Annotated in this window: 56 protein-coding genes (2 of these 56 only partly in view); 28 read left to right on the top strand and 28 right to left on the bottom strand. The window is 58.2% G+C overall.

The window, feature by feature from the left end; genetic code table 11:
- A protein-coding gene (gene infC, locus ABJM03_RS01685) for a translation initiation factor IF-3 (protein WP_348415222.1) crosses the window boundary here: on the top strand, positions 1-18 show its 3' portion. The gene continues 528 nt to the left of window position 1, outside the view; 18 of the gene's 546 nt are visible here — the last part of the coding sequence; its start codon lies beyond the left edge, outside the window; the stop codon is at positions 16-18.
- A 93-nt stretch (positions 19-111) separates the two neighbouring features.
- Here infC and ABJM03_RS01680 read toward each other — a convergent pair whose 3' ends face one another.
- The 5 genes from ABJM03_RS01680 to ABJM03_RS01660 form a co-directional block, all read right to left on the bottom strand.
- On the bottom strand, positions 112-903 hold the full coding sequence (locus ABJM03_RS01680; protein WP_348415144.1) for a xanthine dehydrogenase family protein subunit M: 792 nt from the start codon (positions 901-903) through the stop codon (positions 112-114).
- Between the two features lie 99 nt (positions 904-1,002).
- Positions 1,003-3,366 carry a xanthine dehydrogenase family protein molybdopterin-binding subunit gene (locus ABJM03_RS01675; protein ID WP_348415143.1) on the bottom strand — a complete coding sequence of 788 codons (2,364 nt, stop codon included), beginning with the start codon at positions 3,364-3,366 and terminating at the stop codon, positions 1,003-1,005.
- A gap of 96 nt (positions 3,367-3,462) precedes the next feature.
- Entirely contained in the window at positions 3,463-3,948 is a 486-nt protein-coding gene (locus tag ABJM03_RS01670) for a (2Fe-2S)-binding protein (protein WP_348415142.1), read from the bottom strand.
- Positions 3,949-4,049: 101 nt separating this feature from the next.
- Positions 4,050-5,054, bottom strand: a complete 1,005-nt coding sequence (locus tag ABJM03_RS01665) for a molybdopterin-binding protein (protein ID WP_348415141.1) — start codon at positions 5,052-5,054, stop codon at positions 4,050-4,052.
- Positions 5,051-6,019, bottom strand: coding sequence for an XdhC family protein (locus ABJM03_RS01660; protein WP_348415139.1), 969 nt, complete (start codon positions 6,017-6,019; stop codon positions 5,051-5,053). Before ABJM03_RS01660 ends, ABJM03_RS01665 begins: the two co-directional genes overlap by 4 nt.
- Before the next feature lie 151 nt (positions 6,020-6,170).
- Here ABJM03_RS01660 and ABJM03_RS01655 point away from each other — a divergent pair, with 151 nt between their 5' ends.
- From ABJM03_RS01655 to ABJM03_RS01640, 4 genes are all read left to right on the top strand, one after another.
- Positions 6,171-6,407, top strand: a complete 237-nt coding sequence (locus tag ABJM03_RS01655) for a BolA/IbaG family iron-sulfur metabolism protein (RefSeq protein ID WP_348415137.1) — start codon at positions 6,171-6,173, stop codon at positions 6,405-6,407.
- Positions 6,408-6,409: 2 nt separating this feature from the next.
- The gene (locus ABJM03_RS01650; RefSeq protein WP_348415136.1) at positions 6,410-6,757 is read left to right on the top strand and encodes a hypothetical protein; all 348 of its coding nucleotides are present in this window, start codon (positions 6,410-6,412) and stop codon (positions 6,755-6,757) included.
- Positions 6,754-7,116 (top strand): Grx4 family monothiol glutaredoxin, encoded by a 363-nt coding sequence (gene grxD, locus ABJM03_RS01645; RefSeq protein ID WP_348415135.1) that lies wholly within the window; start codon positions 6,754-6,756, stop codon positions 7,114-7,116. The genes ABJM03_RS01650 and grxD overlap by 4 nt, the downstream gene beginning before the upstream one ends.
- A gap of 185 nt (positions 7,117-7,301) precedes the next feature.
- Positions 7,302-7,535: a hypothetical protein gene (locus tag ABJM03_RS01640; RefSeq protein WP_348415134.1), complete on the top strand. Its 234-nt coding sequence runs from the start codon at positions 7,302-7,304 to the stop codon at positions 7,533-7,535.
- A gap of 155 nt (positions 7,536-7,690) precedes the next feature.
- On the opposite strand, the gene ABJM03_RS01635 is transcribed toward ABJM03_RS01640, so the two are convergent.
- Both ABJM03_RS01635 and ABJM03_RS01630 read right to left on the bottom strand, forming a co-directional pair.
- On the bottom strand, positions 7,691-8,083 hold the full coding sequence (locus ABJM03_RS01635) for a cell division protein ZapA (protein ID WP_348415132.1): 393 nt from the start codon (positions 8,081-8,083) through the stop codon (positions 7,691-7,693).
- A complete protein-coding gene (locus ABJM03_RS01630) occupies positions 8,083-8,571 on the bottom strand; it encodes a hypothetical protein (RefSeq protein WP_348415131.1) in 489 nt (162 codons plus the stop codon). Before ABJM03_RS01630 ends, ABJM03_RS01635 begins: the two co-directional genes overlap by 1 nt.
- Positions 8,572-8,813: 242 nt before the next feature.
- Here ABJM03_RS01630 and tkt point away from each other — a divergent pair, with 242 nt between their 5' ends.
- Both tkt and ABJM03_RS01620 read left to right on the top strand, forming a co-directional pair.
- On the top strand, positions 8,814-10,829 hold the full coding sequence (gene tkt / locus ABJM03_RS01625; protein WP_348415129.1) for a transketolase: 2,016 nt from the start codon (positions 8,814-8,816) through the stop codon (positions 10,827-10,829).
- 240 nt (positions 10,830-11,069) lie between these two features.
- A complete protein-coding gene (locus tag ABJM03_RS01620) occupies positions 11,070-11,255 on the top strand; it encodes a hypothetical protein (protein ID WP_348415128.1) in 186 nt (61 codons plus the stop codon).
- A 55-nt stretch (positions 11,256-11,310) separates the two neighbouring features.
- Here ABJM03_RS01620 and ABJM03_RS01615 read toward each other — a convergent pair whose 3' ends face one another.
- Positions 11,311-12,276: a DUF808 domain-containing protein gene (locus ABJM03_RS01615; RefSeq protein ID WP_348415127.1), complete on the bottom strand. Its 966-nt coding sequence runs from the start codon at positions 12,274-12,276 to the stop codon at positions 11,311-11,313.
- Between the two features lie 197 nt (positions 12,277-12,473).
- On the opposite strand from ABJM03_RS01615, the gene gap (ABJM03_RS01610) reads away from it, so the two are divergent.
- The 3 genes from gap (ABJM03_RS01610) (at position 12,474) to gap (ABJM03_RS01600) (ending at position 14,807) form a co-directional block, all read left to right on the top strand.
- The gene (gene gap / locus ABJM03_RS01610; protein WP_348415126.1) at positions 12,474-13,475 is read left to right on the top strand and encodes a type I glyceraldehyde-3-phosphate dehydrogenase; all 1,002 of its coding nucleotides are present in this window, start codon (positions 12,474-12,476) and stop codon (positions 13,473-13,475) included.
- 72 nt (positions 13,476-13,547) lie between these two features.
- Positions 13,548-13,691, top strand: coding sequence for a hypothetical protein (locus ABJM03_RS01605; protein ID WP_348415124.1), 144 nt, complete (start codon positions 13,548-13,550; stop codon positions 13,689-13,691).
- Between the two features lie 117 nt (positions 13,692-13,808).
- A complete protein-coding gene (gene gap, locus ABJM03_RS01600; protein ID WP_348415123.1) occupies positions 13,809-14,807 on the top strand; it encodes a type I glyceraldehyde-3-phosphate dehydrogenase in 999 nt (332 codons plus the stop codon).
- Positions 14,808-14,810: 3 nt separating this feature from the next.
- Here gap (ABJM03_RS01600) and coaD read toward each other — a convergent pair whose 3' ends face one another.
- The 3 genes from coaD to ABJM03_RS01585 all read right to left on the bottom strand — a co-directional run bounded on the left by coaD (position 14,811) and on the right by ABJM03_RS01585 (position 16,786).
- Positions 14,811-15,305 (bottom strand): pantetheine-phosphate adenylyltransferase, encoded by a 495-nt coding sequence (coaD, locus tag ABJM03_RS01595; protein ID WP_348415122.1) that lies wholly within the window; start codon positions 15,303-15,305, stop codon positions 14,811-14,813.
- A 72-nt stretch (positions 15,306-15,377) separates the two neighbouring features.
- The gene (locus tag ABJM03_RS01590) at positions 15,378-15,812 is read right to left on the bottom strand and encodes a CBS domain-containing protein (protein WP_348415121.1); all 435 of its coding nucleotides are present in this window, start codon (positions 15,810-15,812) and stop codon (positions 15,378-15,380) included.
- A gap of 62 nt (positions 15,813-15,874) precedes the next feature.
- On the bottom strand, positions 15,875-16,786 hold the full coding sequence (locus ABJM03_RS01585; protein WP_348415120.1) for a LysR family transcriptional regulator: 912 nt from the start codon (positions 16,784-16,786) through the stop codon (positions 15,875-15,877).
- Between the two features lie 107 nt (positions 16,787-16,893).
- Between ABJM03_RS01585 and ABJM03_RS01580 the strand changes: the two genes are divergently transcribed.
- The 5 genes from ABJM03_RS01580 to ABJM03_RS01560 all read left to right on the top strand — a co-directional run bounded on the left by ABJM03_RS01580 (position 16,894) and on the right by ABJM03_RS01560 (position 22,103).
- Complete coding sequence (locus tag ABJM03_RS01580; protein WP_348415118.1) at positions 16,894-18,393, top strand: CoA-acylating methylmalonate-semialdehyde dehydrogenase; 1,500 nt, start codon at positions 16,894-16,896, stop codon at positions 18,391-18,393.
- 119 nt (positions 18,394-18,512) lie between these two features.
- Positions 18,513-19,655, top strand: coding sequence for an acyl-CoA dehydrogenase family protein (locus ABJM03_RS01575; protein ID WP_348415117.1), 1,143 nt, complete (start codon positions 18,513-18,515; stop codon positions 19,653-19,655).
- A gap of 12 nt (positions 19,656-19,667) precedes the next feature.
- Positions 19,668-20,714 carry a 3-hydroxyisobutyryl-CoA hydrolase gene (locus tag ABJM03_RS01570; protein ID WP_348415116.1) on the top strand — a complete coding sequence of 349 codons (1,047 nt, stop codon included), beginning with the start codon at positions 19,668-19,670 and terminating at the stop codon, positions 20,712-20,714.
- A complete protein-coding gene (gene mmsB / locus ABJM03_RS01565) occupies positions 20,711-21,598 on the top strand; it encodes a 3-hydroxyisobutyrate dehydrogenase (protein ID WP_348415115.1) in 888 nt (295 codons plus the stop codon). The genes ABJM03_RS01570 and mmsB overlap by 4 nt, the downstream gene beginning before the upstream one ends.
- Positions 21,599-21,743: 145 nt before the next feature.
- A complete protein-coding gene (locus tag ABJM03_RS01560; RefSeq protein ID WP_348415113.1) occupies positions 21,744-22,103 on the top strand; it encodes a hypothetical protein in 360 nt (119 codons plus the stop codon).
- A 304-nt stretch (positions 22,104-22,407) separates the two neighbouring features.
- Here ABJM03_RS01560 and uvrA read toward each other — a convergent pair whose 3' ends face one another.
- From uvrA to ABJM03_RS01545, 3 genes are all read right to left on the bottom strand, one after another.
- Positions 22,408-25,281 (bottom strand): excinuclease ABC subunit UvrA, encoded by a 2,874-nt coding sequence (gene uvrA / locus ABJM03_RS01555; protein WP_348415112.1) that lies wholly within the window; start codon positions 25,279-25,281, stop codon positions 22,408-22,410.
- A 72-nt stretch (positions 25,282-25,353) separates the two neighbouring features.
- Positions 25,354-26,523, bottom strand: coding sequence for an MFS transporter (locus ABJM03_RS01550; protein WP_348415111.1), 1,170 nt, complete (start codon positions 26,521-26,523; stop codon positions 25,354-25,356).
- Positions 26,524-26,533: 10 nt separating this feature from the next.
- Positions 26,534-27,052 carry a methyltransferase domain-containing protein gene (locus ABJM03_RS01545; RefSeq protein ID WP_348415110.1) on the bottom strand — a complete coding sequence of 173 codons (519 nt, stop codon included), beginning with the start codon at positions 27,050-27,052 and terminating at the stop codon, positions 26,534-26,536.
- A gap of 194 nt (positions 27,053-27,246) precedes the next feature.
- On the opposite strand from ABJM03_RS01545, the gene ABJM03_RS01540 reads away from it, so the two are divergent.
- On the top strand, positions 27,247-28,095 hold the full coding sequence (locus tag ABJM03_RS01540; protein ID WP_348415109.1) for a DUF4394 domain-containing protein: 849 nt from the start codon (positions 27,247-27,249) through the stop codon (positions 28,093-28,095).
- A 72-nt stretch (positions 28,096-28,167) separates the two neighbouring features.
- On the opposite strand, the gene lpdA is transcribed toward ABJM03_RS01540, so the two are convergent.
- The 5 genes from lpdA to ABJM03_RS01515 all read right to left on the bottom strand — a co-directional run bounded on the left by lpdA (position 28,168) and on the right by ABJM03_RS01515 (position 36,332).
- Positions 28,168-29,562 (bottom strand): dihydrolipoyl dehydrogenase, encoded by a 1,395-nt coding sequence (lpdA, locus tag ABJM03_RS01535; RefSeq protein ID WP_348415108.1) that lies wholly within the window; start codon positions 29,560-29,562, stop codon positions 28,168-28,170.
- A 144-nt stretch (positions 29,563-29,706) separates the two neighbouring features.
- Positions 29,707-30,294, bottom strand: a complete 588-nt coding sequence (locus ABJM03_RS01530) for a DUF924 family protein (RefSeq protein ID WP_348415107.1) — start codon at positions 30,292-30,294, stop codon at positions 29,707-29,709.
- Positions 30,295-30,457: 163 nt separating this feature from the next.
- On the bottom strand, positions 30,458-31,753 hold the full coding sequence (locus ABJM03_RS01525; RefSeq protein ID WP_348415106.1) for an MFS transporter: 1,296 nt from the start codon (positions 31,751-31,753) through the stop codon (positions 30,458-30,460).
- Between the two features lie 60 nt (positions 31,754-31,813).
- Entirely contained in the window at positions 31,814-32,893 is a 1,080-nt protein-coding gene (gene queA, locus ABJM03_RS01520; RefSeq protein ID WP_348415104.1) for a tRNA preQ1(34) S-adenosylmethionine ribosyltransferase-isomerase QueA, read from the bottom strand.
- 28 nt (positions 32,894-32,921) lie between these two features.
- Entirely contained in the window at positions 32,922-36,332 is a 3,411-nt protein-coding gene (locus tag ABJM03_RS01515) for a DUF3971 domain-containing protein (RefSeq protein WP_348415102.1), read from the bottom strand.
- A 127-nt stretch (positions 36,333-36,459) separates the two neighbouring features.
- Between ABJM03_RS01515 and ABJM03_RS01510 the strand changes: the two genes are divergently transcribed.
- The 4 genes from ABJM03_RS01510 (at position 36,460) to ABJM03_RS01495 (ending at position 39,714) form a co-directional block, all read left to right on the top strand.
- Positions 36,460-36,921: a peroxiredoxin gene (locus tag ABJM03_RS01510; RefSeq protein WP_348415101.1), complete on the top strand. Its 462-nt coding sequence runs from the start codon at positions 36,460-36,462 to the stop codon at positions 36,919-36,921.
- The gene (locus ABJM03_RS01505) at positions 36,918-37,727 is read left to right on the top strand and encodes a ferritin-like domain-containing protein (protein ID WP_348415100.1); all 810 of its coding nucleotides are present in this window, start codon (positions 36,918-36,920) and stop codon (positions 37,725-37,727) included. The genes ABJM03_RS01510 and ABJM03_RS01505 overlap by 4 nt, the downstream gene beginning before the upstream one ends.
- A gap of 180 nt (positions 37,728-37,907) precedes the next feature.
- Entirely contained in the window at positions 37,908-39,224 is a 1,317-nt protein-coding gene (locus ABJM03_RS01500; protein WP_348415099.1) for a M23 family metallopeptidase, read from the top strand.
- Positions 39,214-39,714, top strand: a complete 501-nt coding sequence (locus ABJM03_RS01495; RefSeq protein ID WP_348415097.1) for a polymer-forming cytoskeletal protein — start codon at positions 39,214-39,216, stop codon at positions 39,712-39,714. The genes ABJM03_RS01500 and ABJM03_RS01495 overlap by 11 nt, the downstream gene beginning before the upstream one ends.
- A 92-nt stretch (positions 39,715-39,806) precedes the next feature.
- Here ABJM03_RS01495 and ABJM03_RS01490 read toward each other — a convergent pair whose 3' ends face one another.
- Positions 39,807-40,694, bottom strand: coding sequence for a cation diffusion facilitator family transporter (locus ABJM03_RS01490; RefSeq protein WP_348415095.1), 888 nt, complete (start codon positions 40,692-40,694; stop codon positions 39,807-39,809).
- 240 nt (positions 40,695-40,934) lie between these two features.
- On the opposite strand from ABJM03_RS01490, the gene ABJM03_RS01485 reads away from it, so the two are divergent.
- Positions 40,935-41,753, top strand: coding sequence for a prolyl oligopeptidase family serine peptidase (locus tag ABJM03_RS01485; protein WP_348415093.1), 819 nt, complete (start codon positions 40,935-40,937; stop codon positions 41,751-41,753).
- Positions 41,754-41,901: 148 nt separating this feature from the next.
- Here the strand turns inward: ABJM03_RS01485 and ABJM03_RS01480 are convergent, their stop codons facing one another.
- Positions 41,902-42,477 carry a YceI family protein gene (locus ABJM03_RS01480; protein WP_348415092.1) on the bottom strand — a complete coding sequence of 192 codons (576 nt, stop codon included), beginning with the start codon at positions 42,475-42,477 and terminating at the stop codon, positions 41,902-41,904.
- 84 nt (positions 42,478-42,561) lie between these two features.
- Between ABJM03_RS01480 and ABJM03_RS01475 the strand changes: the two genes are divergently transcribed.
- On the top strand, positions 42,562-43,092 hold the full coding sequence (locus ABJM03_RS01475) for an RNA polymerase sigma factor (protein WP_348415090.1): 531 nt from the start codon (positions 42,562-42,564) through the stop codon (positions 43,090-43,092).
- Entirely contained in the window at positions 43,089-43,838 is a 750-nt protein-coding gene (locus ABJM03_RS01470; protein ID WP_348415089.1) for a hypothetical protein, read from the top strand. Before ABJM03_RS01475 ends, ABJM03_RS01470 begins: the two co-directional genes overlap by 4 nt.
- Positions 43,839-43,982: 144 nt before the next feature.
- Here ABJM03_RS01470 and ABJM03_RS01465 read toward each other — a convergent pair whose 3' ends face one another.
- Entirely contained in the window at positions 43,983-44,537 is a 555-nt protein-coding gene (locus ABJM03_RS01465; RefSeq protein WP_348415088.1) for a peptidylprolyl isomerase, read from the bottom strand.
- A complete protein-coding gene (locus ABJM03_RS01460) occupies positions 44,530-45,036 on the bottom strand; it encodes a peptidylprolyl isomerase (RefSeq protein WP_348415087.1) in 507 nt (168 codons plus the stop codon). The genes ABJM03_RS01465 and ABJM03_RS01460 overlap by 8 nt, the downstream gene beginning before the upstream one ends.
- A gap of 137 nt (positions 45,037-45,173) precedes the next feature.
- Between ABJM03_RS01460 and ABJM03_RS01455 the strand changes: the two genes are divergently transcribed.
- From ABJM03_RS01455 to ABJM03_RS01435, 5 genes are all read left to right on the top strand, one after another.
- Positions 45,174-46,352, top strand: a complete 1,179-nt coding sequence (locus ABJM03_RS01455; RefSeq protein WP_348415086.1) for a phosphoglycerate kinase — start codon at positions 45,174-45,176, stop codon at positions 46,350-46,352.
- Positions 46,353-46,484: 132 nt separating this feature from the next.
- Positions 46,485-46,775 carry a septum formation initiator family protein gene (locus ABJM03_RS01450; protein ID WP_348415084.1) on the top strand — a complete coding sequence of 97 codons (291 nt, stop codon included), beginning with the start codon at positions 46,485-46,487 and terminating at the stop codon, positions 46,773-46,775.
- A gap of 151 nt (positions 46,776-46,926) precedes the next feature.
- On the top strand, positions 46,927-47,946 hold the full coding sequence (gene pdhA / locus ABJM03_RS01445) for a pyruvate dehydrogenase (acetyl-transferring) E1 component subunit alpha (protein WP_348415083.1): 1,020 nt from the start codon (positions 46,927-46,929) through the stop codon (positions 47,944-47,946).
- A gap of 3 nt (positions 47,947-47,949) precedes the next feature.
- Positions 47,950-49,326, top strand: a complete 1,377-nt coding sequence (locus ABJM03_RS01440; RefSeq protein WP_348415082.1) for a pyruvate dehydrogenase complex E1 component subunit beta — start codon at positions 47,950-47,952, stop codon at positions 49,324-49,326.
- A 12-nt stretch (positions 49,327-49,338) separates the two neighbouring features.
- The gene (locus tag ABJM03_RS01435) at positions 49,339-50,631 is read left to right on the top strand and encodes a pyruvate dehydrogenase complex dihydrolipoamide acetyltransferase (protein WP_348415081.1); all 1,293 of its coding nucleotides are present in this window, start codon (positions 49,339-49,341) and stop codon (positions 50,629-50,631) included.
- 157 nt (positions 50,632-50,788) lie between these two features.
- On the opposite strand, the gene cysE is transcribed toward ABJM03_RS01435, so the two are convergent.
- The 5 genes from cysE to ABJM03_RS01410 form a co-directional block, all read right to left on the bottom strand.
- Positions 50,789-51,601 carry a serine O-acetyltransferase gene (cysE, locus tag ABJM03_RS01430; protein ID WP_348415080.1) on the bottom strand — a complete coding sequence of 271 codons (813 nt, stop codon included), beginning with the start codon at positions 51,599-51,601 and terminating at the stop codon, positions 50,789-50,791.
- A 79-nt stretch (positions 51,602-51,680) separates the two neighbouring features.
- The gene (locus tag ABJM03_RS01425; protein WP_348415079.1) at positions 51,681-51,974 is read right to left on the bottom strand and encodes a hypothetical protein; all 294 of its coding nucleotides are present in this window, start codon (positions 51,972-51,974) and stop codon (positions 51,681-51,683) included.
- Positions 51,971-55,906 (bottom strand): glycoside hydrolase TIM-barrel-like domain-containing protein, encoded by a 3,936-nt coding sequence (locus tag ABJM03_RS01420; protein ID WP_348415077.1) that lies wholly within the window; start codon positions 55,904-55,906, stop codon positions 51,971-51,973. Before ABJM03_RS01420 ends, ABJM03_RS01425 begins: the two co-directional genes overlap by 4 nt.
- Complete coding sequence (locus ABJM03_RS01415) at positions 55,906-56,346, bottom strand: NlpC/P60 family protein (protein WP_348415076.1); 441 nt, start codon at positions 56,344-56,346, stop codon at positions 55,906-55,908. Before ABJM03_RS01415 ends, ABJM03_RS01420 begins: the two co-directional genes overlap by 1 nt.
- Positions 56,343-56,439 carry the end of a DUF2163 domain-containing protein gene (locus ABJM03_RS01410; RefSeq protein ID WP_348415075.1) on the bottom strand. It continues 794 nt past the right edge of the window, so 97 of the gene's 891 nt are visible here — the last part of the coding sequence; the start codon falls outside the window, past its right edge; it ends in the stop codon at positions 56,343-56,345. Before ABJM03_RS01410 ends, ABJM03_RS01415 begins: the two co-directional genes overlap by 4 nt.

The following is a 56,439-nucleotide window of genomic DNA, read 5'->3' as shown; positions in this document are numbered from 1 at the left end:
GGGCCACTGCCGAAATAACAGCGCAAAACCGCTGTGCTGGCGTTACCAGCCGCATTTATTCAAACAGCCGCGCAACTTGCGCGGCTGTTTTGGTTTTATGGGTTCACTGGTCTAACCTGCAATCGCAGCAACCGCCCGTTTGGTCATGACGCCGACCAAATGCGCACGGTAGGTGCCCGTGCCGTGCAGATCGCTGATCATATCGGATCCGTTTGCAGACAGGCCCGCCACCACATCAGCTGTGAAAGAGGCGCTCAATGCTTCTTCGGCCTCGGTCCAACGGTACACGCCTTCCTCTGACGCGCCGGTTACGGCAACCCGCACGCCATCGGCAAATTTTGCCACAAAGACCGCCACCAGCGGAAACCGCGAGGCGGGCTGGATGTGTTTTTCGTAATGAGCCGCTTGCGGGACGGGAAAGCGGATCTCGGTCACGATTTCACCTTCCTCCAGCGCGGTATCGAACATCCCTTGAAAGTAATCATCCGCCACGATTTCGCGTTTGTTCGTGACGACCGTCGCCCCCGAGGCCAGCACCGCCGCCGGATAGCAGGCGGATGGATCATTATTCGCAACCGAGCCGCCAATAGTCCCGCGATTGCGCACCGCAGGGTCACCAATACGCGCGGCAAGCGACGCAAGGCCGGGGTATTCCGGCACGCCTGCCGCGACAGTTGCATGTGTTGTCGCACCGCCGATGCAAATCTCGCCGGCATCGTTTTTGCGGATGCCTTTCATCTCGGCAATACCCGTCAATGACACCAGCACTGAGGGGGCGGCCAGACGGGCCTTCAGCGTCGGGATCAGCGTCTGCCCCCCGCTCAAGGGTTGCGCCTCATCGCGGCCCAGCGCCGACACCGCATCGGCAATGGTTGTCGGCATTTCCACATCAAAGTTATACATATCGTTTTCCTTTCACGCAGCGCAGGGTGGCTGTTGGCCCCCTCCGCCCGCTTTCAAATCCGTTTCAGCACGCAAGTGCAACGCACCGCGCCCATGGGCTTAGCTGTTCATCGCCTCCCAGACGCGCGCAGGCGATACCGGCATGTCGATATGCCCGATGTCCTTGCCGCCTGATCGCATCGCATCCAGCACCGCGTTCACCACCGAGGGCGGAGAGCCAATGGCCCCCGCTTCGCCGCAGCCTTTCACGCCCAGCGGATTGTGGGTGCAGGGGGTCTGGCACGAATGGTCCACATCGAACATCGGCAAATCGCTGGCGCGCGGCATGGCATAATCCATATAGCTCGCGCTTAGCAGTTGGCCGTTGCTGTCATAGGCGCAGTTTTCCAGCAGAGCCTGACCGATCCCTTGGGCCAGCCCGCCGTGCACCTGCCCTGTGACAATCATCGGGTTCACGACATTGCCAAAATCATCCGCCGCCCAGAACCGTTCAATCGTGACCACGCCGGTCTCGGGGTCCAGCTCCACCTCGCAGGCATAGGCACCGGAGGGGTAGGTAAAGTTGCTAGGGTCATAAAAGGCCGTTTCCTCCAGACCGGGTTCGATCTCTTCCAGCGGATAGTTATGCGGCACATAGGCCGCCAGCGTGACATCCCCCCAAGCCACGGATTTATCCGTGCCCGCAATGGTGAAGGCACCGTCTTTCAGCTCAACATCCGCTTCCGAGGCTTCCAGCAGGTGACTGGCGATCTTGGTAGCCTTGGCGATGATTTTCTCGGTCGCCCGAACCATGGCCGATCCCCCCACCGCAAGCGAGCGCGAGCCATAGGTGCCCATGCCCATAGGCGTGTTGGCCGTATCCCCATGCACGATCTCGACCATGTCCTCAGGAATGCCGATCATATCAGCAACCACTTGGGCAAAGGAGGTCTCATGCCCCTGCCCGTGGCTGTGGCTACCGGTCATCACCACTAGACCGCCGGTCGCGTTGACCCGCACGGTGCAGCTTTCAAACAGCCCAGCGCGCGCGCCAAGTTGCCCGACAAGGTTGCTAGGCGCGATGCCGCAGGCCTCGATGTAGCAATTCACGCCAAAGCCGCGCAGCAGCCCCTTGGCCTCACTTGCCTTGCGCCGATCCGCAAAGCCCGCGATGTCGGCCATTTCCTCAAGTCTGTCCATCGTCGCCACGTAATCGCCGGTGTCATATTCCACCGCCACAGGCGTGGCATAGGGGAACTCCATAACGAAATTCTGCCGCCGCAGTTTTATCGGGTCCACACCCAGTTCATGTGCCGCTTTGTCCACCAACCGCTCAAGCTGGTAGGTCGCCTCGGGCCGCCCAGCGCCGCGGTAGGCATCTACAGGCACGGTGTTGGTAAATACTGCCTTCACATTCACATAGATCAACGGCGTCTTGTAGTTACCCGCCATAAGCGTGCCATGCAGCCATGTGGGCACCGATGGCGCAAAGGTGCTAAGATAGGCCCCCATATTGGCGTAAGTATCTGTGCGCAGCGCGGTAAAGTTATTATCCGCATCCAGCGCCAGCTCGATCTTGGTGACGTGATCACGGCCATGGGCGTCTGACATGAATGCCTCAGACCGGCTTGAGGTCCATTTCACGGCGCGGTTACATGCTTTGGCAGCAAAGGTGACGAACGCTTCTTCCTGATAGTGGAAAATCTTGGTGCCAAAGCCGCCGCCCACATCAGGGGCCACAACCCGCAGCTTATGCTCGGGGATGCCCAGCACAAAGGCCCCCATCAACAGCCGGATCACATGGGGGTTCTGGCTGGTGGTATAAAGCGTATGGTCCCCTGTGCCACGGGCATAATCACCCACGGCGACGCGTGGCTCCATCGGGTTGGCCACAAGACGGTTGTTCACCAGTTCCAGCGTGGTCACATGGGCGGCGTTTTTGAACGCTTCGTCCACAGCGCCCTTATTCTCTTCGACAAAGCCCCAGTCATAGCACAGGTTGCTGGTCAGATCGTCATGCACCTTGGGGGCACCGGCCTTAACGGCTTCTTTCATATCCACCACGGCGGGTAGCTCGTCTATATCGACCATAATCGCCTCGGCAGCATCGCGGGCTTGCTCCAGCGTCTCGGCGACAACGGCGGCGATGGGTTCGCCCACATGGCGAACCTTACCATGGGCCAGCACAGGATGGCGTGGCTCTTGCATCGGCTCCCCGTGCTTGTCGGTGACCTGCCAGCCACAAGGGACCGACCCTACGGCTTCGAAATCCGCGCCGGTAAAGATGCGAACAACCCCCTCCATGCCCTCGGCCGCCGAGGTGTCCACGCTGTTGAGCGTGCCATGTGCGATGTCCGAGCGCAGGAAATAGACATAGGCCTGCCCGTTTACATTAATGTCATCTGTGTAATTGCCGTCTCCGGTCAAAAACCGGATGTCTTCGCGCCGTTTGCTGCTGGCGCCGATACCGCTGTCCTTTGGCATTATCATTCCTCCCGTGATGATGCGCCTGATCTGCACATCCTGTCTGATGCGGATGATACCGCGTGCTGCACCCCGCCTCCCCGCGGGCTACGGCGCTTATTCAGCCGCGATTGCGCTGACGTCCTGCCCAGAGGCCGCCATGATCGCTTTGACGATGTTGTGGTAACCGGTGCAGCGGCAGATGTTGCCGTCAAGATAATCACGCACCTCTGTTTCGCTTGGCTTGGGGTTGTCTTTCAACAGGGCCGCCGCAGACATAACCATCCCCGGAGTGCAGAACCCGCATTGCAGACCGTGGTGATCCTGAAACGCCTGCTGGATGGTGTTGAGCGTCCCGTCAGGGGCGGCCTGCCCCTCGATGGTGGCCACATCGGCACCTTGCGCCTCAACCGCCAACATCGTGCAGGATTTCACGGCTTCGCCATTCACATGTACCACGCAAGCGCCGCATTGGCTGGTGTCACAGCCCACATGTGTGCCGGTCAGCCCCATCGTATCGCGCAAAAACTGCACCAACAGGGTTCGGCCCTCCACCTCTCCCTTGGCGGATTTGCCATTCACGGTCATATTAACCTGTGTCATGTATGTCCTCCCAGACTGGTCAACTTGTGTTGTGTTAACGAGTTAAGCATGACACCGCCGTTATGAGAACAAAAAATTTCGCCCCTCACGCGAACCTTATATCATTCATGCTTCTGGCGCGGGTGCGGTCGTGTAAGGATTTCTTTCAGCAAACCACCCACGCCCATCGCTGCAATATCCGCCGATGTAACCTCTATCCCGCAGATCACACGCGACAGCACCCAATCCGCCCCGTTCAGTGCAGGCGAGCGTGCGCAGCCCGGCAATCCGATCACCTGCTGTGTCCCCGACAGGGGCGTGTCGCGCCGTCCCAGAAACAACAAATTACCCGGATCAACCGGCATACCAAAGCGCGTCACCTCCCCACCCGCATGGCGCAGCGCCGAAGGGGCCACATCATGAATATCCGAGGTGGCAGAACCGGTGAGGATCAACACCAACGATGTCTGCGCCTTCTCGATTGCCGCCTTTAGCGCCTGTTCGCTATGGGGCACCAGCACAACAGCCGCCAACGCCACGCCAAGCGCAGTCAGCCGCGCCTCGATTGCGGCGCGCCCCTTGTCCCCCGCACCACCCGGTATTTCGCTGACAATCAACGTGGCTTGCCTATGAACCGCGGCGGCCAGACCTATGGCACCTTGCGCGACACTCACCGCCTGCGCCAGCGCGGTCTGTGGCACCGCATAAGAGATCACCTTGATCGTTGCGACCATATCCCCGCCACGCAGCTGGTGATGGGCGGGCACGGTCGCAACGGTGATCATCGGGTCAATGGCGTTCACCGCGCCTATGGCATCCGTATCCAGCACAGCCACACCTGCGCCTTGTGCAATAAGGTTCACCCGTCCGGTAAAGGGCCGCGTCGCCTCGAACCCGCGTTTGCCTGTGATCAGGCCTTGCGCCAGTGCCTCTGCGGCAGCGTTTTCATTCACGTCCCCCTGCTCAAGCCGGGCCACGGTGATTTGCGTGATGTGCGCCGCCTCGAGGGCTGTGATGTCGCGGGCGGTTAGCACATGCCCCTTGCGCAGCCGCCCCTCTGGCAACGCCACAGAATGTGCCAATACCGCACCGCAAGCCTGTTGCACCGGAACGGGCCCGAACTTCATGGGGCGCGCAGGGCTTCGATCATTTGTGCCAGAATCGACACGGCAATTTCGGCGGGACCGCTCGCCTTGATGTTGAGCCCCACAGGGCCGTTGATCCGCGCAATAGCATCTGCGGCAAATCCTGCCTCGTCCAGCCGCGCCACCCGCGCCGCATGGGTGCGGGTCGATCCCAGCGCGCCGATGTAGAAGGCTCCGCTGCGCAGCCCCACATGCAGTGCCGGATCATCCAGTTTCGGATCATGTGTCAGCAGCACCAGCGCCGTGCGTGTATCCAGACCAATCGCCTCAAGCGCGGCATCAGGCCAGTCATTGACCAGCTTGGCGTCCGGGAAGCGCGCAACCGAGCCGAAAGCCTCGCGCGGGTCCACCACAATCGCGTCAAACCCCGCGATCTGCGCCATAGGCACCAACGCTTGTGCAATATGCACCGCCCCGACCACCACCAGCCGCAAGGGCGGGTTGTGAATGGCGACAAAGCTCTGCCCGTCGTCCTCCAGCCCCGAGCGGTCGGCGCGAAAGCGGTCCTCATGCCCCTGTTCTTGTAAATGGCGTGCGCTGCCATCCAAGGCGGTGACATAGGCCACCGGCACGCGGGCAGCGCGCGCGGCAACCAAAGCCTTTAGCATATCAAGCGGCATACCACCTTCGCCTATGGGTTCGACCAGCACACGGATTGTCCCCCCACAGGCCAGACCAACCGCAAAAGCATCGCCGTCACTGATCCCGTATTCCAATAGCCTGACCGCGCCCTCCTCCAATGCCTCTAACGCTTCGAGCACCACAGCGCCCTCGACACACCCGCCAGAGACAGAGCCTTCCATCTCTCCCGCGGAAGAGACAACCATCTGCGCGCCCACACGCCGCGGCGCCGAGCCCCATGTCTCGATGACAGTGGCAAGTGCCGCGGCTTTGCCCGCGCCGATCCATGCAAGCGCCTGTTCGGGCGCGCCATTGAGACTCTTCATGCTGCTGATCCCTCCCGCATCGGTGTTTATCCCCCACAAGCCCAGCGTCGAACAATCCGCGCCCATGCGCAAGACGGGATTGTGCTCTCTTGCACGCGGGGGCTTGCCCTACTACATCTAGGCCAAGCAAACCGTCACGGAGACCATCCCTATGCCCATGCAAGCCAATGAGATCGAAGACCTGCTGCGCGAGACCTTTCCCGACGCGCAGATCGTCGTAGAAGGCAACGACGGCGTGCATATGGCCGCCATGATCACCGATGAAAGCTTTCGCGGTAAAAACCGTGTGCAACAACAACGCGCCGTCTATACCGCTCTCAAGGGCAAGATGGACGGCTCTAACGGGGAATTGCACGCTTTGGCGCTGACCACGAAGGTGCCAGAGTAACAATGCCCTGGCTGTGGATATTGGGGGCGGCTGTTTTGGCTGTCATCGTGATCAGCGCCCAGCAGTACCGCGCGGCACGGGGCATCTATCGCCCGCTGTCCACCCGCCAACCCGAACGCCGCACCCGACCTGCGCCGGAATTGGGGATGGAGGCCATCGACATGGCCGAAATCCACCGCACCCAGCGCCGCAACGAGAGCCTTGAGCGGTCAAATACCAATTGGACACGGCGGCGCGATGCCACCAGTGCCGCAGAAACCGACATCCAGCCTTTGGCAGATGATGAAACCTATAGCGCGCGATATTACGCCGCTTTCCAATCCAAGAAACACAAGGACCGTAACAAATGACCGAAGTAGCAGAGACCATCAAACAAACCGTAACCACCAATGACGTGGTATTGTTCATGAAAGGCACCAAGGAAATGCCGCAATGCGGGTTCTCTTCGCGTGTGGCTGGCGTGCTGAACTATATGGGCATCGACTATGCGGATGTGAACGTGTTGGCCGATGAAAACTTGCGCCAAGGCATCAAGGATTTTTCCGACTGGCCCACCGTGCCACAGCTTTACGTCAAAGGTGAATTTGTCGGCGGTTGTGACATCATCACCGAAATGACCCTGTCTGGTGAGATCGACACTTTGTTTGACGAAAACGGTGTGGCGTTCGACAAAGAAGCCGCCGACAAGATTCGCGAAGCCAACGGCTAAGCCCCTCTTCTCCGAATATTGCAAAAGCGCGCCTGTGGTGAACCGCAGGCGCGCTTTTTCTGTTTTCATTTCCCGCCTCGGGAAGATTGCAGAGTTTTTCCCAATCTGCGGATTTAGGTGACTTGGTCACCAAACATACAGCCGGTTGCAGATATCTGGCGTGGCAAGCCACAAGGAACATCCGCATGTTGAACAAAACCGCCCCGCTAAAGCTCACCTGTGATGAGGTTGCCGCGATCGAGCGCGCGCTGAACACCCAGATTAAAATTCTGAGCATGCAAGCCGGTGCCGGCCTGCCCCACGCGCTGACACGGCTTGATCATGCCAAACGTACGCTGATGCGGCTTGCGAGGTGCAATCCCTGCATGCAGATGCCTGCCCGCCGCTTCTTGCGGCGTTTGCCTTGCCTGTTTTGCTAGACAACTCACGCCGCCGTCAGCCTTTTCCGCGCTGCATGCACATCAACGCAAACGGGGCCTGAAATAAAAAACCAGCCGCCTTGAAATCAGGGCGACTGGTCAAATCTTGGCGCATCCATCCCGTTGACAGGGTGAAAACAGCTAGCGCCGCGCGTTTATCCGCCGACTTTGTCATCCACCGATGCGGCTAGGGCTTCGGCGCGTGCAGCGATTTCCGCCAGCGTGTCCGTCACGGACTGCGGCACCACCGGCACCTCGATCCGTTCTGGCTCCACAACCACGTTGCGCAGACCTTCAAGCTCGGCCTCACGCTCGGCGAGCTCGGCGCGCACTTCGGCAATTTTATCTTCAACGCTGGCCGTTTTATCAGCCAGCATCAGGCCCGCCATCAGCAACATCCGTGCCTCGGGCATGCGGCCCACTGCATCGGCCAGCACTTGGGCCTCGTCATCCAGCATCTTGGCGGCGGAATGCAGGTAGCTTTCCTCGCCCTCCTGACAGGCAACGTCAAATTGGCGTCCGCCAATGGAAATTTTCACCTCTGGCATTATGCGTCTCCTTCGGCGTCAGATGTCTTCGCGGCTTCCACAAGCGGTTGCAGGCTTGAAAGGATCGTCGAGGCTTCGGCCAAATCGGCGGCACGGGCTGCGCGCAGTGCTTCGAGTTCGGCCAGCATCGCTTTGTTGATCAGGTGAGGATCACCCACGCCTTCGGCGTTGGCCTCGCGCAGGGCGGCACAGGCATCGCTCAGTTGGGCATTGGCACGGCGAACACGCTGCAATTCAACATCAAGCTGCGCCATGCGCGCATCGCCCTCGTCCAATCCGGCACGCAACGTGGCAATCTCGGCATCTGATTTGGTCCGCAGGCTACGCACCCGCTCTTGCAGTTGGGCATTTGCCGTGCGCTCGTCCTCGAGCTGTTGCAATGTCTCGGGGTCAGGGCCAGTGGCGCCTGTGCCCAATTTATCCAGACCGAATGCGACCTGATCCATTGCGGCTGTGATCCGCCGCTGCAGCTCTTCGATATCGCTCATATGTCCTCTCAGTCACTTTCCCACGTTTTGATCTGCCCTCGCGGACGAATCACTTCGTGCTCAATATTCCTGTGATCCTATCCAAAGCTGAAATAAAATACTGCCCCCCTTTGAGAACAGCGCCTTGGCGCGGAAACTTCATCTATTCAGGCACGGCCGCAAGCCCGCAGCGCTGCTTGAACTTTCCCACCGCCCTGTTATGCAACGCTCAAAGCTTGAAAACCCTATAAGGAGCCGCCCGCGTGGATCTTAAAGCCCTTCAGTCCGCTAATCCCGATCATTGGTCCAAGGCCGCCGCCATCCGCGCGCTGGCCCTTGATGCTGTGGCCGAGGCCAATTCAGGCCACACAGGCATGCCCATCGGCATGGCCGATGTGGCCACAGTCCTGTTTCAGAACCACCTGAAATTCGATGCCAAGAACCCCACATGGCCTGACCGTGACCGGTTTATCCTGTCCGCGGGCCATGGGTCGATGTTGATCTATGCGCTGTTGCACCTTGTGGGCGATGTGCAATTCCCCATCGAAGAGATCAAGAATTTCCGCCAGATGGGCGCGCGCACTGCGGGCCACCCCGAGAACTTCCTTGCCGATGCGATCGAGACAACAACAGGCCCCTTGGGCCAAGGCATCGCCAATTCGGTCGGTTTCGCCATGGCAGAGGAAATGCAGCGCGCCACTTACGGTGCATCTGTCGTAGACCACCATACCTATGTCATCGCAGGCGACGGCTGTCTGATGGAAGGCGTCAGCCAAGAGGCTATTGCCATTGCCGGCCGCCACAAGCTGAGCAAGCTGATTGTCATGTGGGACAATAACAACATCACCATCGACGGCCCCGTCACCCTGTCGGATACCGTTGATCAGGTTGCCCGCTTCAAAGCCGCAGGTTGGGACGTGCAGGAAATCGACGGGCACAACCCCGATGAGATCGACGCCGCCCTGACGGCTGCGCGCAAGACCGACACCCCCAGCATGATCGCCTGCAAGACGCATATCGCGCTTGGCCATGCCGCCCAAGATACCTCAAAAGGTCACGGCGCGCTGACCGATCCTGCGCAAATGGTTGCCGCCAAAGAGGCTTGGGGCTGGACCGCAGCGCCATTCGATATCCCCGCCGACATCAAATCCGCATGGGAAGCCATCGGCGCACGCGGCGCAGAGGCCCGCACCGCATGGGAAGAGCGTTTCGACAAAATGTCCCGCACCAAGCGCGAGACCTTCAACCGCGCCTTGGCCGGTGAAGCCCCCAAAAAGCTGAGCGCGACAATCAAGGCGTTCAAAAAGCAAGCCTCGGAAGCAGGTGTAAAAGCCGCCACACGGTCCTCCTCGGAGAAAGTGCTGGAAGTGATCAACCCGTTGATGCCCGAAAACGTCGGCGGCTCGGCGGATTTGACCGGCTCCAACAACACCAAGACATCCGATCTGGGTGTGTTCGACCTCGACAGCCGCGATGGGCGCTATGTCTATTGGGGTATCCGTGAGCATGGCATGGCCTCTGCGATGAACGGCATGGCCCTGCACGGTGGTCTGCGCCCCTACTCCGGCACATTCATGTGTTTCACCGATTACGCCCGCCCCGCCATGCGCCTGAGCGCGCTGATGCAGGTGCCGGTCGTTTATGTCATGACCCATGACAGCATCGGCTTGGGCGAAGACGGCCCAACCCACCAGCCGGTCGAGCATCTGGCCATCAGCCGCGCAACGCCCAACACGCTGGTCTTCCGTCCTGCCGATACGGTCGAGACCGCAGAAGCATGGGAACTGGCGCTGACGCAGGAAGGCACGCCCTCGGTGATGTCCCTGACCCGTCAAGGCCTGCCTGTTGTGCGGACCGAACATAAGACCAAGAACCTCACCGAACAGGGTGCCTATGTTCTGGCCGATGCCGAAGGCAAACGTCAGGTGATCCTGATCGCCACCGGTTCCGAGGTCAGCATCGCCATGGAAGCCCGCGACATGCTACAGGCCGAAGGGATCGGCACGCGGGTTGTTTCCATGCCCTGCATGGAGCTGTTTGCCCAGCAAGACGATGCCTACCGCAAGCGCGTCCTGCCGGGCGGCCCTGTGCGCGTGGCTGTCGAGGCTGGCGTACGCCAAGGCTGGGACCAGTGGTTGCTGGGCGAGCGCGGCAAATGGGGCAAGGCCGATTTTGTCGGCATGGACCGCTTCGGTGCCTCCGCCCCAGCGGATGAGCTGTTTGTGAAATTCGGCATCACTGCACAGAACATCGCGGACAAAGCAAAAGCCCTGCTCTGAGCGATGCTCGGATAAACAAAAACGGCGGTGCCCAGATCAGGGTGCCGCCGTTTTTCGTTTCTGGACCGGAAACATATTATTCCCCTTATCAGCCAAAACGTACCACTTCTGCCACATTTCAGGCGGGGTTAAGCCACATCCGCCCCATAACCCTGCAACAGCCTTGATCCATTTTAATCGCTGATTAACGATTAAGGCGCAGAGTAGTTGTTTAACCGGACAATGTTACGGAGCGTACCCATGGCCTATCTGTTTACTGCGATCATGACTGGTGGTGTTTCTGCGATCCTGACACTTTATTCCGGCGGCACAATTGGTCAGGTTCTTTGGAACTACCTCGTCTACGGCCACCTTGGCATGGCCGCACTTGCATTCGCCACTGTCAGCTATTCCCTGTTCGACCGGAAATCATCGCCAGACGCCTGAAACAAGCGCCTGACAGCCAGCCGCGTTTCCGCAGCCAGCTTTCAATTCTTACGTCTTACTTTGCAAAGACACGGCGCCAGATCGGCGTGATGATCTTCTCTCCCAGCGGGATCAGGAGCATCCCCAGAACCAGCCCCAGCACACCGTCAATCGCCGCCTTAACCAGCCATTCGGTAAAGCCAGTCCAGCCCGCAGGCACTGCGTGACCCACGGCATAGGCGGCGTCATGGATCACATGCGCAGGCCCTGCGATGCCCAACTCTTCGAGGCCATGCACAATGATCGAGCCACCTACCCAAAGCATCGCCGCCGTGCCGACAATTGTCAGCCCTTTGAGGAACCCTGGCATCCCGCGCACCAACCCACGCCCGATGGCGCGCAGCGGCGCAAGGCGGCTTCCATTGGCCATGGCCAGCCCCACGTCATCCATTTTCACAATCAGCGCAACCGAACCGTAAACCGCGACCGTAATGATCAGCGCGACACCGGCAAGGGTGGCCGCCTCCATCCAAAAACTGCTTTCGGGGATCGCCGCAAGCGAGATGGTCATGATTTCAGCTGAGAGAATGAAATCGGTCTTGATCGCGCCTTTGATCTTTTCCTCTTCCAGCGAAGCGGGGTTTTCCACCACTTTTTCCTTGCCCGGATGGTCCTCGTGGCCATGGCTCCAGCCCAAGACATGGGCGACCTTTTCGGCCCCCTCAAAACACAAATAGGCACCGCCCAACATCAGCAGCGGTGCGATGGCCCATGGCGCAAACGCCGACAAGGCCAGCCCCGCAGGCAACAAGAACAACAGCTTGTTGCGCAGGCTGCCTTTGGTGATGCGCCAGATGATCGGCAGCTCACGCTCGGCCTTGAAGCCGGCAACATATTTCGGCGTCACCGCAGCATCGTCAATGACCGCGCCCGCCGCCTTGGCCGAGGCCTTGGTCGCCTGCCCGATCACGTCATCCACCGACGATGCGGCCACCTTTGCAATGGCTGCAACATCATCAAACAGGGCAATCAATCCGCTCATTATTCAACTCCAAATTGGTCTTATTAAGCTTGCTAAAGCATGGTTGCCCAAATGCCAACAAATGCCTGCAGCAAACTGTTAACGCTAACCTCAAGGTTTAACGCTAACATTCGGAAATAATGGGATTTTCCATCTGGAACCTTTGTGCAACTCAACGCTATAGCAATGCCCAATGAAGCCCCAAGGAGCCTCCCCTCATGACAATCAAAGTCGGCATTAACGGTTTTGGCCGCATCGGCCGGTGCACTCTGTCGCACATTGCCCAAACCGCCCGCGAAGATATTGAAGTCATCAAGCTGAACGCGACAGGCCCGATCGAGACCGCCGCGCATCTGCTTAAATACGACTCCGTTCATGGCCGTTTTCCAAATGATATCCGTATCGACGACGGCTATATCAATCTGGGCCAGAACGATATCGAAGTCATGTCGACCTATCACATGGAGGAACTCGACTGGCATGGTTGCGACGTGGTGCTGGAATGCACAGGCAAATTCAACGATGGCAACAAAGCCGTAGCGCATATCGAGCAAGGCGCGAAAAAGGTCCTGCTGTCCGCGCCCGGTCACAATGTGGACCGCACGGTGGTCTTTGGCGTCAATGATCACGAAATGCTCGCAACCGACAAGATGATCTCGAACGGGTCGTGCACCACGAACTGTCTCGCGCCGTTGGCCAAGGTGATGCATGATGCGGTGGGCATCGAAAGCGGACTGATGACCACCATCCACAGCTACACCGGCGATCAGCCCACGCTCGACCGGCGCCACGCCGACCTCTACCGCGCGCGCGCTGCTGCTTTGGCGATCATCCCCACCTCAACAGGGGCTGCCAAAGCATTGGGCGAAGTCCTCCCCGAGCTTAAGGGCCGTCTGGACGGCACCGCCATGCGCGTGCCCACCCCCAACGTGAGCGCCGTTGACCTTACCTTTACCGCTTCGCGCGATGTCACCGTCGAAGAGATCAACCTGGCTGCGAAAAAAGCGGCCCAAGGCCCGATGGGGCGGGTATTTGCCTATGATCCCGACCAAAAAGTCTCCATCGACTTCAACCATACCGAACACAGCTCGATCTTTGCGCCCGACCAGACCATTGTTGTGGCGGGCCGCACCGTGCGCGTGCTGGCATGGTATGACAATGAATGGGCTTTCTCGGTACGTATGGCCGACATGGCCGTGGCGATGGGTAAGTTGGGGTAACGCCCTCGCCTAAGGCTTGTCGTGTGGCCGCGCCTCCCCTAGAAGGGAGCAAGAAACCGCAAGAGGCGCGTCATGACCAACCGGATTGCATTTGTGCTGGGCCTGATCATTATCGGTGCCATTGTTGCCGACACCCTCGTTTTCGGCACCGGACACGTGCTTTTTCTTGCCAAAAAGATGGCCGAGCTGATCGAGTGGCTCGCCTTCTGGCGCTAAGGTGCGGCCAATCCGTCCGTGACATAAACTTGTAACTGTCCTGAACGCCTGCTGTGGGTTGTAGTCTGCTTCCTGCCAGCCTATGTTTGCGCAAACAATCTCAAACACAGGTGCAAAATGACAATCAAGGTTGGTATTAACGGATTTGGCCGCATCGGCCGTAACGTATTGCGCGCGCTTCTTGAAAATGGCCGCGACGATATCGAGGTTGTTGCCATCAACGACCTGACGGCCCCTGCCACGCAGGCCCATCTGTTTGAATTCGACAGCGTGCATGGCCGCTTCCCTGGCAAAGTTACATTCGCCGATGGCACAATGGATGTGGGCCGTGGTCCGATCCGCCTCACAGCCGAGCGTGACCCAGCCAAGCTGGATTGGTCCGATGTGGACATCGCAATGGAATGCACAGGGTTCTTCCGCTCTTCCGAAGAAGCCGGTCAGCACCTTAAAAACGGTTCCAGCAAGGTTCTGATTTCCGCGCCCGCAAAAGGCAAAGACGTGAAAACCGTGGTTTTCGGTGTCAACGACGACATTCTGACAGCCGAAGACGTGATCGTTTCCAACGCATCATGCACCACAAACTGCCTGTCCCCCGTTGCCCACACGCTGCACAACGCCTTTGGCCTCAAGCGTGCGTATATGACAACAGTACACAGCTATACCGGCGACCAGCCTGTGCATGACACGGCCCATTCGGACCTGTACCGCGCCCGCGCTGCGGCCATGTCGATGATTCCGACCACAACAGGTGCCGCCACTGCTGTTGGCCTTGTGCTGCCCGAACTTGCAGGCCGCATTGCAGGTACCTCCATCCGCGTACCGACACCCAATGTGTCTTGTGTCGATCTGGTTGTCGAACTGGACCGCGACGTGACCGCAGAAGAGGTCAATGCAGCCTTTGTTGAAGCTGCAAAAGGCATGAACGGCGTCATGGACACCACCACACTGCCGCTGGTTTCCATCGACTTTAACCACGACCCGCACAGCACAATCGTTGCCCTCGACCAGACCGACGTTCTGGAAGGCAACATGGTCCGCGTTATGGCGTGGTACGATAACGAATGGGGCTTCTCGAACCGGATGCTCGACACAGCTGCGGTGATGGCAAACGCCTAAGCGTTATTTTCCAAAGCGCGCCAAAAGCTCGGCATTGACGCGGGGCGTGACAAATTTGCTCACGTCCCCGTCAAGGCGGGCAATCTCTTTGACTAGCTTGCTTGCAATGGCCTGATGCTGTGCTTCGGCCATCAGGAACACGGTCTCGATCTCGGTATTGAGCTGCCGGTTCATGCCAACCATCTGATATTCATACTCGAAATCAGCCACCGCGCGCAGACCGCGGATGATCATGCTGGCCCCCACATCTTTTGCGCAATGGATCAAAAGATTCTCGAACGGATGCACGACGATCTCGGTTCCTGTCAGGTCTGAAAGCGTTTCACACTCGGCCTCGATCATGGCCACCCGTTCTTCCAATGTGAACAACGGCCCTTTGTCGCGGTTGATGGCGACACCGATCACCAATTTATCGACCAGACCGGCCGCACGTGTGATGATATCAATATGCCCCAAGGTGATCGGGTCAAACGTGCCGGGATAAAGGCCAATGCGCATGAATGGCGCTCCTGTAGTCATACTATTTTAGAGCGCCAAGCAAGCATGCGGGGCCTCGGGATGCAAGAGCCCCTAATTGCCCATGATCATCCCTTCAAGCGCGTCCTTATGCATCGCAAGCTCGGCCAGCCGCGCCTTGACCACATCACCAAGCGAGATCAGCCCGACCAATGCGCCGTCCTCGACCACGGGCATATGACGAAACCGGCCTTCGGTCATCTGTTGAAGCACGGTATCCGCGCGCACATCACGGGTGCAGGTGATCAGTTTGCTGGTCATAACATCGACAACAGGCTCATCAAGGGCCGCAGGCCCCGCCTCTCCCAACCGGCGCACGACATCGCGTTCTGACAAGATACCGTCCGGCGCACGCCCGTCGCGCGAGATGATCAGCGTCCCGATGCGCCGTTCTGACAGCATCTGCGCGGCTTGTGCGATTGTTATGGACGGCAGTGCAGTGACCACCGTTTCATCGGCTTTGGACTTCAGGATATGCGACACCAACATTGATCATCCTCCCATGCTCAGGCGTTGTGTAGCCCCATGGTCCTCTGCAACCTGTCGCCCTGTCAAGGGTCTAGCCCCTCTAATGCGAGACGTTCCAACCGCAGCACCTCCGATCTGAGCCCCGCAGTCAGCAGATCCGCAAAACGGGCAAGCCGCAGATTGCGCACGTCATCTGCATGTCGGATCAGATAAAAGGCCCGCGTCAGATGCACCGCCTCCGTCAATATCCGTTGCACCCCGGGCGCATAAGGCAGGCTGAAATCATGCACAACGCCCACGCCCGCACCTGCACGTATCATATTAACCTGCACCGCGACCGAGTTCGACGCCAGCGCCACGCGCCCTGCCCCCAGATCGGCCAGATAATCCAACTCGCGATCAAAGATCATATCGGGGATGTAGCCCACCATCGGGTGCGCGGCGAGCGCTTCAAGGTTCGCAATGGGGCCATGTTCCGCCAGATAGGATTTTGAGGCGGCCAGATGCAGGTGGTATTCACTGATTTGCCGCACCACCAACCGCCCCGCCGTGGGCGCGCTCACCCCGATTGCCATGTCTGCCTCGCGCCGCGTCAGGTTGAACACACGCGGCAAGGCGACGATCTGGATATCCAGATCAGGGTTTTCGCGGCCGATCGCGGCACAGACCTGCGGCAACAGAAAATTGGCACAGCCATCGGGCGCGCCCAGCCGGATTTGCCCGCGCAATGTCTCGCTTGCTGCATCTTCGCCTACGGCTGTGCGGCGCATGGCCTGTTCGACCTGCTCGGCCCGTTCCAACAACTGCCCCCCCGCGAGGGTCAATGCATAGCCTTGGGGCGATTTTGCAAACAGTGTGACCTGCATCGCTTTTTCCAGCCGCGCCATGCGCCGCCCCAATGTTGCAGGATCAAGCCGCAGGATTTTACCCGCGCCAGACAGGCTTTGTTCACGTGCCACAGCCAGAAACAGCCGCAGATCATCCCAATTTTCCATATCGCCCTCAATATACCCACAAAAATGCAAGATGATTTTGACAACTTGCCCCTACCCCGTATCTTTTTGCAAGACTAGAGTATCTTCAACACCAACAGGAGATTTCCATGCAAGAGCTCACCCATTATATCAACGGCGCGCATGTCAAAGGCACTTCGGGCCGTTTTGCCGATGTGATGAACCCCGCCACCGGCGAAGTGCAGGCAAAATGCCCGCTGGCCAATAAGGCCGAAATGGAACAGGCCGTTGCATATGCAGCCGCAGCCCAGCCCAAATGGGCCGCTACCAACCCACAGCGCCGCGCGCGGGTGTTGATGAAGCTGGTGGACCTGCTCAACCGCGACATGGACAAACTGGCCGAAGCGCTAAGCCGCGAGCATGGCAAGACCCTGCCAGACGCCGCAGGCGATGTGCAGCGCGGCCTTGAGGTTGTGGAATACTGCATCGGCACGCCGCAGATGCTGAAAGGCGAATATACCGACAACGCCGGCCCCGGCATTGATATGTACTCCATGCGTCAGGCGCTGGGGGTAACAGCGGGCATCACGCCGTTCAACTTCCCCGCCATGATCCCCATGTGGATGTTCGCCCCCGCCATTGCCTGTGGCAACGCCTTTATCCTCAAACCATCCGAACGCGACCCCTCTGTGCCTTTGATGCTGGCGGAACTGGCTGAGGAAGCGGGCCTGCCCAAAGGTATCTTGCAGGTCGTCAACGGTGACAAAGAAGCCGTGGATGCGATCCTTTATGACGAGACAATCCAATCGGTGGGCTTTGTCGGCTCCACGCCGATTGCTGAATACATCTATGCCACCGGCTGTGCGCAGGGCAAACGGGTCCAGTGTTTTGGCGGTGCCAAGAACCACATGATCATCATGCCCGACGCGGATATGGATCAGGCCGCAGACGCGCTGATTGGCGCAGGCTACGGCGCGGCTGGTGAACGCTGCATGGCGATTTCCGTCGCTGTTCCCGTGGGGGAAGAAACCGCAGATCGGCTGATCGAAAAACTGGTGCCGCGCATCGAAAACCTCAAGGTCGGGCCATACACCTCTGGCAATGACGTGGATTACGGCCCCGTTGTGACCGCCGCGGCCAAGGCCAACATCGAACGTCTGGTGCAAACCGGCATCGACCAAGGTGCCGAACTGGTCGTAGATGGGCGTGATTTCAAACTGCAGGGCTATGAGAACGGCTATTTCGTTGGGCCGCACCTGTTTGACCGCGCCACCAAAGACATGGACATCTACAAGCACGAGATTTTTGGCCCCGTGCTGACCTGTGTGCGGGCGCAAACCTATGAAGAGGCATTGGGCCTTGCAATGGATCATGAATATGGCAACGGGACTGCCATCTTTACCCGCGACGGCGATGCGGCGCGTGATTTTGCCAACCGCGTCAACGTGGGCATGGTGGGGATCAACGTACCAATCCCTGTGCCGCTGGCCTATCACACCTTTGGCGGCTGGAAGAAATCCGTCTTTGGTGATCTCAACCAGCATGGGCCGGATGCGTTCAAATTCTACACGCGCACTAAAACCGTGACAGCGCGCTGGCCCTCGGGCATCAAAGAAGGCGGTGAGTTCTCTATTCCTGTGATGGAATAAGCGCTCAAGACAAATGGCGGGGCAGCAATCGGGAGGTGCTGCCCCGCATGGTTTTGCTGTGCTGACAAACTCTTGCAAGGATTACAGCCTAGCATCACACCAAACGGGAGGAACCGAGGATGGATTTTGCGCTGAGCGACGAGCAGACGGCGATCTTTGATATGGCCTATGCCTTTGGCCAAGAGCACATCGCGCCCCATGCCCAAGCATGGGAAAAGGCAGAGACCATCCCCAAAGAGCTGTGGCCCAAGATTGCAGAGCTGGGATTTGGCGGGCTTTATGTGTCAGAGCAAGCCGGCGGGTCAGACCTCACACGCCTTGACGCAACATTGGTGTTTGAGGCGCTCTCGATAGCCTGCCCCTCGGTCGCGGCCTTTCTGTCGATCCACAATATGTGCGCCAAGATGCTCGATAGTTTTGCCTCTGATGATCTAAAGGCGCGGATCATGGAGGATGTGGTGCGCATGAATACCGTGCTCAGCTATTGCCTGACCGAGCCGGGATCAGGATCAGACGCGGCCGCTCTCAAAACCCGCGCCGAGCGGACCACCGATGGTTTCCGCCTGAATGGCACCAAAGCGTTCATCTCGGGCGGCGGATACTCCGATGCTTATGTCTGTATGGTGCGCACGGGGGGTGCTGGAGCCGCTGGTGTCTCGACTGTCTACGTCGAAGACGGCACCGAGGGGCTCAGCTTTGGCGGATTAGAGGATAAAATGGGCTGGCGCAGCCAACCCACGGCGCAGGTGCAATTCGACAATTGTGACATTTCGCATGAAAATCTGGTCGGTGAAGCCGGAAAAGGTTTCAAATATGCGATGATGGGCCTTGATGGCGGGCGATTGAATATCGCCGCTTGCTCATTAGGCGCAGCGCAGGCCGCGCTGACAAAAACCATCACCTATATGGGGGAACGCAAGGCCTTTGGCCAAGCCATTGACCAGTTCCAAGGCCTGCAATTCCGCCTCGCGGATATGGAAATCGAGATGGCGGCCGCGCGGGTGTTATTGCGGCAGGCTGCATGGAAGCTGGACACAGGCGCGCCCGACGCCACGAAATATTGCGCCATGGCCAAGAAATTCGTGACCGATACCGGATCGAAAGTCGTGGACCAATGTTTGCAGCTGCACGGCGGCTATGGCTATTTGGCCGACTACGGGATCGAGAAGCTGGTGCGCGATCTGCGCGTGCATCAAATTCTGGAAGGCACCAATGAAATCATGCGCGTGATCGTCGCCCGCGACATGCTGAAAAACCGCTAGGGACACATCATCATGAGCGACATTAATATCCGAATTACAGGCAAAGCGGGGCGGATCACTCTAACCCGCCCGCAAGCGCTCAATGCGCTTACCCATGAGATGTGCATGGCGATTGATGGGGCGCTGATGCGCTGGCACGACGACGATGCGGTGGATTTGGTCATCATCGACGCTCAAGGCGAGCGGGCGTTCTGCGCAGGCGGCGACATCGCCGAGCTTTACGCCACGGGCACCAAGGACGATTATGCCTACGGGCAAAGGTTCTGGGCCGATGAATACCGGATGAACCACCTGATTTTCACCTACCCCAAGCCGATTGTCTCGTTCTTGCATGGGTTTACCATGGGCGGTGGTGTTGGCATCGGCTGTCACGGGTCGCACCGTATTGTGGGCGAAGACAGCCAGATATCGATGCCCGAATGTGGCATCGGGTTGGTGCCCGACGTGGGCGGGTCACTGATGCTGGCGCTGGCCCCCGGGCGGTTGGGCGAATACCTGAGCGCAACAGCAACCCGCATGGGGCCTGGTGATGCAATTTACGCGGGCTTTGCAGATAGCTACATCCCGCAAGACGCTTGGCCCGCCCTGATCCAACACCTTGAGACCAGCGGCGATGTGGGGGCCATCAATGAAAGCGCCCAACCAGCGCCTCAAGGGCCGTTGCAAGCGCTTCAGGGCCAGATCGACAGCTTCTTTGCCGGTGAAACCGCGGGCGATATCGAGCGGATGCTAGCCGCAGATGACAGCGACTTTAGCCGGAACAGCCTGAAACAGATGCGGCGCAACTCCCCCTTATCGCTGGCCTGCGCGGTCGAGATTATTCACCGCCTGCGCGGCCCGTCCCTCACCCTCGAGAAGGCGCTGGATTTCGAATACCGGTTTACCTTTCGCGCCGCACAGCACAGCGATTTCCTTGAAGGCGTTCGCGCCGCGATCATCGACAAGGACCGCAAACCGTCCTGGCAATACGCCGACCGTAATGTGCCCCCCGCGTCCCTGTCCCGAATGCTGGCCCCGTTGGGCAAAGACACCCTTTCATTTGACCGGAGAAAGCTATGACCACCTATACAATCGGATTTGTCGGACTGGGCAATATGGGTGCCCCTATGGCAGCAAATCTGGCCGCTGCGGGCTACACGGTTCTGGGGTTTGACGTCGCAGGGACAACCGCCAAGGGCGTCACATCTGTGGCCACAGCCGAGGCCGCTTGCGAAGGGGCGGATTTCGTCATCACCATGCTGCCCAACGGCACCATCCTGCGCCGCGTCGCCGATCAGCTAATCCCAGCGATGAAAACCGGTGCCACACTGGTGGATTGCTCGACCGTGGATGTGCAAAGCGCCCGTGACGTGGACGCGCAGGCAACTGCGGCCGGGGCCGGCTTTGTCGATGCGCCGGTATCAGGCGGGATTGGCGGCGCGGCAGGTGGCACGCTCACCTTTATGGCCGGCGGCAGCGATACCGCATTTGCCTCGGCCCTGCCGCTGTTTGATATCATGGGGCAAAAAGCCGTGCATTGCGGCGGGGCAGGTGCCGGCCAAGCGGCCAAGATTTGCAACAACATGATCCTTGGTGCCACGATGCTCGCCACTTGCGAAGCCTTTGGCCTCGCGGACAAGCTGGGCCTTGACCGTCAAAAGATGTTTGACGTGGTCAGCACCTCGTCAGGCTATAGCTGGTCGATGAACGCCTATTGCCCTGCCCCCGGTGTGGGTCCGCAATCACCTGCGGACAACGGCTATGCCCCCGGTTTTGCCGCCGAGCTGATGCTCAAGGATCTGGGCCTGAGCCAACAAGCCGCCGAGGCCGTGGATGCAGACACCCCCATGGGCGCACTGGCACTGGCACTGTATCAACAGTTCGTCGAACACGAAGATGGAAAGGGTCAGGATTTTTCCGCCATGCTGCCCCGCTTTGCGGCGCGCGGGCGACAGGCCCCCTAGGCCTGCTACCAGAAGAGGCAGGAACACGCTGGACGCTCAGGCCAGCAGATCACGCCGCTATCACGCTTGTGTGGGTTCCCTAGGAATGACGGAACCGGATGCCCACCTCGGGGTTAAGTTGATAACAACGAAAAGGAATAGCCCCGTGCGTATCGTACAAATCATTACAGCTTCTGCCATCGCCTTTGGCTCTGCCACTGCATCATTTGCCGCCTCTCCCAGCGCGCAATTCGTTCCCGCGACCTACGCTGTAGGCCAGTCGGTACAGACAGGTGGCCAAAGCAACCAAACCGCCGAAATCATTCAGGTTTCCGGCAAGAAACATTACAAAAAGGTCCAGCGCCAGCGCCATAAGGAACGCCGCAAAGCAGAGCGCCGCCACCAGCGGGAACATAGCAGCAAGCGTCATCGCGACTATGACCACCGCCGCCATTCGGACAACAACGATACAGCCAAAATCCTTGGCCTGTTGGGCGCTGCCGCGATCATCGCGAACAGCAACTAACGACACTCCCTACGATCCCTCCCCGAAAATGGTCGCCTTCTGGCGGCCATTTTTTTGGATCAAAAACAATTATTTAAACTATATATTTTGTGGATCACACAGGCGCTGATCGCCGGATGTCATGCAAGTGTTTCAACGCGCAGATAGTTTTACCCACAACCAAGCTACCCCACATACGTACCGCAAACACGACCGCAAATCGGGTCATCGGTCAGACAGCAACAAAGACGGCATCGCTTCAGGTGCTGGGCAAAGTTGCCGTCGGGAAAACTATCGACTTCCCCCCAACCGCCGGAAGCGGCCGCTATTCAGCGGCCGTTTTAGTTTTCTGGGCCAACATGGGCTTGAGGTATTTCCCCGTATAGCTTTCGGCGACATCGGCCACTTTTTCCGGCGTGCCAGTGGCCACCACACGGCCCCCACCATCACCGCCTTCGGGACCGATATCAATGATGTGGTCAGCGGTTTTCACAACGTCCAGATTATGCTCGATCACAATGACCGAGTTCCCCTGATCGACCAATTCATGCAGCACTTCCAACAACTTGCGCACATCCTCGAAATGCAGACCCGTTGTCGGTTCATCCAGAATATAAAGCGTGCGACCGGTGGAGCGTTTGCTCAGCTCTTTACTCAGCTTCACGCGCTGCGCTTCACCACCCGACAGGGTCGTCGCCTGCTGCCCCACCTTGATATAGCCAAGCCCCACGCGCATCAGCGCATCCATTTTCTCGCGGATCGACGGCACCGCAGTAAAGAAGGTTTGCGCATCCTCCACCGTCATATCAAGGACATCCGCAATGCTTTTGCCTTTGAATTTGATCTCGAGCGTCTCACGGTTATAGCGCGCGCCCTTGCAGGTTTCACATTCCACATAGACATCCGGCAGGAAGTGCATCTCGATCTTGATGACCCCGTCGCCCTGACATGCCTCACACCGCCCGCCTTTGACGTTAAAGCTGAAGCGGCCGGGCTTATAGCCCCGCGCCTTGGCCTCTGGCAGGCCTGCAAACCAATCGCGGATCGGAGTAAAGGCACCTGTATAGGTCGCAGGGTTTGAGCGTGGCGTGCGACCGATGGGCCGTTGGTCAATGTCGATCACCTTGTCCAGATGCTCGAGCCCTTTGATCGTCTCACAAGGCGCAGGCGTCTGGCGCGCGCCATTGAGGTTCATCGAGGCGGTTTTAAACAGCGTCTCGATCGTCAGCGTGGATTTACCGCCACCGGAAACCCCTGTCACACAAACGAATTTCCCCAACGGGAAGTCCACGGTGACATTTTGCAGGTTGTTGCCCGTCGCTTTGACCACCTGCAGCTTTTTCTTGCTGCCCTTGCGCCGCTTCTGCGGCACCGAGATTTCCCGCACACCGGTCAGATACTGCCCTGTGACCGAATTGGGATCGGCCGAGACCTGCTCTGGTGTGCCGTGGCTGACCACTTGGCCGCCGTGCACCCCGGCCCCCGGTCCGATGTCAAAGACGTAATCCGCCTCGCGGATGGCTTCCTCGTCATGCTCCACCACGATCACCGTGTTGCCCTGATCGCGCAGGTTCTTGAGCGTCAGCAGCAAGCGGTCATTGTCGCGCTGGTGCAGGCCGATGGAAGGCTCATCCAGCACATATAAAACACCCGTCAGCCCGGAACCGATCTGGCTGGCAAGGCGGATGCGCTGGCTTTCTCCTCCACTTAATGTACCACTTGAACGAGCAAGCGTAAGATATTCTAATCCAACATTATTCAGGAATCCAAGGCGCTCTCTGATTTCTTTCAAAATCGCTTTGGCGATCTCGTTTTTCTGCGGGCTTAGGGCCTCTGGGACGACATTGCACCATTCCCATGCCTCGCGGATCGACATCTGCACCACCTGACCTGCATGCAGCAGATGGTCGCCTTTTCCGATCTTCACAGCCAACGCTTCAGGGCGCAGGCGGTAGCCTTCGCATGTGCCGCAAGAGCGGTTATTCTGGTAGCGTTCGAATTCTTCGCGGATCCAGTTGCTGTCTGTCTCGCGGTAGCGGCGCTCCATGTTGGGGATCACCCCTTCAAACACGCGGCTGACTTCGTACACGCGGCCGCCCTCGTCATAGCGGAACTGAATTTCTTCCTTGCCCGACCCATAAAGGAAGACCTTTTGGATCTTCGGATCGAGGTCTTTCCATTTTGCGTTCTGGCTAAAGCCGTAATGCTTGGCGATGGCCTCGATCGTCTGTTTGAAATAGGGGCTTTTACCTTTACGCCACGGGGCCAGCGCACCGTCATAGATTTTCAGGTTCTGGTCCGGCACCACAAGACGTTCGTCAAAGAAAAGCTCTTTGCCCAAACCGTCACAGGAGGGACATGCCCCAAAGGGCGCGTTGAACGAGAACAGGCGCGGCTCGATCTCTGGGATGGTAAAGCCGCTTTCGGGACAGGCGAATTTCTCAGAAAAGGTAAAACGCTCCGGCTCGCCCTCGCTTGGGGCGGTCTCAAGGATTGCGATGCCGTCGGCGAGGTCCAGCGCGGTGCGCAGACTGTCGGCCAGCCGTGTCTCGAGCCCCTCGCGGACCACGATGCGGTCGACAACCACGTCGATGTCATGGCGGAATTTCTTGTCCAGCGTGGGCGGCTCGTCCAGCTCGTAGAATTCGCCATTCACTTTGACCCGCTGAAAGCCGGTCTTGCGCAGTTCAAGGAATTCTTTGCGGTATTCGCCTTTGCGGTCGCGGATGATCGGGGCCAGCAGATAGGCGCGGGTCCCCTCCTCCATGCCCATGATCCGGTCAACCATGTCCTGTACCTGCTGCGCCTCAATAGGTTTGCCGGTGGCGGGGCTATAGGGGGTGCCCACACGCGCGAACAACAGGCGCATATAGTCGTAAATCTCGGTCACGGTGCCCACGGTTGAGCGCGGATTTTTCGAGGTGGTCTTTTGCTCGATGCTGATGGCAGGCGACAGCCCCGAGATATGGTCCACATCAGGTTTCTGCATCATATCAAGGAATTGGCGCGCATAGGCGCTTAGGCTTTCGACATAGCGGCGCTGGCCTTCGGCATAGATGGTATCAAAGGCAAGGCTGGATTTCCCGGACCCCGACAGCCCCGTGATCACCACCAATTGGTCGCGCGGAATATCCACGTCGATGTTCTTGAGATTATGCTCGCGCGCGCCGCGCACTTCGATGTTCTTCAGCTCGGCCATGGTGCACCCCCGGTTATTCCTACCAGACATAGGTGTCGCGGTGGGATTCTCCAATGCAAAAAAGTGAACAAATCATAAACACTGCAGCTTTCTGCGCTGCGCTGCAAGAAACCCGTGCACGACCAGACCCAAGACAAAGGCCGTACCGGCCAGAACCGGCAGGCTAAGATAGCCCCAGCCCGCAAGCGCCATGGCCATCACCGGCGTGCCAAGCGTATTGCCAAGGTTGCCCATCTGCGCCATCGCGCCATTTGCTTCGGTTCGTGCGCTCGCGCTGTCGTTCAACTGGGGCACCGCGGCAAAGCTGGAGCCCTGGATCAGTCCCATCGCCCCCGCAAGCGCCAGACAGGCAAGCGGCGCGGCAGGAACGATCCACAGCCACAGCACACAGAGCGCCGATAGGCCAAAACCCCACATGACCACATACACCGCCGCCAACCGACGCAGCAGAAATACACCCAGCGTCATGGAAATTGCGATACTCACCAAGGGCATAGCCCCCATCACAGCGCCGCGTACCGACGGGTCAAGATAGGGCGGCAGCACCGTCAGGATCGAGACAAAGCAGAACGTATAGAACAGCCACCCCGCAGCAGGTGCCGCCACACGCGCCGACCGATAGATGCCGCGATGCGTCTTGATGATCTGAACGATTGAAAACGCGGGCGGCGCTTCGACATCTACAAGGCCGCGCAAACGAGCCGAGAGATAGAGCGCAAAGCCCCCCATATAAAGCGCATGCAACGCAAACAACGCGGGAATACCGGCACTTAGGGCAAAGGGCCGGCCCAGCCATGCCATCACGGCGAAAGCGACAGCGAAAAACGTGCTCCATAAAGTCAGCGCAAGGCCCCGCTGCTGGTCCGTGGCAATTTGTGCGATCAATGTCGGGGCGGCCACAACTAGTGCAAGATGGGAAATCCCCTCCAACACGCGCAGCGCCAACATCACCGGCAGCGGCGGCAACAGCGCCTGCCCCAGCGAAATCACAGCGCCCAACCAAAGCGCGCCCAACAATGCGCGCCGGTACCGAACGCGGGCCACCAGCATGGCGGCCACCACCCCTAATGCGATGCCAATGCCGCCAATAATCGAGACAAGCCACCCCAGCGCCACACCGCCTTGGGGGTACACATCACCCAGAAGATCGTAAATCACCGAGAGTTTGGCATATTGCATCGCCGCGCCCAGCCCCGCCCCCCAAAGGGCAAGGATCAGCGGCCACTGGCCGGATTTGCTCATCTATTTCCCCTTAGCTACGCTCGGCCATGGCCCAAGCGCAGATCGGCATCATCGGATCATCCTCGATGTCGTCCTCACCCTCGATATACTCGGGAGGCCACTTTTCTTCGAGGTCGCGCATGGCCACATGGCGGTTTCCCCATTGGTAGGACTGGATTTTATCCTCTTCAAAGCCGCATTCGATCAACAGGTTCTTCAGCCCGCGTGCCGACCAGCGTGAATTATCCATCGGAGCCGCATGAAACGGCACAAAGAATGGCACAGCCACCCAGAATTTGCCGCCTTTCTTGAGCATTTGGCGCACATGTTTGGTGGCGATATAGGGCCGGTCCAGATGCTCCCACACCTGATAGGCAAGGATCAGGTCAAACTTGCGCCGCCTGCCCGTTTCGGGATCAAGGTAAGGACCGGCACAAATGTCATATTCGGGATAGCGGAACTGTTCGTAGCTTTTGAAATCAAACTGTTGCCCGTAATGGCCCGATATTTCGGCCACTTGCAGACGGTGGGGTTTGAGATCCTGAATCATGCGGCGTGATGCAGGGCCCATGACGACGCGATTAATACTTACCATGGGTTGAGTATGGCAGCCCGCCCAAAGCTTTTCCAGCACAAACGGCGGGATCCCGCCCGCCCTATCCGGTCAGCGGAACACAAACGCAACTGACGGGTTTTGCCATACACGGCACCAGTTTGTGCCTTTCAAAAATCGGAGACACCGGAATGCTAAAACCCTTTACTGCTTTTGCTCTTGTTGGCTTGTCCGCAGGTGCGGCCACAGCCGCTGACCCTTCCCAAATCACGGGCTACGGGCTGACCCAGGATGGCTCTAGCCTGATGATGTTTACCGATATGAACGCCCCTGACGGTGCCGAAATGCTAAGCCTGATGGGCGGGGATGTGGATGCAATCGCCTACCGGCCCGTCACCGGAGAGCTGATCGGATTCTCCAAGCAAGGAAAAATCTATACCATCGACACCACAACGGGTGCGTTGACCGACCTCAATGCGCGGTTCGGCGCGGATGTTGTCATGGACGAGAAAGCCGCCGTTGCATTGGATTTCAACAATGCGATCGACGCCATGCGTGCGGTTTCCACCGATGGGGCGAATGTCGTCTATTTCCCCACAGATTTTGGAGATGAAAAAGCGAATGCGGTGAAACGCTTTACCGATCTTGCCTATGCAGAGGGTGACGAGAGCGAAGGGGCCACGCCGCATATTTTTGCCAATGCCTATACCAATGCCGTAGACGGTGAAAAGCAGGCGGAAACCTTCCAATATGTGCTGGATTCCGAGCTTGATATCCTTGCCAGCCTTGCAAACAACAAAGGCACCCTCAGCACAGTTGCCCCATTGATGATAGATGGCGAGCCTTTGGATATCTCCGCCGCAGGCGGGTTCGATATCGTATCGGTCGAGGCGGGTGATAACACCGCTGTGGCGCTGCTGACCCTTGAGGGTGAGGAAACCGCAGGGATTTATACAATTGATCTGGAAAACGGGGCGGTTGAAATGCTGGGAGATACGGCCGTCAGCGGCTTTACCGGCTTTGCGGCAATGGCTGAATAACCGCCTGAAAAGAAAAGGCGCGCACCCGGTCCCGAGTGCGCGCCTTTGGCATTATCTTGCGGAGCGTCCGGCTTACATGTGGATCACGCGGTCGTAAGCATCCAGCACGGATTCGTGCATCATCTCCGACAGGGTCGGATGCGGGAAGACCGTGTTCATCAGGTCTTCTTCGGTGGTCTCGAGCTGGCGGCCCACCACATAACCCTGGATCAGTTCGGTCACTTCGGCACCTACCATATGCGCGCCCAACAGCTCGCCTGTTTTGGCGTCAAAGATGGTTTTGATCATGCCGCCCTCTTCGCCCAATGCGATGGCTTTGCCATTGCCGATAAAGGGGAAGCGCCCGACTTTGATGTCATAGCCCAGCTCTTTTGCCTTGGCTTCGGTATAGCCAACCGAGGCCACCTGCGGGTGGCAATAGGTGCAGCCCGCGATGCTTTCTGGTTTGACCGGATGCGCATGCATGCCCGCCATCAGCTCTGCAACCATCACGCCCTCATGGGAGGCTTTATGCGCCAGCCAAGGTGCACCAGCGATGTCACCAATGGCATAAAGACCATCGACACCCGTGCGGCAGTATTCATCTGTCACAACATGGGTGCGGTCAATCTTGACGCCCAGCTCTTCCAGGCCGAGGTTCTCGACGTTGCCGACGATGCCCACGGCGCTGATCACAGTGTCAAACTCGTGTTTCTCGACCTTGCCGCCCACTTCGATATGCGCGGTGACTTTATCCTTGGCGCGGTCGAGCTTTTTGACCATCGCCTTTTGCATGATCTTCATGCCCTGTTTCTCGAACGCCTTTTTGGCGAAGGCCGAGATTTCCTCGTCTTCAACCGGCAGCACGCGGTCCATGACCTCGACCACGGTCGTGTCAGCGCCCAACGTGTTGTAGAAGCTCGCAAATTCAATGCCGATCGCGCCTGAGCCGATGACCAGCAGTTTCTTGGGCATATGCACAGGCTGCAACGCGTGGCGATAGGTCCAGACCAATTTGCCATCGGCCTCAAGGCCGGGCAGTTCACGCGCACGCGCGCCGGTGGCCAGCACGATGTTCTTGGCGGTCAGGTTTTCGGTGCCCTTATCGGTCTTGACGCTGACCTTGCCCTTGGAAGGGATTGTCGCCTCGCCCATGACCACGGTCACTTTGTTCTTTTTCATCAGGTGGCCGATGCCGCCTGAAAGCTGCCCCGCGACTTTGCGCGAGCGTTTGACCACAGCGTCCAGATCATAGTCGATCCCGTCTGCCTTCAGGCCGAATTCCTTGGCGCGGTGCATCAGATGGAACACCTCGGATGAGCGCAGCATCGCCTTTGTCGGGATACATCCCCAGTTCAGGCAGATACCGCCGAGGTTCTCACGCTCGACGATACAAACCTTCATCCCAAGCTGCGCACCGCGAATCGCAGCGACATAGCCGCCCGGCCCCGCACCAATTACAATCAGATCAAAAGATGTCTCGGCCATGGAGTCCTCGCATATGTCCTAGAAAATATAGTTTACCGTTAAACCATCTCGCGGCGTGCGGCAATGCTGCCATAGCAATCTGCCACGCAGAACGCCCGCAGGCGGGCAAGCCAGCGGGCGTCAAACATCATTTCAAAGACAATTTCAGGCCGCGACGTTGCCCTGCAACTGCCGCAGTGTCAGGGCGTAACCCCCATCCGCAGTGTAATCTGTCTCACTGCGCGTATGCGTGCGGCCAAGCGCGGCATTACGGTAAGGAAAGCGGCCGAACTGGCGGATCACTTCACGGTGAGCCTGCGCATGGCGCAGGTTATCGGCACCTGTTACCGGCATCCGCTCAACCAACAGGCGCACGCAGCGTTCCTGGTCGGCAAGGCTTTCGGAATGCATCAGTGGAAGATAGAAAAATTGCCGCGGCGCGCCGTCAATGCGCAAATCCCACCCCTTATGGATAACCGATTTTGCCACCGCAAGCGCCAGCGGATCCAGCAAAAACGCCTCGGCCTCGCCGCGGAACATGTTGCGCGAAAATTGATCCGTTACGATCAGATAGGCCAATGCGCCCGTCGGATAGGTAAGCCATAGCCCCAGACCGCCGTCACGCGCGGCCTCCCACACCGGCATAAACGTCGAACGGATTTCATCATCCAATGCTGCGTCATCCGCCTTGTACCAGCCTTTTGGACCTACACGGTCAAGCCAGAATTCAAGCACCTGCTCGGGACCTATCATTGCCATCTCCTTCGTCGGCATATGAGAATTACCCTAAGTAAAGGATAGCGCAGGCCGAATGGCTACACACGATTTGCAACAAAACGGTTACGTTAGCGCAACCATTTCAATCACATGGTTCAAAGTTTCCAATGCGCGGCGAAAACACGCCGATCGTGCGGCTCTACTCTGTGGGCTCAAGCGTACTGGCCTTGGTTTCCGGCTCGGCTTCTTCCTCTTCGAGCTCTGTCTCGATGGCGTATTCCTGCGCGATTTCCATAGCAACGCTGGTCGCGGTCGGGCCCATCGGAACATAAGATCCGGTTTCTTCGACAGGCAGAGAAGCACGTACAGTCGAACGATAGCCAGCATAAAGGATCATCGCGCCAAACAGAACCGCCGTGAACAGGTAGAACCCGCCCGGCCCCAATGATGTGCCCATCATCCAACCTGTGACAATCGGCCCCAGAATTGCGCCCAGCCCGTTGATAAAGATCAACCCGCCCGAAGCGGCCGTCATATCGTCATGCTCAAGAAAGTCGTTGGTGTGCGCGATCAACAGGGAGTACAGCGGGTTCGCCATGCCGCCGACCACAAAGGCCGAAAGCAAAAGCAGCGTGAACACATCGCCGAACAACATGCCCAGAATACACCCCGCCCCGCCGATGATCGAAACGACGATAATCAAAAACCGGCGATCCATCCGGTCAGAGATGAAACCGATAGGGTATTGCAACACGACCGCTCCGATAAAGAATGTCGCAACAAAGGTCGAAATTTGCGCAACGCTCAGCCCTGCCTGCGATCCGTAAACCGACGACATGCCGAATTGCGCAGAAAAGATACCGCCCAAAATAAACATGCCCACACAGCCCAGCGGCGAGAACTTCATCAACTGCCGCAGGCTCATGGGTTTGGTCGTCTCGAAAGCGGGTGTCGGGCTGATGGAGAGCAGGATCGGCGTGATTGCGATGCTCACCAATACCGACGGGATTACAAAAGGCACATAACCGCTCGGATCGCCGACCAGCAGCAGCGCCTGCGCTGTAACGATGCCCAGGGTCTGCACGATCATATAGACCGACAGTGCCTGCCCGCGGTTGGTGTTGTCAGCTGCGTTGTTCATCCAGCTTTCTGCGGTGACATACACCGCCGAAAAGCAAAACCCGATCAGCACACGCCCCAGCGCCCAAAGCGCGACATTGGGGAAAGTAGGATAAAGGATCATCACCGCAGAAATCGCCGATGCCAGCGCCGCAAATACCCGCACATGCCCCACACGCCGGATCATATGCGGAGCAAGCCGCGACCCGCCCAGAAAGCCGACGAAATACGCGGACATCACGATGGACATTAAAAAGGTGTCAAAGCCTTCGATCTCACCGCGAATACCCAACAAGGTACCCTGCATACCGTTGCCCAGCATAAGCAGGAACATCCCGAAAAGAAGCGCCCACGCGCTGCCGAGAAACTGTAACATTGCGCGCTTTCCTCTTCTTTCTTTTCCTTGCCTACAGATGCCTGCGCATCCGGTCCGGCCTTAATGCGACTCAGTACCGCCCGTTTCCGGCCGCGGTATCAGGAGAGATGCGTCTCCGTAAGAGAAAAACCGATAGTTTTCCCTAACGGCATGGGAATAAATCTGCCGAATTGTCTGTGCCCCCATGAGCGCTGAAACCAGCATCATCAATGTGGATTTGGGCAAATGGAAGTTGGTCATCAACGCATCAGCGACGTTAAAGGTAAACCCCGGCGTAATAAAAATGTCTGTGTCCCCCTCCCAAGGGGCAATCGCGCCCGTGCGACCGGCTGTCTCGATCAGGCGCAGGGCGGTGGTGCCCACGGGGATAATACGGCCACCTGCCGCTTTGGTCTGGGCGATCTGGGCGGCGGCGGCGCTGCTCACCTGTCCCCATTCGGCATGCATTTTATGCTGTGAAATATCGTCAACTTTCACAGGCAGGAATGTGCCCGCCCCCACGTGAAGGGTTACATAAGTAAAATCGACCCCCATCTGCGCCAATGTCTCCAACAGCTTTGCGTCGAAATGCAAAGAGGCTGTAGGCGCGGCCACCGCACCGGCGTTTTTGGCCCAAACGGTTTGATAGTCAGTGTGATCGCGATCATCCGCGGGCCGTTTTGCAGCGATGTAGGGCGGCAAAGGCATCGCACCTGCGGCGTTCAATGCGGTATCGAAATCTTCCCCCGTGAGGTTGAAGCGCAAATAGGCCTGCCCCTCTTCTATGGCCTCAAAAGTAGCGGTCAGATCATCCGAGAACACAATCTCTTCGCCCGGCCGCAGCTTTTTGAGCGGCTTGACCAGCGCAGACCAAACGCCTGCCTCTGCTTGCGGCTCCAGCAGGGTTGCCTCGATCTTGGCGGCCACTGGCCCCTGTGCGCTATCGCGGTGGCGCAACCCTTTGAGGCGCGCGGGGATCACGCGGGTATCATTCAACACCAGCCGGTCGCCCTTGCGTAACCATTTGGTCAGATCAAACACCTGCGCATCATGGATATTGTCCCCCTCGGCCACCAACAACCGCGCGGAAGAGCGGGGCTGTGCGGGGCGCACGGCGATCAGATCGTCGGGCAGGTCAAAATCAAAATCGCTAAGCTTCATGGGCAGACACCTCTTTGTTGCCCCGCCTTTAGCGTTGTCGGCGGTCCTGTTCAACGCGCCGTTCTTTTTTCGGTTCCGGCGCGGGTTCCGGTTCCCCCTCGACGCGGGGCAGTTCGGTCTGCGGGCCGCGGAAGATATTGCGCAAACCGCCCGGTGCCAGCACCGACAGCGGGTTCACCGCAACCTGAGGCGATTTGGCCGATCCGGTGAGGGCAAAAGTCAACCCGAACAGCCCCTCGCCCTTGCGGGTAAAAACCGAACCGATGCCATTGAGCAGGTAGACAGGTGTCACCACCCCCTGCATCGAGAGCTGGCCGGTATCCGTGGCAAACACCCCGTCTATGGTTACGCCCAGCGATTTGCCCACCGCGCTGCCGTTGCTGACCGTGATGCGGCCGGGGGTCAGGCGGAAGTCTGCTTCGACATCATCGAAATAGATACCGTCGCCATTCATCTCATTGATCAGCCCCACAACCGATACCGCATTGACCAATGCCGCCACTGACGGTGCATCCTTTACAGAAACATCTTTGATGTCGAGCTTGCCGTCATAGGCACCACCGCTGCCCACTGGCAACAACGACAGATCAAGCGTGCCGCCATGGGCCTGTTGCAACAAGCCCGCCGAGCGCAATACACCGCCCGCATTGGTGGAGGTAAGCCGCACCGCCGTGCGCGCGCCCTGCGGTATCACGCGACCTGATACGCCTGTCTGCCCGTTCACCCGCGCCTCGAATGCGCCATCAATGCCGCCCGTTGTTTTGAACGAGCCCGCCAATCCCTGCAGCCAGATTTTGTCAGTGATCTGGAGCCGGTCCAGCACTACGCGCATGGGTGGTGCTGCTGCATTGCTGGCGTTTGCCCCCGCACGACCTGCGCCACCAGCCCCGCCGAATGTCGCCCGCTGCAGGTCAAGCGTGCCGCCACGCACCACCACTTGCGGTGCCCGCCCTGCGCCCTGACCAACCAAAGCCGCCCGAACATCCAGCCAGCCGCCCAGCCGAAGGCGGTTCAGCTCGACCGTGTCCAGCCCCCCGCCCTGCGCCAGTGAAATCGCGCCTTGAGCCTCAAGCCCTGCGCCGCTGAGTTTCATGGCTGTCACGGCGGGGCTATTGCCCAGCCTGATGTCCATCTCCAACGCGCCCGCCTCGTTTGTGCCTTTGCGCCAGCCCAATTGCGGGATTTGCAGCGCCGCCCCCCGCAGCCCTGAGCGGAGCGTCATCCGTGGTGCCTGCCCGCGCTGTAAGGCAATGTCGAAACTTGCCTGCGCCTGTCCTTGTAACATGCCCGAGGGAAGGTTCACATTGAAGGCCTGCAATGCATCGGGCGCGATCTGTGCTGTACCGGTGATTTTGCTTTTGTCCGATCCCGCGCCGATTGGCTGTTTCCATGTGGCGTCAAACGGCACCCCCTCCAATGTGCCAGAGCCCGAAAGCGTAAGGTTGGTATTGCTGGCGACCAACGCCATGCGCGGTGATCGCAGGCGGCGGCCTTTGATCAACGTGGTGCTGTCTAACCCTGTCAAATCACCCGTTACATCGAACTTCACGTCAGAGGGTTTGCCCCCCTTGCGCAGCGGAAAGGCCAGCGTGCCGCTTGCGCTGACCCTGCCCTGCCCCAGATCGACAGGCAGGTTCGAGCGGCTCATCACGGCCATCGGAGGTTGGTCCAGCACCCAAAGCGCCGCATGCAAAGGGCCTTGGGCGTTGAGCTCGACAATCGCGGGCGTGCCCGGTTTGATGGATGTATCGGGGATGATGAACGCCGAACGCTCTATCTCCAATGTGCCGCCTTCGGCTGCTTCCATCTGCGCACGGTCGACCGAAATCACGACCTTCTTGCCTTTGATAGTCCCGTGACCGCGCGCGCCCGACACGGGTGGCAGATTACGCATGACCCGCGCGCTTGCATCCTGAAAGTCGAAGGCAAGATAGCTGTCGGGCGGCGAATCCGGTGCCAAACGCAAAGCGAAATCCGCATTGGAAATGTCGGCCTCGAAAAGGTTGTCATGTAGCCAGACCCGTGTTTTGGGTTTGACCGCTTCGGGCCACAGCGCCACAATCCGCTCGGGCGTGATGGTATCCGTATGGGCATCCAGTGCCAGCTCCCAGCCTTCGGGCCGCGCGCTAAGCACCCCTTTGGCATGGTGGGTCAACCCCTGATCAAAGACATCCAAACGCCCGATATCCAATTGGAAAGGCGCGGTTTTCAGAAGAAAATCAATCTCGGCCCCTTCCAGCTCAATCGGTTCGGGATAAAAATCCATCGGATCGGCACGCAATTGGGTCACACGGAACTGCCCCACCAATGCCTCAAGATCGCCCCCGCGCAGACCGGCCAGCGAGGCCGTCCCTTCGGCGTGGGCCGTGATCCATTTGCTTTGCACCGACAGCTCGTCGAATTGCAGCAGCTCGCGCGCGGCATCATAGGTGAAATAGCTGCGCGCGGCATCAAAGGGGATGGGCTGTGTGCCATCATTGGGTTGCAAGGCGCCCGCACCGATTTGCAGGGTCGCATTGACTGGTGCCAAAGTGCCATCCTCACGCACACCTGACCGCACAGCCCCCGACAAAGGTGCCCTGAGCGTGCCAAGCCAGCCGAAGGCCGGGCTTTGGCTGGCGATGTCGCCGGCTTGCGCATCCTTGATCTGGACCCCGAATTCGGCCGTGGTTTCACCCACTACACTATTATAATTCGCCGAAAGCGTCGTGGCGGCATTTGCACTGCCCAGAACAGCAAGATCGGCGTTAACCACCAAGGCCCCGTCCTCGCGCTGCGCGATGAGCCGCCCGCCATCCACGGTAAAGGCCTGCCCCGCCCGCCTGTCGACGAATTGCAATGTCATGCCGTGCAGCTCGGCGCGCTCCAGCGCCGCTACCCCCGGCTGTTGGAGAATTTCATCAAGGCGGGTCACAATATCGCCCGGCTTGTCGATGCTTAGGTTGCGCGGTGTGCCGGACAGATCGGACATGATCGAAATCGTGCCATCGGTTTCGCGGATCAGGGTCGAGAAAACCCCTGTCACAATGACTTCGGCCGCTTTCACCTGACCGCGCCGCAGGTCCGGCATAGACAGTCGCGTTCGCGCCTCTGACAGGCGGATCAATTCGCGCCCCTCGGCGGTGGACACAGATACATCGCGCAGACGCACACGCGGGCGCCAGCCCTCCTCCATCAGCAGGCGCATCTCGCCAAATGTCACCCTGACCTGCGGGAATTCCTCCTCAAGCCGCGCCTCGATCTGGGCCTCGGCCCAATCGGGCAGATCAATCGGGCGGTCATACAGAAAATAGACCGCAGCCACCGCGATGAGCACCAGCAAGACCAACAGCGACCACAGCGCGTTGAACACCCCCACGCACAGCAAGAACCATCCGCGTTTGCGGCGGCGCTGCGGGGGCGATTGGGACGCAGGCAAGGCGGGATCGGTCTGGGCCATCGGGCTCTGAGCACTCGCAATCGTGAAACTTCTACAGCGACGGGTTGGACATCTGCGCCCGCGTCCTATTATGACAGAACAAATGGCCTGCTCCAAGGCCGGACGCTTCACAATAAAGAGGTCAGATATGCCCGAAGTTGCCACAAAAGCCCCCGATTTCACGCTGCCGGTTACAGGTGGCGGCGATATTACGCTCAGTGCGCTGGCGGGCACGCCGGTGGTTCTATTTTTCTACCCGCGTGACGACACATCCGGCTGCACCAAGGAGAACATCGGATTTTCCGAGCATCTCGAGGCGTTTGAAGCCGCCGGCGCCAAGGTATTCGGCCTGTCGCGCGACACCATGGCGAAGCATGAAAAATTCGCCGCCAAACATGATCTCACGGTGCCGTTGCTGTCAGATACCGAAGGCGCTGTGACCGAGGCCTATGGCGTCTGGGTCGAGAAAAACATGTATGGCCGCAAATCCATGGGGATCGAACGGGCAACCTATTTGATCGACAAGGACGGGCAAATTGCGCGGGTCTGGCGCAAGGTCAAAGTGGCAGGCCACGTCGAAGAAGTGCTGGAGGCTGTGCGCGCGCTATGATCCCGCTGGCACAGATGGCCGATGCCGTGCTGCGCACCGCTGACGGCCGCGAAAAGACGGCACTGTCCCATAAATACGCAGCCGAATGGCGTGCGGCGCGGGCCGATGGTGCAATCCCCGAAATCGGAACCGCCACGCCCCCGATGCAGCCGGCCCGCCCCGACGCGCCCCAACTGCTTAACCCGCGCGACGTTCCCAATCGCAAGCCCGGCACCCCCGAGGGGCGCATTGCCATGATGCATGCCGTAGCCCACATCGAATTGAACGCGGTGGACCTGCATTGGGATATCATCGCAAGGTTTTCGGACACCAAAATGCCCATTGGCTATTACGACGACTGGGTCAAAGCGGCAGATGAGGAATCCAAACATTTCAATCTGATGTGTGATTGCCTTGAAGCCGAGGGCAGCTTTTACGGCGCGCTGCCCGCCCATGCGGGCATGTGGCGTGCGGCCGAAGATACAGCAACAGATTTCATGGGGCGGCTTGCCGTTGTGCCCATGGTACTGGAGGCGCGCGGCCTTGATGTGACGCCCGGCATGATCAAGATTTTCAAACAGGCCAGGGCCACCCGCGCAGTGGAAGCGTTGGAAATTATTTATGCCGAAGAGGTCCACCACGTGGCCTATGGTTCCAAATGGTTCCACTTTCTATGCGGGCGTCACGAGCTGGACCCCACAGAAAAATTCCATGCGCTAGTACGTGAATATTTCCACGGGCAGCTCAAACCGCCGTTCAACGAAGAGAAGCGCGCAGAGGCCGGCATCCCCCCTGATTTTTATTGGCCACTGGCCCAATCCACCTAAATGCCGCGCTTCAAGGCGCTGAAGTAGGCGGTTTTTTGCCCAATCACCCCTAAAACGGGCGGTCAAATGTCCTACCCGGCCACAAGGGTTGCCGGATGGTGCCAAGGAAAGTATTGCAAGAGCGTTAACAGAACCGTGAGGGACACGCGGGTCTGGGTGGTATCGAAGGGACAATAAGACGTGCGGACACAGCTCGCGATTAAAACCAACGCCATTCTGGAAAAATACTTCCCGGAACGCCGCGTATTTTTGAAATCTGACAATGACACACGGTTTATCCGTTTGCGCCCCATCACCCAGTTGGTTGCAGTGGCCGGCTCGGCCGCGTTGGTTGCATGGGCCATCATCGCCACAGCGGTTATTTTGATGGACAGCATCGGTTCGGGCAATTTCCGCGAACAGGCCAAGCGCGACCAATACACATATCAGGCGCGCCTGAACGACCTGAGCGCCCAACGCGACACCCGCGCCGAAGAGGCGCTGGCCGCCCAGGAACGCTTTAACGCTGCCCTCGCCCAGATTTCCGTCATGCAATCCGAGCTGCTGAACTCCGAAACCCGGCGCCGCGAATTGGAAACCGGTATCGACGTGATCCAGTCCACTTTGCGTGACACGATGAAAGATCGCGAAATCGCCCGTAAGCAAATCGCCCAATTGCAGGCGTCAGATGATGGCACATTGCATGTCGCCGCCTCGACCGCCCCGATGGATTTTCTGGCCGAAGCGCTTGAACGCACGGCAAAGGAGCGCGATCAGGTTGTTGCCGATGCCGAGGTTGCCTTTTTGGCCGCTGACGAATTGAACGCCAAAATCGCCGAGATGCAGGAACAGAACGACACAATTTTCCGCCAGCTCGAAGAAGCGATGACTGTCTCGGTTGCGCCTCTTGACCGTATGTTCCGTGCCGCAGGCATGTCCACCGACCGCATCCTTGATACCGTGCGTCGTGGTTATTCCGGTCAGGGCGGCCCGCTGACCCCGCTCAGCTTTACCACCCGTGGCGAACAGCCAAGCGCGGATACACTGCGGGCGAACCGCCTGATCAACCAGATGGACAAGCTGAACCTGTACCGTCTGGCAGCCGCCAAGGCCCCTTTTGCGAATCCCGTAAAAGACAACTTCCGGTTCACCTCGCAGTTCGGCTTTCGCCGTGATCCAAAAACCGGCGGCCGCCGCATGCACAAAGGTGTCGACTTCGCCGCAGGGATCGGCACGCCGCTTTATGCGACAGCGGACGGTGTTGTGACACACGCGGGCTGGAGCTCGGGTTATGGCCGTCTGGTTAAGATCCAGCATGAATTCGGTATCGAGACACGCTATGCACACATGTCAAAAATGCGTGTGAAAGTCGGGCAAAGAGTATCGCGCGGCGATAGAATTGGTGATATGGGTGCATCAGGACGGGTCACCGGCGTGCATCTACACTATGAAGTGCGCGTAGGTGGTAAGGCCGTCAATCCAATGATTTATATCAAGGCAGCAAACGATGTTTTCTAAAAGCAAAATCAACGATCCGGCAACCGGTACCGATGCGGCAACCTCTGCAGCGCCGGCAGTGCCTACTCAGGCAGCTCCAACCGCAAAGCCGAGCGAGTTCAAGGCCAGCGCGCCCAAGGCCAAACCACCGGCCTCTGTTTTGTCAGCCGATCTGCATGTGACTGGCAACATGAAAACAACCGGCGATATTCAGGTTGAAGGCACAGTCGAAGGCGACATCCGTGCCCATCTGCTGACCATCGGTGAGACCGCGACCATCAAAGGTGAAGTAATCGCCGATGATGTTGTCATCAACGGTCGTATCGTGGGCCGTGTGCGCGGCCTCAAGGTTCGCCTGACATCCACTGCACGTGTTGAGGGTGACATCATCCACAAGACAATCGCCATAGAGAGCGGTGCGCATTTTGAAGGTTCCGTCCAGCGTCAGGACGATCCGCTGAACCCCGGTGCCAAATCGGCCCCTGCTCAGAAAGCCAACCCTGCTTCCTAAGCAAGGCTACTTATGAATGACTAAACGCCGCGTGCTTGGGCTCGCGGCGTTTTGCGTTTCAAAGGCGAACTGCTGGTGGTCGGTGACTGCGCCTAGTCAAAGACGACCGCGCCGGTGGGGTTAAGCATATGCTCAGGCTCTACGTGGATCGTGACATTCGCATCTTCGAGGTAGGCGATCAGCGCGGTCTCGATCCTGTCGCAAATCTCATGCGCTTGAAACACGGTTGTCTGGCCCGGCACGACCAGATGAAAATCAATAAAGGTGACAACCCCTGCATGGCGCGTGCGTAGATCGTGGGCCTCCATTGCACCGTGGGACTGGGCCGCGATGATGTCCCTGATACCGGCAAGGGTCTGTTCGGACACGGCTTCATCCATCAAACCGCTCAGCGATTCCTTAACGATCTTTGAGCCGGACCACAGAATGTTGATTGCCACGACAACCGCCAACAGCGGATCAAGAAACCACCACCCCGTCACAAGCGCAAGCACGATCCCTGCCCCCACCCCGGCAGACGTCACAACATCCGAAACAAGATGCCTGCCATCCGCCACCAAAGCAGGCGATTTCTGCTTGCGCCCGCGCGAGATCAGAACCCATGCCCAAAGCGCGTTGATAATGGTCGCGCAAAGGTTCACGAGAATCCCTGCAACCGGCGCTTCAAGGGCCACGGGCTGCATAAAGCCCTGATAGGCTTCGTGAAGGATCAGCAATGCCGCCACAATAATAAGCACCCCTTCCAGAACAGCGCTGAAAAATTCGGCCTTGTGGTGGCCAAAGGGGTGTTTGTCATCTGCAGGGATCGCCGCGATACGGATCGCGATGAGTGCCGCGAATGCGGTCGCAACGTTTACAATACTTTCCAATGCATCCGACAAAAGCGCGACCGAACCGGTCATCCAATAGGCAAAGGTTTTGAGGCCGAGGACCGCAAAACCGATGATAATACTACCCATCGCAAGTTTGATCGTCGTCATGTCGCAGATTCTCACTATCGGTGGGGCAAAGGATGGAGGGGGCGTGTTATGCATATGCGGTTTTCCATTCAACATATATTTCCCCCGAATAGGTCAGAAATTTACGGCGGCTCACTGCCCGGGCCTCCCGTAAAAGTGATTGGAGTGTCCTGTGGGCCGTGTTCAGTGTCGGGGCAAACGGCAGTGGTTGGCTGTGCTTTCCATTCTGCCACAAAAAGCGAACCACAAAAGGATTACATGATGCGCTTTGTTATGGCCTTTCTCGCGGCTTGGGCTGCTCACGGGGTTGCGGCACAAGATTGCGGGCCGGATGCCCCCTGCGAGATCGAAAATGGCAGCTACTATTTGAAGCTTCCCGAAGGTGAAGGACCCCACCCTGTTATGCTGTGGTTCCACGGTGCCAACAGCAACGGATCGTCGATCCATCGCGGCGGCGGATTGCAAAAGGATTTTCTGGATCAAGGCTATGCCCTGCTTGCCCCCAATGGGCAGACCCGCGAAGGACGCGGGCCGTCGCGGTTCTTTTTTCCGGGTCGGGATGGTTCGGGCCGCGACGATGTGGCGTTTACCTTTGAGGTTCTGGCCGCAGCACAACAACGCGGTAATCTGGACACAAGCCGGCTTTATGCTTCGGGGTTTTCTGCGGGCGGATCAATGGTTTGGTTGCTGGCCTGTGAGGCAGGCGACAAGTTGCAAGGCATGGTCAGCGTTGCAGGTGCCCTGCGCGTTCCCAACGCCACAGATTGTAGCGGGTTGGAAGGCTTGCCGGTGATGCAAGTGCATGGCTGGGCTGACAATCAAGTGCCGCTGGAAGGCCGTGCCATCCGCGACTGGCACCAAGGTAGCGTCTGGACCGCGCTGGAGCGTGCCCGCGCAGCGAACGGCTGCCGGTCACATCCCGACGAAATCGAAGTGGGCGAGACATACCGCACTCGCACGTGGGAGGCATCCTGCACGGGCGCGCCGGTGCGCATTGATCTGCATGATGGTGCCCACGGCCTGCCCCAAGGCTGGACCACCCGCGCCCGCGTGTTTCTCGAAGGCGGACTAGCGGAATAATCCGGCCCTGCCCGCACAAGCTGACATTCCCCTGACAGAGGCAAAGCAGCCCTATGCGCCCTTAAGCGCCATTGGAAAAGTGAAACGGCGACCTCGAAAGTCGCCGTTTCCTGAAAAAATAAACCACCCGCAAAGGATGGCTAACGCCTTATCTTTCGAACACAAACCGGATTGTGACGGGCGTTACGCGCGTAATGTCTTCGAGGTTCGCAAGCTGTTGTAAAATGTCGATACCTGCATCAATGCCAAGGTCTTCGGTCGTCAGCATGACCATGTCATTTGTTGTGACCATCACGCTGCGCGCGGATGTGCGAACGACAAACAATTCGGTAGATACATCTACATCCTGACCCAGAAACGACAGCACAGCGTCCATTTCAATAATGTCAGATTTACCCGGGCGCAGAGATTTAAACTCTGCCATGTCGATCGTTCCGGTCAAAGTAGCCGTTGGCGCGCCCGCAAAAACATGCTCGCCCAGCCGTTCATTCCGAATATCAATATTTGTCGAAACGCCCGTAAGCGGGATTTCAACGACGACATTGCCATCACGCGATACCGTCCCGTTCAGGCCTTCAAATGTATGGACCTCACCGATGTTGTGGTTTTTGACGGATCCAAATGCCAGACGGGATGTATCCGGGTTTAAGGTCCAATCCTGTGCCAATGCCCCCGTGGCTGTCAGGCAGAGTGCGAATGCGGCGCTAAGTAAAGTTCTTGTCATCTGGTCCTCCAAAAATTGATCGCCCGTAGCTTTTGAACCGGGTCATGATAAGAACACGCCACCTTTAGGATTTATTCGCCTCAAATGACCAAAATTTCTGAAAACACTGTGCGGAACGCAATCGTAGCCTCGCTGCCGTCCCTTTGGCGATTTGCAATGTCTTTGTCTGGCCGAACCGACATAGCCGACGATTTGACCCAGACCACGTGTTTGCGCGCACTCGAACGTGTGGATCAGGTTTATGACACGAATGGTACGACGCGGTGGCTCATGACCATCTGTCGAACAGTCTGGTACAATGAAAAACGCGCACAGGCGGTTCGCAAAACGCAATCACTCGATGGATCGGTCGGCGCAGACATCGCGTCAGATATTTTGCCGGTGGAAACGAATATTTTCCTCGCTGAAGTGTTATCAGAGGTAATGCACCTGCCCGAGGCACAAAGAAGTGTTGTGGTACTGGTTCTTGTCGAAGGCTACGCGTATCGTGAAGCAGCAGAAATTTTGGATATCCCGATTGGCACCATCATGAGCCGCCTTTCGTCCGCACGTAAAACACTCGGAAACCGTTTTTCTGACGGCTCCGCCACATCGAAGCAGAAAGTCACGCAATGAGCTTCAGCGACAGCCAGCTACGCGCATACATTGCCGGCAACTTGCCACCCGATCACGCATCTGCCCTTGAGGAACAGATCGCCGATGATCAGGAGCTGGAAGCACGGCTGCTTGCGTTTGACAGGGAACAGGCTGCCCCAATTCGTGACGCTTTCATGTCTGCCCCTTCGCCTGACCACATCGCTGGACTGGCTGCCGCACTTCCCGCGGCGAAACCACGTAAAATGATCGGGGCAAATTTTGCAAAGATCGGCTTTGCCGCATCCACTTTGATCGCCGCCATTCTTTTGGGTGTTCTTATCACGAACCGCCCCGGCACCGCCAAGACATGGCGCGAACAGGTCGCGATTTATCAAGCACTCTACGTCACGGACACCCTGTCACATATTGCGCCCGATCCTACAGTTCTATCGCAAGAGCTTGAACGTAGCTCTGCCGCATTGGGCCGCTCCCTTGATATCGACGCTGTTCGTAATCTGGATGGCCTGAGTTTGTTGCGCGCACAGGTTCTTGGATTTAATGACACGCCACTGGTGCAAATGGCCTATCTGTCTGAAAATGGTGTGCCAATCGCCTTATGCGCGGTCCACATTGGTTCAGATCCGCAAGCGGGCGTAAGGGCCGAAGTTCTTTCTGGCCTGCCATCTGTTTCTTGGTCAGACGGCCAGTTCAGCTATATGATCGTTGGCGACATTGCCCCATCCCGCCTCGAACGGATGGCGCAGGGGCTTCAGAACACCCTGTAATGCCTGCTCAACCTCGTAAAACGGATACTTGGAAGCAGAGGGCATTCGCCTGTCTTCCAAATAAAAACCGGCGGTGAGAGCCCCACCGCCGGTTGATTTTTCCCTTTCAAACGGTTGCCCGTTTGCAGAGTGAACCGCTGCGGATTACTCCGTTACGGTGACTTTCTTCATCACATCGGGCTGACCAATCACGGCACCATTGCCGCCGGTGCCCAATTTGATCGCATCCACAACGTCCTGACCACCAGTCACACGGCCAACGACCGTGTATTGACCGTTCAGAAAGGGCGCTGCGTCGAACATGATGAAAAACTGGCTATTGGCGGAGTCGGGGCTTTGCGCCCGTGCCATGCCAACCACGCCCTTTTCAAAAGGCACATCCGAGAATTCGGCCTTGAGGTCAGGCAAGTTGGACCCGCCTGTGCCTGCGCGGCGCAGGTCTGCGCCGAGACGGCCGTTTTCCACATCGCCCGTTTGCGCCATGAAGCCGTCGATCACGCGGTGAAACACCACGCCGTCGTATTGGCCTTCTGCCGCAAGTGTTGCGATCTGTTTAACGTGTGCAGGTGCCACATCATCGAGCAGGTCGATGGTGATCATGCCATTCGCCTCGCCTTCGACCTCGATCTGGAGGCCGGTAGCGGCGGCGGGGCCTGCGATCAACGCGGCAAGGGCTGCGCTTGCTGCGAGCTTACGCATCTGCTGCAACCTTAACGCTGATCATGCGATCAGGGTTGGCAGGTGGCTCGCCTTTGGCGATGGCGTCAACATGTTCCATGCCGGAGATCACGTTGCCATAGACAGTGTACTGACCATTGAGGAAGTCATTGTCTTTGAAGTTGATGAAGAACTGGCTGTTGGCCGAGTTCGGGTTGGCCGAACGTGCCGCACCAAGCGATCCGCGTGCGTGGGGCAGTTTGGAGAATTCTGCGGGCAGATCGGGCATGTCGGAACCGCCTGTGCCTGCGCGGCCGGGGTTATAGTCTTTTTCCATGTTGGCGTGCTGCACATCGCCGGTCTGGGCCATGAAACCGTCGATGACGCGGTGGAAGGCCACGTTGTCATAGGCGCCAGCGCGTGCGAGCTCTTTCATGCGCGCGGTATGGGCAGGTGCCACATCGGGCAGCAGCTCGATGGTGACAGTGCCGCCTTTGAGCTCCATCAGGATTGTGTTTTCCGGGTCTTTGATCTCGGCCATGCCGCTCTCCTTCATAAAATCTTGGCCACTACCTAAGGCTCGGCGACACAATTGCCAAGCGGGTGCATTGACCCGAGGCGAGATAACGGCAAAACAATTGGTGAAGTTTACGCAAAAATCGCAAGGGAACGGATCACATGGGCTGGAAAACACTCGACGATATGGATGTCAGCGGCAAACGCGTGCTGGTGCGGGTGGATATTAACGTGCCTGTTGAAGGCGGCAAAGTGACAGACGCCACGCGGATCACGCGGATTGTACCGACGGTGCAGGATATTCTGGCAAAGGGCGGCACGCCTGTGCTGCTGGCGCATTTCGGGCGCCCCAAGGGCAAGGTCAATCCGGATATGAGCCTGGGCCAAGTGCTCCCTGCCCTGCGCGACGCGCTGGGGCGTGAGGTGACTTTTGTGGAAGCCTTGGAGGACGTTGCCGCGGCACAAGGCGACGTTGTGCTGGTCGAGAACATCCGCTTTCACGCGGGCGAAGAGGCAAATGACCCCGAATTTGCCAAACGTCTGGCGGCACTGGGCGATATTTACTGCAACGACGCCTTTTCCGCCGCACACCGTGCGCATGCATCAACCGAAGGCGTGGCACAGCATCTGCCGTCTTGCGCGGGCCGTTTGATGCAAGCAGAGCTATCTGCGCTGGAGGCAGCGCTCTCCTCACCCGAGCGACCCGTGGGCGCGGTTGTTGGTGGTGCAAAAGTATCAACCAAGATCGCCCTGCTGGAAAATCTGGTAAACCGTCTGGACCTGCTGGTCATCGGCGGCGGCATGGCCAACACGTTTCTGGTCGCCCAAGGCGCGCAATTGGGCGCGTCACTGTGCGAGGATGATTATCTCGATACGGCGCGCGATATCATGGCGCAGGCTGACAAGGCCGGTTGCCGCGTCCTGCTGCCCGTAGACGGGTTGGTCGCACGCGAATTCAAAGCGGGTGCAGAGCATACGGTTGCACAATTGGGGCCAGATACCGTGCTGGAGGCGGATCAGATGGTACTTGATGCGGGCCCCGAGACGGTAAAGCTGGTGCATCTGGCCTTTGAAGGGCTGAAAACGCTCATCTGGAACGGCCCACTGGGCGCATTCGAGATTGCCCCGTTTGATACCGCTACGGTTGCAGCGGCCCAACATGCGGCGGCATTGACCACGCAAGGCACGCTCACCTCGGTTGCGGGTGGCGGCGATACTGTTGCAGCACTTAATCAGGCAGGCGCATCCGAGGCGTTTACCTATATCTCCACCGCCGGTGGCGCATTTCTGGAATGGATGGAGGGCAAGGAGTTGCCCGGCGTTGCAGCGCTCGGCGGGTAATCGCGCCCTGATCAGCAAAAAAATTCCACAAGTGATTCGATAAGGGATTCCCTTTGCGAATCACTTGTGACATAGTGATTTCATCGCCCGACAAGAGGCGAATTATTGAGCAGATCATACAGGCATCCTATCATGAGCAAACCCAGCCTCGGGCCGCTACTTTTCTTTGCTATCGCCTTTGCGCTGAGCCTGTATTTCATGTTTGCGGCGATTCAGGGCGACTTCGGCCTGTTTCGCCGCGCAGAAATCCTTGCCGAAGCTGACGCCTTGAACGCCCAACTCGACGAGGTTCGCACCGAAGTCGCGAAAATGGAAAACCTCACCCTGCGGTTGTCTGATGATTATCTGGACCTTGATTTACTGGACGAACAGGCCCGTTCGGTTTTGGGTATGGTCCGTTCCGACGAAATCGTGATCCGTTAAGCATCACAGCAAACCCAAAAAACACGCGGAACTGCGCCTTCGCGCTTTATTTGTGCCGCTCTCGCCATTGACGACCCCATAGGCTACCCTTTAGTTTAACGTTAAACTATTTCTCATATCCGCGCCGGATATGTAACGGGAGGAGCGCCTAATGGCAGCTAAGAAACCGAGCGGCAAATCAGCCAAATCCAATGTCTCTGCAGAAGAGCTTACCGCGTATTACCGCGACATGCTGCTGATCAGGCGGTTTGAGGAAAAAGCGGGCCAGCTATACGGCATGGGCCTGATCGGCGGGTTTTGCCACCTTTATATCGGACAAGAAGCGGTTGTTGTCGGCCTAGAGGCCGCAGCCAAGGAAGGCGACAAGCGCGTCACATCCTACCGCGACCACGGTCACATGCTGGCCTGTGGCATGGACCCCAACGGCGTAATGGCCGAACTGACAGGCCGCGAAGGCGGCTATTCCAAGGGCAAAGGCGGCTCCATGCACATGTTCTCGAAAGAGAAGCATTTCTATGGCGGCCACGGCATTGTTGCGGCGCAGGTTCCATTGGGTGCCGGTCTGGCCTTTTCGGACAAGTATAAAGGCAACGACAACGTCACCTTTACCTATTTCGGCGATGGCGCGGCCAACCAGGGCCAAGTGTATGAAGCCTATAACATGGCCGAAATCTGGGATCTTCCAGTGGTTTTTGTCATTGAAAACAACCAATACGCGATGGGTACCTCGACGAAACGCTCGACCCACTCCAACAGCTATTGGGAACGTGGCGCAGCCTACGGCATTCAAGGTGAAGAAGTGGACGGCATGGATGTGCTGGCCGTCAAGGAAGCCGGCGAAAAAGCTGTGGCACACTGCCGCGCGGGCAAAGGTCCCTACATTCTGGAGATCAAGACATACCGCTATCGCGGCCACTCCATGTCGGACCCAGCCAAATACCGCACACGCGAAGAAGTGCAGAAAATGCGCGACGAGCGTGACCCGATCGAACAGATCCGCAGCATGTTGCTGACCGGCAAACACGCCACCGAAGACGACCTCAAAGCGATCGACAAAGAGATCAAGGCCATCGTCAACGAAAGCGCCGAATTCGCCAAAGAGAGCCCCGAGCCGCATCTTGATGAGCTGTGGACCGATATTTACGCCGATGAAATCCCGCAGGAGGCTTGAGACATGGCTACTGAAATTCTAATGCCCGCCCTGAGCCCAACCATGGAAGAAGGCACGCTGGCCAAATGGCTGGTCAAGGAAGGCGATACTGTCTCCTCTGGTGACATCATGGCCGAGATCGAAACAGATAAGGCCACGATGGAATTCGAAGCCGTTGATGAAGGCACCATCGGAAAAATCCTGATTGCCGAAGGCACCGAAGGCGTCAAAGTTAACACCGCCATCGCTATTCTGCTCGAGGAAGGCGAAAGCGCGGATGACATCGACACCGCTGCCCCTGCCAAGGAAGCAAAGAAAGAAGCGGCCCCCGCAGAGGCAAAAACCGACGACGCGCCCCCTGCAGAGGGCCACAATCACCCCGCACCTGACACGTCGCCCGATTGGCCCGAGGGGACAACGCTCAAGCAACAGACCGTGCGCGAAGCGTTGCGCGACGGCATGTCCGAAGAGATGCGCCGCGACGAGGCTGTCTTCATCATGGGTGAAGAAGTTGCCGAATATCAGGGTGCTTACAAGATCACCCAAGGGATGCTGGATGAATTCGGTGCGAAACGCGTCATCGACACACCAATCACCGAACACGGCTTTGCCGGTATCGGTGTGGGTGCCGCCTTTGGTGGGCTCAAGCCGATTGTTGAATTCATGACCTTCAACTTTGCCATGCAGGCAATGGACCAGATCATCAACTCGGCCGCCAAGACATTGTATATGTCCGGTGGCCAGATGGGTGCGCCAATGGTGTTCCGCGGCCCGAACGGTGCCGCCGCCCGTGTGGGTGCGCAGCACTCTCAGGATTACGCCGCATGGTTCATGCAGGTGCCCGGCCTCAAAGTGGTCATGCCCTACTCTGCCTCAGACTATAAAGGTCTGATGAAAACCGCGATCCGCGATCCCAACCCCGTGATCTTCCTTGAGAATGAAATTCTCTATGGTCGCACATTCGATGTGCCGGAGATCGACGACTATACAGTGCCGTTTGGCAAGGCGCGCATCTGGCGTGAAGGCGACGATGTGTCGATCGTCAGCTTCGGCATCGGCATGACTTATGCATTGGAAGCCGCAGACAAGCTGGCCGAAGAAGGCATCATGGCTGACGTCATCGATCTGCGCACCATCCGCCCGATGGACATCCCAGCGATTCTGGAATCGGTCAAAAAGACAAACCGTCTGGTGACTGTCGAAGAAGGCTGGCCTCAAGGTTCCGTCGGTAGCTACATCTCGTCGGTCGTGATGCAGGAAGCGTTCGATTACCTCGACGCGCCTGTGATCAACTGCACCGGCAAGGATGTACCCATGCCTTACGCGGCCAATCTTGAAAAACACGCACTCGTGACGACCGACGAAGTAATCGCCGCCGTCAAACGCGTTACATATAAATAAGGAGCGGACAAAATGCCTATTGAAATTCTCATGCCCGCCCTGTCACCCACTATGGAGGAGGGTACGCTGGCCAAATGGCTGGTCAAAGAAGGCGATACCGTCTCCTCCGGCGATGTAATGTGCGAGATTGAAACCGATAAGGCCACGATGGAATTCGAAGCCGTGGACGAAGGCACCATCGGGAAAATCCTGATCGCCGAAGGCACAGAAGGCGTTAAGGTAAACGCCGCGATTGCTGTGCTTTTGGAAGATGGCGAAAGCGCGGATGATATCGGTGCTGCCCCTGCGGCCAAGCCTGAAGCGAAAGCCGAAGCAAGCGTCGAAGAAAAGGCAGAAGCGCCCAAAGCGGCCCCTGCCCCTGCTGCGCCGTCAAAACCTGACGGGAGCCGCATTTTCGCCTCACCTCTGGCCCGCCGCATTGCAGCGGATAAAGGTATTGATCTGGCTGGTGTCAAAGGCTCCGGCCCCCATGGCCGGATTGTCAAAGCCGATGTTGAAGGCCTCAGCAAATCTGACGCGCCCAAAGCCGCCGCAGCCCCTGCTTCTGCAGCGCCCACAGCAGCGGCAGCCTCTAGCCCCTCCGGCGATGCGATTGCCAAAATGTACGAAGGCCGCGAATACGAAGAAATCGCCCTCAACGGTATGCGCAAAACCATCGCTGCGCGCCTCACCGAGGCCAAGCAGACCGTGCCGCATTTCTACCTGCGCCGGGATATCCAGCTCGACGCGCTCATGGCCTTCCGCGCCCAGCTCAACAAACAGCTTGAGCCACGCGGCGTGAAGCTGTCGGTCAATGACTTCATTATCAAAGCCTGCGCTCTGGCGCTCCAACAGGTTCCCGATGCGAATGCGGTCTGGGCCGGAGACAAAGTGTTCAAGCTCAAACCATCGGATGTGGCCGTTGCCGTCGCAATCGAAGGCGGCCTGTTCACACCGGTCCTGCAAGACGCAGAAATGAAATCACTTTCCGCTCTCTCGGCAGAAATGAAAGACCTCGCAGCCCGCGCCCGTGAACGCAAACTGGCCCCTCATGAGTATCAAGGCGGCAGCTTTGCCATCTCGAACCTTGGCATGTTCGGGATCGACAACTTCGACGCTGTCATTAACCCGCCCCATGGTGCGATCCTTGCAGTCGGCGCAGGCAGCAAAAAGCCTGTTGTTGGCGCAGACGGCGAATTGGCTATTGCCACAGTGATGTCCGTCACCCTGTCAGTCGACCACCGCGTGATCGACGGCGCAATGGGTGCCGAACTGCTAAATGCTATTAAGGACAACCTCGAAGCGCCAATGACGATGCTGGCCTGATATTTCTTCTAGCCAGAAATACTCTGGGGAGTGTGAGGGGCAAAGCCCCTCGCCCTTGCTACTAAAGAGGACTTCCTCAAACAAAAGAAGCCGGAGCAATGCTCCGGCTTCTTTCAATTCACAATTTCCGCCTTCACATATCCAAAGGCCGGGCCATCTAAGCCGTCCAAGGCCCCAATAGCTGGTTCATCGAAATTGACGGGTGATCACACCCCGCTTCCCCGACGATCTTTGCAGGTATCCCGGCAACAGTCTTGCATTTCGGCACTTCTTCCAGAACCACCGACCCTGCAGCAATACGGCTACAATCGCCCACTTTGATATTGCCAAGCACTTTCGCGCCTGCCCCGATCAAAACGCCATTACCGATCTTGGGGTGGCGATCCTGTTCTTCCTTGCCTGTCCCCCCGAGGGTCACAGAGTGCAACATCGACACGTTATCGCCAACGACCGCTGTCTCGCCAATTACGATGGAATGCGCGTGGTCTATCATGATCCCCATGCCGATCCGCGCACCCGGATGAATATCCACACCAAAAATTTCCGAAACCCGCATCTGAAAGAAATAGGCCAGATCACGATGGCCATTGCGCCACAGGTAATGGCCGACGCGGTACGCCTGAATGGCCTGATACCCTTTGAAATACAAAATTGGCTGCAACAGCCGGTGGCATGCAGGGTCGCGTTCAAACACAGCAACCAGATCCGCCCGCGACGCAGCTACCAACTCGGGCTCGGCGGCATAGGCTTTATCGACAACCTCACGCAGAACCATCACCGACATCTCGTTCGAGGCCAGTTTTGCCGCAATCCGGTATGACAGCGCCTTATCCAGCGTCGCATGGTGCAGGATCGTAGCATGTACAAATCCGCCGATCAGCGGCTCATCCGCTACGGCCTGGGTCGCGTCACGCTTGATCTGATCCCAGACCGGATCAACGGTGGCGATTTGACTATGAGGGTTGGCCATATGAACGGCTCCTTTGTACAGGCTTGCAGCCTATATTTAGCACAGCCGCGCCACATGCAAACCCGCGGCACCTAAAAAGTCAAAGTTTTCTACCGCAGCGCCAGCGCGCTACGGCCGCCAGAACAATTTCGATCCCCAGACAAAGCTCTGCCCCGCCCAGCGCTTTGGATCGTGCCCCAGACCAAGCCAACGCCACAGAGCCTAGCCGCCCATCGCCCCACTCGGGGTGCAATTTCCCCAAACGTTTAACGCATTTGTCAGCAACATGCGCGCGCCACAGCAAAAGGTCGCAAAAGCGTTCCCGCTGTGGCACCGGCATCCCCAGAACAGCGCGTGCCGCGTGCTGCAAATCAGCTAGGCCGATCTGTCTCACAGAGAGGTAACCTCATGCTGTTTGAATGGGCCGGTGCCAAAGCTGGCCGATATCTGCGCCACCGCGACTGAAAAGGGCGTCTCGGCACCATCAACAACACGGCTTGCCGCCGGATAACTATACACAGGGGCCCGGACCACCTCTTCGCGCAGGATTTCGTCATCCTTCAGGATTCGCACAACATAGGATTCACTCTCTTCTCCCAAAGGGACCTCAACGGCATCCCACGAGTCGCCATCCGTGCGTGTCCGCCTGATCCATGACACCGACAACGTCCCCTCCGCATCCAGTGTGGTCCTTACATGCGCGGGCGCATAAGGCCGTAAGCCGTTCCCGTCAAAGGCTTCTTCGAACTGTCGGTAGGATGGATCATCCAAAGGGCGCGCAGCAGGTCCGATGCGATAATTCTGCGCAACGCCACGCAAGTTCCGGCTGAGTTCAATCTGAGTCGGCACAGAGTCCAGCAGCACAAACTGCGATCCTTCCGGCCAGACATCCGGCATGATCCCGTCCGATCCCGCCTGCCCTCGCAGACGTTCGCCCAGCTGGTATGTTTGCGGCCCAACCAAAGTTGCCGTGCGAAACTGGAACACTTCCCAATTGCCGCTGCTACCATCCCCGATCGCCGCCAGATTTGCACCCGACAAAAGAGCTGCTTCATCCACAGTCTCAAGCGTACCGCTTATCAACCGCACCTGCAGCGGCTCTCCGTGATCATAGCGTCCTGCGCTGGCGCGCAACATATCTGTCTGCGTGGTCCCGATCGTCGCGCGGATAGGCAAGACAGTGTTCAAGCTATAATTCTGGTCGGTGAGGCTTGAATATAGCGCAACGCTCCCCGGCCAAGGGTTCGCCGTCACCGCGATATGGGGCGCATAAGGCACCTCTTCACCGCTGAGCAAAGGCAGGTCCAGAAACAGCGGATAGACAGGCAGCGGAGCCACAAAGCTGCGTATTTTCACCAGATCATCAACAAGCGGTGACGGATCATAAACCCCGGGATCCACCCGCACTGCCTCGATCTGTTGATATTCCGCCTGATCCACACGGTCGACACGGTAAAGCGATCCACCCTCACCCTGATCCGCTGGTAAGGAGACAATATCACCAGCGCGCACCGGCATCTGCGATGGCGGCAGTGCGAATTGTATCGTTTCACGCGCGATACGCGCTTCATTCAGCCAACGCTCGGCAACCTGTCGCCCTTCGGTTCGCGTCAGCAGCATCGAGAATTCCGATGTAGCAACCGCATGGGTCTGTTCGTCCGGCAACACCGCCTCTTCGGATATCACGTCAAAGCTGGCGTCAGCCTGTACAAACCGCACCCGCACGCGGCCGGACAGTGAAGCATCCGCCTCACGCACCTGTACGGTGGTTCCGTCCAGATCACCGCTGACGGCGAACTGCTGCGGATCAAGCGGGGTCTCGCGCAGGCCGTCACGCATACGGAATACCAACTTCCCATCACGTTCAATTGCGTCAAACCCGTAGCGCACCATCAAAGGCTGCAACGAGGCCCGCGCGTCGCTTATATCTGTCACCACATAGCCACGTACCACGCCATACAGCCCGCTTGTGTCTATCTCTTCGACACCGGCACGCGCGCAAATCTCGGCCACAACAGATGCCAGACTCCGCGAGGATGTGCGCCCGTTCACCCAATGGCCGCGCGCATAGCTTGCCCCATCACTCCACAGATCGTCCGAGTTTGGAAAAAAAGGATAGGGCCGGACGTCCCACGCCCATACAAAGGCACGGCCCATGTCGATCATCGGGCCTTCATATTCGATGCCTTGGGGGTTGTTCTCTTCTTGTGCCCAATAGTCGACCATCGCGCGTAGATATTGCATCTGGATCAAATCGTCCCGTGCACCATCCGAATGATGCGGCAAGCTACTCTCGGACGAGCGTAGATCGACGAATTTGTTGGGTTGGTTTGTACCTTTATCAACGGCAGCACAGCCATATTCCGTAAACCAGACCGGCTTGAGGCCCGGCACCCAGAGCGTTGGCTCATTTGCGCGTTCACCGTCTATCCGGTCATGGTGCAAATTGCTCCACCAATTGCGGATGTCCTTATAGCGGTAAATCCACGGCTCATCATACTCCCCATCTGTGATGGGCGTCCTGATCTGCGCCTCGCGTTCTTCGGGGGAGCCGTAATACCAGTCATAGCCTTCTCCCCCCTCAATGTTGGATTGAAGATAGCCAAGGTTATAAATCGCATCCCAGTCCTGCGCATCCCTGTGCGCCACACCATCCCGCCAATCGGACAAGGGCATATAGTTATCAATCCCGATAAAATCGATTTCGGGATCGGCCCAAAGTGGATCCAGATGGAACAGACGGTCGCCTGTACCGTCCTGCGGCTGATAGCCGAAATATTCGCTCCAATCCGCTGCATAACTGATCTTGGTCTCAGGGCCCACAATCCTCCGCACATCAGCCGCTAATGTGCGGAACGCTTCCACCGCAGGGAAGCTGTTTCGCGCCGACCGAATTTGCGTCAGCCCCCGCATTTCGGAACCGATGCAGAATGAATCCACACCCCCCGCTTGAACGCAAAGCATCGCGTAATGCAGGATAAACCGACGCAAGCTCCATTCCTGCGGCCCGTTATACTGCACATGCCCATCCTCGACCCTGAAGTCAAAGACCTGCGCCGCGCCAAAAAACGCAGCGACCTCATCTGCCGCAGCCAGCGTAGTGTCAGTGGACCCGCCCATACCCGGCGCAAGGCTTGTGGTAATACGCCCGCGCCATGGCAACGCAGGCTGTCCTTCCTCTCCGGTATAGGGGTTGGGTAAATTATTACCCTCCGTTTGATCCATCAGGATGAACGGGTAAAACATCACCGCCTTGCCATCTGCATTCATTGCCTGAATGGCTTCGACGACAGATCTATCCGCTGGCGTCCCACCGTAAATGGGGCGGTCATCCTCTCCGGATGCAATATGCTCGGCGGTATCCCGTCTAAGGCCGGAAACCAGCCACGGCATCTCGTCTCCGTCGAATTCGGGGTCCTCGACCTTTGGCCGCACGGTACACTCCCCCGCCCTCAGATCAGAACCGAACCAGGAAACAACAAGCGACGCAGCTTGTAATTCCGGCAATTCATCCCCCAACGCCTCCAGTGATGTCGAAAAATCCGTCTTGCCAGAAGGAGAATTAATATTCGCACTCCAGCGCGCCTGATTGCCGCCCTCATAGCTGACAGGCGTTGTCGCTAATGAGTATTCACCCGTACCGGGGATCAATGCGACGCCCTGCACACCATATGACAACGCATGGCTTGCCCCCTGCGTGCCGCGCTGCTCCGGGCGGATGACCTCGAATGTGAGTTGCGGTATGCGGTTACCAAAACCTTGTAGGGCCAGCGCCTCGATCACAACATAGGCTGTTCCGCGATAGGCAGGCACAAGGCCGGTTCCCTCGATCGCTTCCATCAGCGGGTCAGGTTCCTGATCCATGCTGCCCGTATAGACTGTCAAATTCAGATCATCAGGCGCTATCTCTTCTCCATCCGCCCAAACACGGCCCACGCGGATGATCTCGCCTTCACATAGCGCGATGGCCAGATTCACGGAATAGCTATATTCGGTGGTTTTAGGCTGCGAGGAGCTGCCTTTGCCGCCTCCGCTGGTATTGGTCACCTCTGTGAAATCTGAGGTCCAGATTATCTGCCCGCCCAGACGCATACGCCCATAGACTTGGGGCATCGGATCGCCCTCGCCCGCACTGGTCAGACGAAAACGGTCAACCTTGCCCGTCTCGACCGCCTGCGCGCCACTGCCAAGTATTTTCTGATCCACAACACGGCCCAAAGTAGCCCCCACAGCCCGCCCGATCGCAACGGAGGACAACCCCGCAAGCGTCCCGCCGACAGAGCCGCCAATGGCAGCACCGGCTGCTGAAAAAAATATCGTCGCCATCAGGTGTCCTCCTTGGGAAATTCAAAACACGACACGACCCGACGCCGCCACGGCGCATTTAACGCGCTCTCGACCACGCCATGTCGCGCATAGGCATGCACAAACCGCACAACAGGATCGGTCTGGGACACAATCCCCAAATGTTTGGCCACTGCCCCGTGGCGCATGCGAAATAACAGCACATCACCTTGCGCCATCTCGCTCACCGGTTTGGCCGTCAGATGTCTTGTGGCAGCGTCCCACAGACGCTCCTCGCCTTGCGGTTCAGACCAGTCCATCGAATAGGCAGGTACGGCCTCAGGTTCATTCCCATAGATTTCACGCCACACACCACGCACAAGACCCAGGCAATCGCTTCCCGCACCGCGCACGGCACATTGATGCACGTAAGGTGTGCCTATCCAGCCCCGCGCTGCCGCACTGATCTGTGCCCCGCTCATCTCAAGGACCCGCCTGTGTTTGCATTGCCGCTACTGGGCACAGCCACCACCCAGTCTTCGGTCGGCAAATCAGGAAAGCCCTGAAAATTCACG

The sequence above is a fragment of the Sulfitobacter sp. genome (assembly GCF_039977885.1).
Taxonomy (GTDB): Bacteria; Pseudomonadota; Alphaproteobacteria; order Rhodobacterales; family Rhodobacteraceae; genus Sulfitobacter.
This window is presented reverse-complemented; position numbering and strand designations above follow the sequence as displayed.

Bases quoted from the DNA above. Each gene is read 5' to 3' on its own strand.
- ABJM03_RS01680 (WP_348415144.1), bottom strand. From the start codon at position 903: ATGTATAACTTTGATGTGGAAATGCCGACAACCATTGCCGATGCGGTG.
- ABJM03_RS01675 (WP_348415143.1), bottom strand. From the start codon at position 3,366: ATGCCAAAGGACAGCGGTATCGGCGCCAGCAGCAAACGGCGCGAAGAC.
- ABJM03_RS01670 (WP_348415142.1), bottom strand. From the start codon at position 3,948: ATGACACAGGTTAATATGACCGTGAATGGCAAATCCGCCAAGGGAGAG.
- ABJM03_RS01665 (WP_348415141.1), bottom strand. From the start codon at position 5,054: ATGAAGTTCGGGCCCGTTCCGGTGCAACAGGCTTGCGGTGCGGTATTG.
- ABJM03_RS01660 (WP_348415139.1), bottom strand. From the start codon at position 6,019: ATGAAGAGTCTCAATGGCGCGCCCGAACAGGCGCTTGCATGGATCGGC.
- ABJM03_RS01655 (WP_348415137.1), top strand. From the start codon at position 6,171: ATGCCCATGCAAGCCAATGAGATCGAAGACCTGCTGCGCGAGACCTTT.
- ABJM03_RS01650 (WP_348415136.1), top strand. From the start codon at position 6,410: ATGCCCTGGCTGTGGATATTGGGGGCGGCTGTTTTGGCTGTCATCGTG.
- grxD (WP_348415135.1), top strand. From the start codon at position 6,754: ATGACCGAAGTAGCAGAGACCATCAAACAAACCGTAACCACCAATGAC.
- ABJM03_RS01640 (WP_348415134.1), top strand. From the start codon at position 7,302: ATGTTGAACAAAACCGCCCCGCTAAAGCTCACCTGTGATGAGGTTGCC.
- ABJM03_RS01635 (WP_348415132.1), bottom strand. From the start codon at position 8,083: ATGCCAGAGGTGAAAATTTCCATTGGCGGACGCCAATTTGACGTTGCC.
- ABJM03_RS01630 (WP_348415131.1), bottom strand. From the start codon at position 8,571: ATGAGCGATATCGAAGAGCTGCAGCGGCGGATCACAGCCGCAATGGAT.
- ABJM03_RS01620 (WP_348415128.1), top strand. From the start codon at position 11,070: ATGGCCTATCTGTTTACTGCGATCATGACTGGTGGTGTTTCTGCGATC.
- ABJM03_RS01615 (WP_348415127.1), bottom strand. From the start codon at position 12,276: ATGAGCGGATTGATTGCCCTGTTTGATGATGTTGCAGCCATTGCAAAG.
- gap (WP_348415126.1), top strand. From the start codon at position 12,474: ATGACAATCAAAGTCGGCATTAACGGTTTTGGCCGCATCGGCCGGTGC.
- ABJM03_RS01605 (WP_348415124.1), top strand. From the start codon at position 13,548: ATGACCAACCGGATTGCATTTGTGCTGGGCCTGATCATTATCGGTGCC.
- gap (WP_348415123.1), top strand. From the start codon at position 13,809: ATGACAATCAAGGTTGGTATTAACGGATTTGGCCGCATCGGCCGTAAC.
- coaD (WP_348415122.1), bottom strand. From the start codon at position 15,305: ATGCGCATTGGCCTTTATCCCGGCACGTTTGACCCGATCACCTTGGGG.
- ABJM03_RS01590 (WP_348415121.1), bottom strand. From the start codon at position 15,812: ATGTTGGTGTCGCATATCCTGAAGTCCAAAGCCGATGAAACGGTGGTC.
- ABJM03_RS01585 (WP_348415120.1), bottom strand. From the start codon at position 16,786: ATGGAAAATTGGGATGATCTGCGGCTGTTTCTGGCTGTGGCACGTGAA.
- ABJM03_RS01580 (WP_348415118.1), top strand. From the start codon at position 16,894: ATGCAAGAGCTCACCCATTATATCAACGGCGCGCATGTCAAAGGCACT.
- ABJM03_RS01575 (WP_348415117.1), top strand. From the start codon at position 18,513: ATGGATTTTGCGCTGAGCGACGAGCAGACGGCGATCTTTGATATGGCC.
- ABJM03_RS01570 (WP_348415116.1), top strand. From the start codon at position 19,668: ATGAGCGACATTAATATCCGAATTACAGGCAAAGCGGGGCGGATCACT.
- mmsB (WP_348415115.1), top strand. From the start codon at position 20,711: ATGACCACCTATACAATCGGATTTGTCGGACTGGGCAATATGGGTGCC.
- uvrA (WP_348415112.1), bottom strand. From the start codon at position 25,281: ATGGCCGAGCTGAAGAACATCGAAGTGCGCGGCGCGCGCGAGCATAAT.
- ABJM03_RS01550 (WP_348415111.1), bottom strand. From the start codon at position 26,523: ATGAGCAAATCCGGCCAGTGGCCGCTGATCCTTGCCCTTTGGGGGGCG.
- ABJM03_RS01545 (WP_348415110.1), bottom strand. From the start codon at position 27,052: ATGATTCAGGATCTCAAACCCCACCGTCTGCAAGTGGCCGAAATATCG.
- ABJM03_RS01540 (WP_348415109.1), top strand. From the start codon at position 27,247: ATGCTAAAACCCTTTACTGCTTTTGCTCTTGTTGGCTTGTCCGCAGGT.
- lpdA (WP_348415108.1), bottom strand. From the start codon at position 29,562: ATGGCCGAGACATCTTTTGATCTGATTGTAATTGGTGCGGGGCCGGGC.
- ABJM03_RS01530 (WP_348415107.1), bottom strand. From the start codon at position 30,294: ATGATAGGTCCCGAGCAGGTGCTTGAATTCTGGCTTGACCGTGTAGGT.
- ABJM03_RS01525 (WP_348415106.1), bottom strand. From the start codon at position 31,753: ATGTTACAGTTTCTCGGCAGCGCGTGGGCGCTTCTTTTCGGGATGTTC.
- queA (WP_348415104.1), bottom strand. From the start codon at position 32,893: ATGAAGCTTAGCGATTTTGATTTTGACCTGCCCGACGATCTGATCGCC.
- ABJM03_RS01515 (WP_348415102.1), bottom strand. From the start codon at position 36,332: ATGGCCCAGACCGATCCCGCCTTGCCTGCGTCCCAATCGCCCCCGCAG.
- ABJM03_RS01510 (WP_348415101.1), top strand. From the start codon at position 36,460: ATGCCCGAAGTTGCCACAAAAGCCCCCGATTTCACGCTGCCGGTTACA.
- ABJM03_RS01505 (WP_348415100.1), top strand. From the start codon at position 36,918: ATGATCCCGCTGGCACAGATGGCCGATGCCGTGCTGCGCACCGCTGAC.
- ABJM03_RS01495 (WP_348415097.1), top strand. From the start codon at position 39,214: ATGTTTTCTAAAAGCAAAATCAACGATCCGGCAACCGGTACCGATGCG.
- ABJM03_RS01490 (WP_348415095.1), bottom strand. From the start codon at position 40,694: ATGACGACGATCAAACTTGCGATGGGTAGTATTATCATCGGTTTTGCG.
- ABJM03_RS01485 (WP_348415093.1), top strand. From the start codon at position 40,935: ATGCGCTTTGTTATGGCCTTTCTCGCGGCTTGGGCTGCTCACGGGGTT.
- ABJM03_RS01480 (WP_348415092.1), bottom strand. From the start codon at position 42,477: ATGACAAGAACTTTACTTAGCGCCGCATTCGCACTCTGCCTGACAGCC.
- ABJM03_RS01475 (WP_348415090.1), top strand. From the start codon at position 42,562: ATGACCAAAATTTCTGAAAACACTGTGCGGAACGCAATCGTAGCCTCG.
- ABJM03_RS01470 (WP_348415089.1), top strand. From the start codon at position 43,089: ATGAGCTTCAGCGACAGCCAGCTACGCGCATACATTGCCGGCAACTTG.
- ABJM03_RS01465 (WP_348415088.1), bottom strand. From the start codon at position 44,537: ATGCGTAAGCTCGCAGCAAGCGCAGCCCTTGCCGCGTTGATCGCAGGC.
- ABJM03_RS01460 (WP_348415087.1), bottom strand. From the start codon at position 45,036: ATGGCCGAGATCAAAGACCCGGAAAACACAATCCTGATGGAGCTCAAA.
- ABJM03_RS01455 (WP_348415086.1), top strand. From the start codon at position 45,174: ATGGGCTGGAAAACACTCGACGATATGGATGTCAGCGGCAAACGCGTG.
- ABJM03_RS01450 (WP_348415084.1), top strand. From the start codon at position 46,485: ATGAGCAAACCCAGCCTCGGGCCGCTACTTTTCTTTGCTATCGCCTTT.
- pdhA (WP_348415083.1), top strand. From the start codon at position 46,927: ATGGCAGCTAAGAAACCGAGCGGCAAATCAGCCAAATCCAATGTCTCT.
- ABJM03_RS01440 (WP_348415082.1), top strand. From the start codon at position 47,950: ATGGCTACTGAAATTCTAATGCCCGCCCTGAGCCCAACCATGGAAGAA.
- ABJM03_RS01435 (WP_348415081.1), top strand. From the start codon at position 49,339: ATGCCTATTGAAATTCTCATGCCCGCCCTGTCACCCACTATGGAGGAG.
- cysE (WP_348415080.1), bottom strand. From the start codon at position 51,601: ATGGCCAACCCTCATAGTCAAATCGCCACCGTTGATCCGGTCTGGGAT.
- ABJM03_RS01420 (WP_348415077.1), bottom strand. From the start codon at position 55,906: ATGGCGACGATATTTTTTTCAGCAGCCGGTGCTGCCATTGGCGGCTCT.
- ABJM03_RS01415 (WP_348415076.1), bottom strand. From the start codon at position 56,346: ATGAGCGGGGCACAGATCAGTGCGGCAGCGCGGGGCTGGATAGGCACA.